This is a genomic window from Massilia cavernae (genome assembly GCF_003590855.1).
GTDB classification, from domain to species: Bacteria; Pseudomonadota; Gammaproteobacteria; order Burkholderiales; family Burkholderiaceae_D; genus Telluria_A; species Telluria_A cavernae.
Map to the genome: position 1 here is coordinate 1 of NZ_QYUP01000126.1, position 54322 is coordinate 54322.

General features: G+C 63.9%; 57 protein-coding genes, 1 tRNA gene and 3 pseudogenes (1 of these 61 cut by a window edge). 35 read left to right on the plus strand and 26 right to left on the minus strand.

Annotated elements, in window-relative coordinates:
- The 4 genes from D3872_RS25730 to D3872_RS27095 all read left to right on the plus strand — a co-directional run.
- Nucleotides 1-523 (plus strand): hypothetical protein (locus D3872_RS25730; protein ID WP_220476950.1); only part of this gene is annotated, 523 nt, incomplete at its 5' end.
- 112 nt (nt 524-635) lie between these two features.
- A complete protein-coding gene (locus D3872_RS27085) occupies nt 636-1181 on the plus strand; it encodes an EAL domain-containing protein (RefSeq protein WP_182915835.1) in 546 nt (181 codons plus the stop codon).
- A complete protein-coding gene (locus D3872_RS27090) occupies nt 1166-1576 on the plus strand; it encodes an EAL domain-containing protein (RefSeq protein WP_147373902.1) in 411 nt (136 codons plus the stop codon). Before D3872_RS27085 ends, D3872_RS27090 begins: the two co-directional genes overlap by 16 nt.
- A 204-nt stretch (nt 1577-1780) precedes the next feature.
- Nucleotides 1781-1909, plus strand: coding sequence for a hypothetical protein (locus tag D3872_RS27095; RefSeq protein WP_274381734.1), 129 nt, complete (start codon nt 1781-1783; stop codon nt 1907-1909).
- 2 nt (nt 1910-1911) lie between these two features.
- Here D3872_RS27095 and D3872_RS16830 read toward each other — a convergent pair whose 3' ends face one another.
- The gene (locus D3872_RS16830; protein ID WP_119811893.1) at nt 1912-2793 is read right to left on the minus strand and encodes a bile acid:sodium symporter family protein; all 882 of its coding nucleotides are present in this window, start codon (nt 2791-2793) and stop codon (nt 1912-1914) included.
- Nucleotides 2794-3027: 234 nt separating this feature from the next.
- Between D3872_RS16830 and D3872_RS16835 the strand changes: the two genes are divergently transcribed.
- Nucleotides 3028-3399: a GYD domain-containing protein gene (locus D3872_RS16835; protein WP_119811894.1), complete on the plus strand. Its 372-nt coding sequence runs from the start codon at nt 3028-3030 to the stop codon at nt 3397-3399.
- Nucleotides 3400-3415: 16 nt separating this feature from the next.
- On the opposite strand, the gene D3872_RS16840 is transcribed toward D3872_RS16835, so the two are convergent.
- Nucleotides 3416-3976, minus strand: coding sequence for a LuxR C-terminal-related transcriptional regulator (locus D3872_RS16840; protein ID WP_119811895.1), 561 nt, complete (start codon nt 3974-3976; stop codon nt 3416-3418).
- 122 nt (nt 3977-4098) lie between these two features.
- On the opposite strand from D3872_RS16840, the gene D3872_RS16845 reads away from it, so the two are divergent.
- Together D3872_RS16845 and D3872_RS16850 are read left to right on the plus strand one after the other, a co-directional pair.
- Nucleotides 4099-4797 carry a CoA transferase subunit A gene (locus D3872_RS16845; protein WP_119811896.1) on the plus strand — a complete coding sequence of 233 codons (699 nt, stop codon included), beginning with the start codon at nt 4099-4101 and terminating at the stop codon, nt 4795-4797.
- A 20-nt stretch (nt 4798-4817) separates the two neighbouring features.
- Nucleotides 4818-5468, plus strand: a complete 651-nt coding sequence (locus tag D3872_RS16850) for a 3-oxoacid CoA-transferase subunit B (RefSeq protein ID WP_119811897.1) — start codon at nt 4818-4820, stop codon at nt 5466-5468.
- 90 nt (nt 5469-5558) lie between these two features.
- Here D3872_RS16850 and D3872_RS16855 read toward each other — a convergent pair whose 3' ends face one another.
- The 4 genes from D3872_RS16855 to D3872_RS16870 are packed head-to-tail and all read right to left on the minus strand — an operon-like array spanning nt 5559 to nt 7984.
- On the minus strand, nt 5559-6038 hold the full coding sequence (locus D3872_RS16855; protein ID WP_119811898.1) for a DoxX family protein: 480 nt from the start codon (nt 6036-6038) through the stop codon (nt 5559-5561).
- 12 nt (nt 6039-6050) lie between these two features.
- Nucleotides 6051-6827 carry an HvfC/BufC N-terminal domain-containing protein gene (locus D3872_RS16860; RefSeq protein WP_119811899.1) on the minus strand — a complete coding sequence of 259 codons (777 nt, stop codon included), beginning with the start codon at nt 6825-6827 and terminating at the stop codon, nt 6051-6053.
- Nucleotides 6824-7669, minus strand: coding sequence for an MNIO family bufferin maturase (gene bufB / locus D3872_RS16865; protein ID WP_119811900.1), 846 nt, complete (start codon nt 7667-7669; stop codon nt 6824-6826). The genes D3872_RS16860 and bufB overlap by 4 nt, the downstream gene beginning before the upstream one ends.
- A 27-nt stretch (nt 7670-7696) precedes the next feature.
- Nucleotides 7697-7984, minus strand: coding sequence for a BufA1 family periplasmic bufferin-type metallophore (locus D3872_RS16870; protein ID WP_119811942.1), 288 nt, complete (start codon nt 7982-7984; stop codon nt 7697-7699).
- A gap of 192 nt (nt 7985-8176) precedes the next feature.
- Between D3872_RS16870 and D3872_RS16875 the strand changes: the two genes are divergently transcribed.
- Nucleotides 8177-8722: a sigma-70 family RNA polymerase sigma factor gene (locus tag D3872_RS16875; protein WP_119811901.1), complete on the plus strand. Its 546-nt coding sequence runs from the start codon at nt 8177-8179 to the stop codon at nt 8720-8722.
- Nucleotides 8719-9363 (plus strand): DUF1109 domain-containing protein, encoded by a 645-nt coding sequence (locus tag D3872_RS16880; RefSeq protein WP_119811902.1) that lies wholly within the window; start codon nt 8719-8721, stop codon nt 9361-9363. Before D3872_RS16875 ends, D3872_RS16880 begins: the two co-directional genes overlap by 4 nt.
- Nucleotides 9364-9413: 50 nt before the next feature.
- Here the strand turns inward: D3872_RS16880 and D3872_RS27515 are convergent, their stop codons facing one another.
- From D3872_RS27515 to D3872_RS16890, 3 genes and pseudogenes are all read right to left on the minus strand, one after another.
- Nucleotides 9414-9821, minus strand: a complete 408-nt coding sequence (locus D3872_RS27515; RefSeq protein WP_370660973.1) for an energy transducer TonB — start codon at nt 9819-9821, stop codon at nt 9414-9416.
- A gap of 111 nt (nt 9822-9932) precedes the next feature.
- Nucleotides 9933-10670: pseudogene (locus D3872_RS27520) on the minus strand (M56 family metallopeptidase); the annotation flags it as partial.
- On the minus strand, nt 10667-11050 hold the full coding sequence (locus D3872_RS16890; RefSeq protein ID WP_119811904.1) for a BlaI/MecI/CopY family transcriptional regulator: 384 nt from the start codon (nt 11048-11050) through the stop codon (nt 10667-10669). The gene D3872_RS16890 and the pseudogene D3872_RS27520, both read right to left, overlap by 4 nt.
- A gap of 152 nt (nt 11051-11202) precedes the next feature.
- Here D3872_RS16890 and D3872_RS16895 point away from each other — a divergent pair, with 152 nt between their 5' ends.
- Complete coding sequence (locus D3872_RS16895) at nt 11203-11916, plus strand: SIMPL domain-containing protein (RefSeq protein WP_119811905.1); 714 nt, start codon at nt 11203-11205, stop codon at nt 11914-11916.
- On the opposite strand, the gene D3872_RS16900 is transcribed toward D3872_RS16895, so the two are convergent.
- The gene (locus D3872_RS16900; RefSeq protein WP_119811906.1) at nt 11917-13218 is read right to left on the minus strand and encodes a dicarboxylate/amino acid:cation symporter; all 1302 of its coding nucleotides are present in this window, start codon (nt 13216-13218) and stop codon (nt 11917-11919) included.
- Between the two features lie 187 nt (nt 13219-13405).
- On the opposite strand from D3872_RS16900, the gene D3872_RS26065 reads away from it, so the two are divergent.
- Both D3872_RS26065 and D3872_RS26070 read left to right on the plus strand, forming a co-directional pair.
- Complete coding sequence (locus D3872_RS26065; RefSeq protein WP_220476951.1) at nt 13406-14182, plus strand: hypothetical protein; 777 nt, start codon at nt 13406-13408, stop codon at nt 14180-14182.
- Nucleotides 14179-14583 (plus strand): hypothetical protein, encoded by a 405-nt coding sequence (locus D3872_RS26070; RefSeq protein ID WP_220476952.1) that lies wholly within the window; start codon nt 14179-14181, stop codon nt 14581-14583. Before D3872_RS26065 ends, D3872_RS26070 begins: the two co-directional genes overlap by 4 nt.
- 237 nt (nt 14584-14820) lie before the next feature.
- Here the strand turns inward: D3872_RS26070 and D3872_RS16910 are convergent, their stop codons facing one another.
- Nucleotides 14821-15615: a 3-hydroxybutyrate dehydrogenase gene (locus D3872_RS16910; protein ID WP_182915836.1), complete on the minus strand. Its 795-nt coding sequence runs from the start codon at nt 15613-15615 to the stop codon at nt 14821-14823.
- Between the two features lie 169 nt (nt 15616-15784).
- Between D3872_RS16910 and D3872_RS16915 the strand changes: the two are divergent.
- The 6 genes and pseudogenes from D3872_RS16915 to D3872_RS16935 all read left to right on the plus strand — a co-directional run.
- A pseudogene (locus tag D3872_RS16915) lies at nt 15785-16657 on the plus strand (alpha/beta fold hydrolase); the annotation flags it as partial.
- 24 nt (nt 16658-16681) lie between these two features.
- Nucleotides 16682-17032, plus strand: coding sequence for a RidA family protein (locus D3872_RS26615; protein ID WP_229459375.1), 351 nt, complete (start codon nt 16682-16684; stop codon nt 17030-17032).
- Nucleotides 17033-17038: 6 nt separating this feature from the next.
- Entirely contained in the window at nt 17039-19288 is a 2250-nt protein-coding gene (locus D3872_RS16920) for a RelA/SpoT family protein (RefSeq protein WP_119811908.1), read from the plus strand.
- The gene (locus D3872_RS16925; RefSeq protein WP_229459371.1) at nt 19260-20090 is read left to right on the plus strand and encodes an MlaE family ABC transporter permease; all 831 of its coding nucleotides are present in this window, start codon (nt 19260-19262) and stop codon (nt 20088-20090) included. Before D3872_RS16920 ends, D3872_RS16925 begins: the two co-directional genes overlap by 29 nt.
- 9 nt (nt 20091-20099) lie before the next feature.
- On the plus strand, nt 20100-21038 hold the full coding sequence (locus D3872_RS16930; protein ID WP_119811909.1) for an MlaD family protein: 939 nt from the start codon (nt 20100-20102) through the stop codon (nt 21036-21038).
- Nucleotides 21035-21691, plus strand: coding sequence for a hypothetical protein (locus tag D3872_RS16935; protein WP_119811910.1), 657 nt, complete (start codon nt 21035-21037; stop codon nt 21689-21691). The genes D3872_RS16930 and D3872_RS16935 overlap by 4 nt, the downstream gene beginning before the upstream one ends.
- Nucleotides 21692-21717: 26 nt before the next feature.
- Here D3872_RS16935 and D3872_RS26075 read toward each other — a convergent pair whose 3' ends face one another.
- The 3 genes from D3872_RS26075 to D3872_RS16950 form a co-directional block, all read right to left on the minus strand.
- Nucleotides 21718-21960 (minus strand): hypothetical protein, encoded by a 243-nt coding sequence (locus D3872_RS26075; RefSeq protein WP_220476953.1) that lies wholly within the window; start codon nt 21958-21960, stop codon nt 21718-21720.
- Nucleotides 21961-22044: 84 nt separating this feature from the next.
- Nucleotides 22045-22383, minus strand: coding sequence for an ISC system 2Fe-2S type ferredoxin (gene fdx / locus D3872_RS16945; protein WP_119811911.1), 339 nt, complete (start codon nt 22381-22383; stop codon nt 22045-22047).
- A gap of 52 nt (nt 22384-22435) precedes the next feature.
- On the minus strand, nt 22436-23350 hold the full coding sequence (locus tag D3872_RS16950) for a cation diffusion facilitator family transporter (protein ID WP_119811912.1): 915 nt from the start codon (nt 23348-23350) through the stop codon (nt 22436-22438).
- Between the two features lie 158 nt (nt 23351-23508).
- Between D3872_RS16950 and D3872_RS16955 the strand changes: the two genes are divergently transcribed.
- From D3872_RS16955 to D3872_RS17005, 11 genes and pseudogenes are all read left to right on the plus strand, one after another.
- Nucleotides 23509-23585: transfer RNA gene (locus D3872_RS16955), tRNA-Val, on the plus strand.
- A gap of 187 nt (nt 23586-23772) precedes the next feature.
- Nucleotides 23773-25680: a threonine--tRNA ligase gene (gene thrS / locus D3872_RS16960; RefSeq protein WP_119811913.1), complete on the plus strand. Its 1908-nt coding sequence runs from the start codon at nt 23773-23775 to the stop codon at nt 25678-25680.
- Between the two features lie 30 nt (nt 25681-25710).
- Nucleotides 25711-26250: a translation initiation factor IF-3 gene (gene infC, locus D3872_RS16965; protein ID WP_119811914.1), complete on the plus strand. Its 540-nt coding sequence runs from the start codon at nt 25711-25713 to the stop codon at nt 26248-26250.
- A gap of 184 nt (nt 26251-26434) precedes the next feature.
- On the plus strand, nt 26435-26632 hold the full coding sequence (gene rpmI / locus D3872_RS16970) for a 50S ribosomal protein L35 (RefSeq protein ID WP_119811915.1): 198 nt from the start codon (nt 26435-26437) through the stop codon (nt 26630-26632).
- Nucleotides 26633-26653: 21 nt separating this feature from the next.
- Nucleotides 26654-27013, plus strand: coding sequence for a 50S ribosomal protein L20 (gene rplT / locus D3872_RS16975; RefSeq protein ID WP_119811916.1), 360 nt, complete (start codon nt 26654-26656; stop codon nt 27011-27013).
- A gap of 117 nt (nt 27014-27130) precedes the next feature.
- Nucleotides 27131-28147 carry a phenylalanine--tRNA ligase subunit alpha gene (gene pheS / locus D3872_RS16980; RefSeq protein ID WP_119811917.1) on the plus strand — a complete coding sequence of 339 codons (1017 nt, stop codon included), beginning with the start codon at nt 27131-27133 and terminating at the stop codon, nt 28145-28147.
- Nucleotides 28148-28178: 31 nt separating this feature from the next.
- Nucleotides 28179-30604: pseudogene (gene pheT, locus D3872_RS16985) on the plus strand (phenylalanine--tRNA ligase subunit beta).
- A gap of 104 nt (nt 30605-30708) precedes the next feature.
- The gene (locus D3872_RS16990) at nt 30709-31074 is read left to right on the plus strand and encodes an integration host factor subunit alpha (protein WP_119811918.1); all 366 of its coding nucleotides are present in this window, start codon (nt 30709-30711) and stop codon (nt 31072-31074) included.
- A gap of 6 nt (nt 31075-31080) precedes the next feature.
- Entirely contained in the window at nt 31081-31500 is a 420-nt protein-coding gene (locus tag D3872_RS16995; protein ID WP_119811919.1) for a MerR family transcriptional regulator, read from the plus strand.
- Nucleotides 31501-31689: 189 nt separating this feature from the next.
- Nucleotides 31690-32322: a response regulator transcription factor gene (locus tag D3872_RS17000; protein WP_119811920.1), complete on the plus strand. Its 633-nt coding sequence runs from the start codon at nt 31690-31692 to the stop codon at nt 32320-32322.
- 174 nt (nt 32323-32496) lie between these two features.
- Nucleotides 32497-34050 (plus strand): CHASE3 domain-containing protein, encoded by a 1554-nt coding sequence (locus D3872_RS17005; RefSeq protein WP_119811921.1) that lies wholly within the window; start codon nt 32497-32499, stop codon nt 34048-34050.
- Here the strand turns inward: D3872_RS17005 and D3872_RS17010 are convergent.
- Together D3872_RS17010 and D3872_RS17015 are read right to left on the minus strand one after the other, a co-directional pair.
- Nucleotides 33950-34759 (minus strand): Crp/Fnr family transcriptional regulator, encoded by an 810-nt coding sequence (locus D3872_RS17010; RefSeq protein WP_119811922.1) that lies wholly within the window; start codon nt 34757-34759, stop codon nt 33950-33952. The genes D3872_RS17005 and D3872_RS17010 overlap by 101 nt on opposite strands.
- Before the next feature lie 219 nt (nt 34760-34978).
- Entirely contained in the window at nt 34979-36904 is a 1926-nt protein-coding gene (locus tag D3872_RS17015) for a methyl-accepting chemotaxis protein (protein WP_182915838.1), read from the minus strand.
- A gap of 138 nt (nt 36905-37042) precedes the next feature.
- Here D3872_RS17015 and D3872_RS17020 point away from each other — a divergent pair, with 138 nt between their 5' ends.
- The 3 genes from D3872_RS17020 (at nt 37043) to D3872_RS27100 (ending at nt 39300) form a co-directional block, all read left to right on the plus strand.
- The gene (locus D3872_RS17020; protein WP_119811924.1) at nt 37043-37708 is read left to right on the plus strand and encodes a response regulator transcription factor; all 666 of its coding nucleotides are present in this window, start codon (nt 37043-37045) and stop codon (nt 37706-37708) included.
- Entirely contained in the window at nt 37705-39042 is a 1338-nt protein-coding gene (locus D3872_RS17025; RefSeq protein WP_119811925.1) for a sensor histidine kinase, read from the plus strand. The genes D3872_RS17020 and D3872_RS17025 overlap by 4 nt, the downstream gene beginning before the upstream one ends.
- Nucleotides 39043-39171: 129 nt before the next feature.
- The gene (locus D3872_RS27100) at nt 39172-39300 is read left to right on the plus strand and encodes a hypothetical protein (protein ID WP_274381735.1); all 129 of its coding nucleotides are present in this window, start codon (nt 39172-39174) and stop codon (nt 39298-39300) included.
- A gap of 134 nt (nt 39301-39434) precedes the next feature.
- Here the strand turns inward: D3872_RS27100 and D3872_RS17030 are convergent, their stop codons facing one another.
- From D3872_RS17030 to D3872_RS27105, 6 genes are read right to left on the minus strand one after another with little or no spacing between them, the layout of a single operon-like run.
- Nucleotides 39435-42758, minus strand: a complete 3324-nt coding sequence (locus D3872_RS17030; RefSeq protein ID WP_119811926.1) for a pilus assembly protein — start codon at nt 42756-42758, stop codon at nt 39435-39437.
- 15 nt (nt 42759-42773) lie between these two features.
- On the minus strand, nt 42774-43337 hold the full coding sequence (locus tag D3872_RS17035) for a hypothetical protein (protein ID WP_119811927.1): 564 nt from the start codon (nt 43335-43337) through the stop codon (nt 42774-42776).
- Nucleotides 43334-44410 (minus strand): PilW family protein, encoded by a 1077-nt coding sequence (locus tag D3872_RS17040; RefSeq protein WP_182915840.1) that lies wholly within the window; start codon nt 44408-44410, stop codon nt 43334-43336. Before D3872_RS17040 ends, D3872_RS17035 begins: the two co-directional genes overlap by 4 nt.
- Before the next feature lie 13 nt (nt 44411-44423).
- Nucleotides 44424-45011, minus strand: a complete 588-nt coding sequence (gene pilV, locus D3872_RS17045; RefSeq protein WP_119811929.1) for a type IV pilus modification protein PilV — start codon at nt 45009-45011, stop codon at nt 44424-44426.
- 5 nt (nt 45012-45016) lie between these two features.
- Nucleotides 45017-45481, minus strand: coding sequence for a GspH/FimT family pseudopilin (locus D3872_RS17050; protein ID WP_119811930.1), 465 nt, complete (start codon nt 45479-45481; stop codon nt 45017-45019).
- Nucleotides 45475-45861: a type IV pilin protein gene (locus D3872_RS27105; RefSeq protein WP_119811944.1), complete on the minus strand. Its 387-nt coding sequence runs from the start codon at nt 45859-45861 to the stop codon at nt 45475-45477. The genes D3872_RS17050 and D3872_RS27105 overlap by 7 nt, the downstream gene beginning before the upstream one ends.
- 201 nt (nt 45862-46062) lie before the next feature.
- On the opposite strand from D3872_RS27105, the gene D3872_RS17060 reads away from it, so the two are divergent.
- Complete coding sequence (locus D3872_RS17060) at nt 46063-47715, plus strand: peptide chain release factor 3 (protein ID WP_182915841.1); 1653 nt, start codon at nt 46063-46065, stop codon at nt 47713-47715.
- A gap of 100 nt (nt 47716-47815) precedes the next feature.
- Here D3872_RS17060 and D3872_RS17065 read toward each other — a convergent pair whose 3' ends face one another.
- Nucleotides 47816-48208 carry a cupin domain-containing protein gene (locus D3872_RS17065; RefSeq protein WP_119811932.1) on the minus strand — a complete coding sequence of 131 codons (393 nt, stop codon included), beginning with the start codon at nt 48206-48208 and terminating at the stop codon, nt 47816-47818.
- A gap of 160 nt (nt 48209-48368) precedes the next feature.
- Here D3872_RS17065 and D3872_RS17070 point away from each other — a divergent pair, with 160 nt between their 5' ends.
- Both D3872_RS17070 and D3872_RS17075 read left to right on the plus strand, forming a co-directional pair.
- Entirely contained in the window at nt 48369-49769 is a 1401-nt protein-coding gene (locus tag D3872_RS17070) for a methyl-accepting chemotaxis protein (RefSeq protein WP_229459373.1), read from the plus strand.
- A gap of 3 nt (nt 49770-49772) precedes the next feature.
- Complete coding sequence (locus tag D3872_RS17075; RefSeq protein WP_119811934.1) at nt 49773-50267, plus strand: REP-associated tyrosine transposase; 495 nt, start codon at nt 49773-49775, stop codon at nt 50265-50267.
- Nucleotides 50268-50354: 87 nt separating this feature from the next.
- On the opposite strand, the gene gcvP is transcribed toward D3872_RS17075, so the two are convergent.
- From gcvP to gcvT, 3 genes are all read right to left on the minus strand, one after another.
- Nucleotides 50355-53249 (minus strand): aminomethyl-transferring glycine dehydrogenase, encoded by a 2895-nt coding sequence (gene gcvP / locus D3872_RS17080; protein ID WP_119811935.1) that lies wholly within the window; start codon nt 53247-53249, stop codon nt 50355-50357.
- Nucleotides 53250-53365: 116 nt separating this feature from the next.
- Entirely contained in the window at nt 53366-53746 is a 381-nt protein-coding gene (gene gcvH, locus D3872_RS17085) for a glycine cleavage system protein GcvH (RefSeq protein WP_119811936.1), read from the minus strand.
- A gap of 51 nt (nt 53747-53797) precedes the next feature.
- On the minus strand, nt 53798-54322 hold the end of the coding sequence (gene gcvT, locus D3872_RS17090; RefSeq protein WP_119811937.1) for a glycine cleavage system aminomethyltransferase GcvT. The gene runs 594 nt beyond the window's last position; 525 of the gene's 1119 nt are visible here — the last part of the coding sequence; the start codon falls outside the window, past its right edge — the gene reads right to left on this strand; the stop codon is at nt 53798-53800.

Here is a 54322-nt window from a genome sequence, read left to right on the forward strand (position 1 = left end):
CAAAACAGAAGAGATCAACCGGCGTTTGGCCGAAGCGCAGGCGGAATTGCCGAGCGCGATTGACAGCGCCAAGGAAGCGGAAGAAGATACGCACATGACCACGCCAACACGAGAAGAGATCGACGCCAAGCTTGAGAACATAGAACTCAGGATGGATGGTCGTGTCCGCTCCATAGAGGGGAAGATCGACGCCTTCATTGCAACGATAACCGGGCAGCAGCAGGCAGTGACTGCGACGCTTGCAGGTCATCAGCAAACGATGGCATCGCTTGCGGAACGTGCGGCCGCTGCAGCCGAAACCGCAGCAGCCGCAGCCGATCGCGCTGGCGGCCTCAAGCAGACTCTTTGGATCACGTCGCTTACGACCGTCCTTTCGGTCCTCGGCATCGCGCTCGCCGCATACCTCGGGACTCAGCAGTCTAATATGTCTATCGTGCAAACCACGCTTGGCGCCTTTGAGGCGGGCCGATCTGCAGCAGAAAAAGCACCGGCACCTGTTCCCGCTGAGCCTAGGGCAAAATAAGCAATGCGCCGGCAGTGACGTTAACATGCCGCCATTTCTAACTGCCAAGAACGTAAAACCCTTTTATTCTCAATCTAACCGTACAGAGATAACCTTTCTCGGCGGGCAGCACGTGGTCGCTGTCGCAAAGTCCAGCCGATACCTCACCGCCGCGGTCGCCGCCGTCCCGGTCGACTACCTCAGCTCGCGCACGAAGGAAGCGGCGCGGCGGCTGGTGCCGGCGGGCGTTGTTGCCGGCCTCGTGCTGGCCACGTCGGTGCTGCTGCTGGCGCGCATGCAGCTGTCGATTCCTTCGGCCATCAGGGCGGGCCTGAAGCGGCGCGAGTTCTTCCTGCTGTACCAGCCGATCGTCGACCTGCAGACCGGCGAAGTGGTAGGCGCCGAGGCGCTGATCCGCTGGCAGCGTTCGGAAGGCGAACTTGTCGGGCCGGAGATGTTCATCCCAATCGTGGAGAAAGACGAGCTGATCCTGGAGCTCACGCGGCGCGTGTTCGAACTGGTGGCTCACGATACGGGCGACTTCCTGAAACGCCACCCTGGCTTTCACATCGCCGTCAACCTGCCTGCCGCGGACCTGCATTCGCCCCAGCTTGCCGCCACGCTCGACCCCTGCTTGCAGAGACTGGCGCCGCGCCGGGCAACGTGGTCCTCGAAATGACCGAGCGCGGGCTGCTCGACCTCGGTGCCGCGCGCGAGGCAACGCGCGACATCCGTGCCAAGGGCTACCGGGTCGCCATCGACGACTTCGGCACCGGCTATTCCAGCCTGTCCTACCTCGAAACACTGGAGGTCGATTCCCTCAAGATCGACAAGAGCTTCATCGAAGCCATCGCCACCGAGGCGCCGACCAGCCATGTGGTCCAGCACATCATCGAGATGGCCAAGAGCCTGAAGCTGAACATGGTTGTGGAAGGCGTGGAGACCGAGGGGCAGGCGCAATTCCTGCGCCAGCGCGGCGTGCACTACGCGCAGGGATGGCTGTTCGGAAGGCCGATGCCCTTCGCCGACGTCGTGCAGCGGATGGCGGCGCCCATCGCCGCCAGTGAACACTGAACCGATTTAGGGCAGGGAGTGAAAGGAGTCGGACGCGTAGCGCCCGCAGCCGTCCAAGCAAAAAATGTGTTGAACCTTGTTGTTGGTTCACGGTCAAATTTTATAAGTGCCGCAGTAAGCGATTACGCGCTGGGGCATGGTTCACCAGTACCGCATTTTCCAAGCCGCAGTCGCCATCGGCGAGGTCGAAAGATATCCTGCGGATTGAATAAGAAGCTGGGCTCGTTTCAGCCGGCTTCCGTCTGGGGCATCAGACGCCAGCAGTGGGAATCCCCTTCCGTTCACGAAGGGGAGGATGTCAAGCAGGCCACCATCGTCACCGTGCGCGGCTGAGATCAGGCCGGCGCCGCGGCGCCGGCCGATTGCCTTCCCAGCACAAGGAAACCGAAAGCGGTCGCCAGCACGTACATGCTGACGGAATAGATCGCCGCCGGCAGCATCAGCTGGAAGTCGCCCAGCACCGACACCGCCACGAAAATTGCCAGCGTCGAGTTATGGATGCCGATTTCGTAGCCGATCGCAATCGCGTTCGGCTTGTCGAGGCCCATCATGCGCGGCACGTAGTAGCCCAGTCCCAGGCTGAAGGCGTTGAAGGCGATCACGGCCAGGCCGATGGAGGCGAACGAGGCGGTCAGCGCCGTCCATTCCTTGGCGATGGCGATGGTCGCCAGCGCGGCCAGCACCACCATCGAGAAGCGCTTCATCGGCTTGTCCATGCGCGCGGCAAACTGTGGCGCGCGGCTCTTCACGAACATGCCGATCACCACTGGAACGAGCACGATGCCGATCACCTCGACCACCTTCGCGGTCTGCATCGGCACCACTTGGCCGGTTCTGGCGAAGGTCTCGATGGCGAAGTTCGCGATCAGCGGCAGGCTGACGATGGAGAGCAGGGTATTGATGGCGGTGAGCGAAATATTCATCGCCACATTGCCGCCGAACAGGTGGCTGAACAGGTTGGCCGACACGCCGCCGGGCGAGGCCGCCAGCAGCATCAGGCCGACGGCGTAGATTGGCGCTACGCCGAGGCCGACGATCAGGCCGTAGCAGATAGCCGGCAGCACCAGGGTTTGCAGGACAAGCGCCAGCACGACAGCCTTGGGATGGCCGAGCAGGCGCCGGAAGTCGCCCAGCGTGAGCGACAGGCCAAGGCCGAACATGATCAGGGCGAGCGCGCCGATCAGCAGGGTGGGCAGCAGCGTAATGAAATTGCTCATTCAAGTCTCCTTATTTTTGGTTGGAATTTGAAGCGAATGCAATTTGTTCGAACTACCGGAAGCGTGGTCCCTGGCGCGCAGGAATTCGTCCACGGTCGGGTATAGCACCCGGAACGACTGGCCGTCAAGTTCGCGGAGGCGCATACTTCAGGTACGGACATGGCCCTCGTCGACAGGCTGACCAAGAGGAGCCACCTACCGGGTTGGACATTGCCCACTTGGAAGGAGATTGAAATGCCGAAATTTCTATTTGAAGCGAACTATCTCAGCGAAGGCCTGAATGGCCTGATCAAGGAGGGCGGAACCCGCCGGCTTGGCGCCGTCGAGGAGTTGTTCAAGTCGCTTGGAGGAACGGTTGAAGCCTTTTATTTTGCGTTTGGCGACCGGGACGTCTATATCATCGGCGAACTGCCTGACAACGCGGCGGCCGCGGCACTTTCGATCAGGGTGAATGCAGCTGGAGTGACTACGCTCAAGACAACTGTGCTGCTGACGCCGCAGGAGGTTGACGATGCCGTGAAGAAGACCGCCGTTTACCGGCCACCCGGACGCGACCTTGAACCCGAAGTGGCGAATTGGGAAGGTGAGGGCGGGCACCTGGTGTAAGCGGCATCCCTGATTCTTAACGCGACACTCCCACCAGCTTGTGCACCAGCTCGGACGAGGTCGCCGCGCTGAACTTGCGCATCAGCTTGGCGCGGTGCATTTCCACCGTGCGCGGGCTGAGGCCTGTGTCGCGCGCGATGATCTTGCTGGTCTTGCCTTCGACCAACAACGCCGCCACTTCGCGCTCGCGCGGCGTCAGCTCGGCCGTCACCGGACGTTTCTCGCTGACATCCTCGAACGTCCACACGCCGGCGCCCAGCGGTTGCTTCGGGTCGAGCGCGCGGCCGCTCACGTGACACCAGAACAGCTCGCCGTTGGCGCGGCGCATGATGCGCTCGTCCGAGTAGCGCCCGCGCGTATTCATGATCGGGATGATGCGGTCGCCGGTGCGCAGGAATTCGTCCGCGGTCGGGTACAGTACCTGGAACGACTGGCCGTCGAGTTCGCAGCTGCCGTAGCCGAACATCGAGGCCAGCGCGTCGTTGCAGGCCTGGATCACGCGGTCGACCGAGATGCACATGCCCACGGGCGCGTATTTGAAAATCGTTTCGTAATCAATAGCGTAGGATACGGTCATCTGAGAAAAATTAAGCGGCGCAGGGTGTAGGGTTGCAGGTATTTCTACGGTATTGTACTTTTGGCTGCCGTATTTTATGCTGAGAATCTACTCAGCAGTTAACCATAAAAAGGGACACAGGAATGAATAAAGTTTATCCTGATGCGGCGTCTGCGCTGGACGGCATCGTCAAGGACGGCCAGACCATCGCGGTGGGCGGCTTCGGTTTGTGCGGCATTCCCGAGGAACTGATCCTCGCGCTGCGCGACTCCGGCGTTACCGGACTGACCGCCATCTCCAACAATGCGGGCGTCGACGACTTCGGCCTCGGCCAGCTGCTGACCACCCGCCAGATCAAGAAGATGATCTCGTCCTACGTCGGCGAAAACAAGGAATTCGCGCGCCAGTACCTGGCCGGCGAACTCGAACTCGAATTCACCCCGCAAGGCACGCTGGCTGAAAAGCTGCGCGCGGGCGGCGCCGGCATTCCGGCCTTCTTCACCAAGACCGGCGTCGGCACCATCGTCGCGGACGGCAAGGAAGTGCGCGAATTCGACGGCGAGCAGTACGTGATGGAACGCAGCCTGGTAGCCGACGTGTCGCTGGTCAAGGCCTACATGGCCGACCGCGCGGGCAACCTGGTGTTCCGCAAAACCGCACGCAACTTCAACCCGAACGTCGCGATGGCCGGCAAGATCACCATCGTCGAAGTCGAAAAGCTGGTCGAGGTAGGCGAGATCGATCCGGACCAGGTGCACCTGCCGAGCATCTTCGTGCAGCGCATCGTCGTCAACCCAACGCCGGAAAAGCGCATCGAACAGCGCACCGTGCGTGCCAACTAAGACAGCATTCGGAGAAGAACATGGCTTGGACTCGTGATCAAATGGCCGCGCGCGCGGCGAAAGAATTGCAAGACGGTTTCTATGTGAACCTGGGCATCGGCCTGCCGACCCTGGTGGCCAACTACGTTCCGCAGGATATCGAAGTGTTCCTGCAGTCGGAAAACGGCCTGCTCGGCATCGGCCCGTTCCCGACCGAGGCGGAAGTCGATGCTGACCTGATCAACGCCGGCAAGCAGACCGTGACGGCGCTTCCTGGCTCGGCGTACTTCAGCTCGGCCGACTCCTTTGGCATGATCCGCGGCGGCAAGATCAACCTGGCGATCCTCGGCGCGATGCAGGTGTCGGAAAAGGGCGACCTGGCCAACTGGATGATCCCAGGCAAGATGGTCAAGGGCATGGGCGGCGCGATGGACCTGGTGGCGGGCGTCAAGCGCGTGGTTGTCGTGATGGAGCATGTAGCGACGGCCAAGGACGGCAGCACCTCGCCGAAGATCCTGCACAAGTGCGACCTGCCGCTGACCGGCGTGGGGGTGGTGGACCTGATCATTACCGACCTGGGTGTGATCGAAGTGACCGAGGGCGGGTTGAAGCTGGTTGAACTGGCGCCTGGCGTGACCAGGGAGCAGGTACAGCAGGCTACGCAGGCGGAGCTGGACGTATCGGCAGTGTAATCGGCTGAAAGCTGGAATGGGAACGGGGTGCGAAGTGCGCCCCGTTTTCGTTTTCGCCGCGGCGTTGTGCGCTACCCTCTGAAAGCGTGCTCACTTGACCCCGATCAGGCGATCGACCGAAGCTGGTCCTGCGCCGTGGGCGATCAGGTAGAGCAGCAATCCGGCCCATGACAGGTGGGTCGGCCATGCATCCGGATACACGAAGATCTGGATTACGGCAGTCATGCCGAGCAATGCAAGCGCGGAAAGGCGCGTGATCAGGCCGAGCACCAGCAGGAGCGGGAACAGGTGTTCGGCATAGGTGGCCAGGTGCGCGGCGATCTCGGGCGGAATCAGCGGCACCTTGTACTCGTCGCGAAAAAGCGCGTAGGCGCTGTCGTTTACCGTCAGGAAACCGTCGACTTTGGTGCGGCCCGAGTAGAAGAAAACTGCCGCTATCGCGAAGCGGTCAATGAGCGCAAGCGAGGTGTGGTTGATCAGCTTTGCCAGCGTATCGGCAGCCCGGTTCCAGCGTCCCCGAATGCCGCCAACGGTGACGGTTTCGGCAGCGGTAGTGGCGGCGTGGTTCATGATGACTCCTTTTTAGGATTGCTTGCAGGTTCCGCCGATGCGGCCGAATGCGCCTGCCTCAAGCAGCGTGGAGAGCAGTTGCGCGAGGTCGGTATCTGGTCGCGCGTTGAGCGCTGCAGTTGCCGCGTCGGCCAGCGGGTTGCTGGCCATGCAAGCGTCAAGGAATGCGCAGCCCCCTGCATCGAGCGCGATCCATGCGACCGCCCCGCGCGGTCGCGTCAGTAGTACGCCTTCACCCTGCCACGCGATCTCGCTGCCATCGTCGAGCGCCTCTCGGTTTCTTCGCCAGATCGTGTAAATCGGCTGCTCCGCAAACCAGCTCCAATGCGCGCTTGCGTGCGGGTGCAGCACTGTGCCGGCGAGCGCGTCCGGGTCGAGGCCGGAGAGCGCGGCGGGGTCGAGCGGTAATTCGTCGCATGCCGCATGCGCCTCGGTCCACAAGCGGTCGAGCCGCGCCACATCGGGCAGGTAGGACAAATCGGCGGCGGGTTCGAAACGCGCCAGGAACTCCGCAAATCCTGCGCCGTAATACAGCATGCGCGCGTCTTGGGGCGGCTGTAAGCGAACATACGTTGCGGCGGCGGCGCGAAACCATTCCTCGCCGACCAGCCGTGCCACCGACGGATAGTTGGCCTGCAAGGCGTCGATGCAGCCCTTCAAGACGGTGTTGCGGTAGACCGAGAACCCAGGCTGACGCGCCAAGGCGGCGATTTCAGGCACGGCGTCAGGTTCCGATGTCGCCAGCGCCTGCGCAAAGTGATCCTGGAATTGAGCGAGGCTGGTAATCATCCGCAGGCTTCCTTTGCACATGACGAATGCGCCAAGGCTTGCGCGCTATCACGCTCGGCCAGCAAGACATCGAACTCGGGCAGATTGTCGTCGCGTTCGATCAAGGTCGGGCGCGGACCGATGCGGCCGATCAGCCGCTTGTAAAGCGCCCATACTTCAGGCGCGACGGGCATATCGTGCGAATCGATGAGCAGCGCGGCGCCCAGGTTCGGGTCGGGAGTATGGCCAGCAAGGTGAATTTCCATTACCGGTTCGGCGGGAAAACGGTCAATATAGTCCGTCGCCGAATAGCCGAGATTGCGCGCCCCAACGTAGACGTTGTTGACATCGAGAAGAAGTCCGCAGCCGGTTCGCTTGGCGAGTTCGGCAAGAAAGTCGACTTCTTCCCATGCGTGGCCATCGATATGCACGTAATGTGCAGGGTTTTCGATGGCGATGCGTCGAGCGAGCGTCGCTTGCGTACGCGCGATGTTGTCGGCGATGCGCGACAATGCTTCGTTCGTTCTCGGGAAAGGCAGCAGGTCGGGGTGGTAAGCGCCGCGCAAGGCGGACCAGGCGAGGTGTTCCGATATCAGAGCCGGTTCGATGCGATTCGCAAGTAAAGTAAGCCGTTCGAGGTGCGTCGCATCTGGCGCGGCATCGGCGGCCAGCGAGAGCGCGACACCGTGCAGGGAAATCGGGTGCACGGCCCGGATGGCCTCAAGCCATCCGAGACGTGGGCCGCCTGCGACAAAATAGTTCTCGGGGTGCACCTCGAACCACAATCCATCGGCGCGGCAGGCCAGCGCCGCTTCATAATGTTGCGGCTTCAGGCCAAGCCCTGCTGTCAGGATTGCGGTCATGTTGGCGAGATGCGTATAGTGAGGGCTTTAGCTCTTGATCGGTTGAAGCGAACCGTTGCCCTTTGGTGTCTTGATGCTGGTGCAAGTACCGGCAGGGACGTGTTTCCAGGAGTTGCCTTGATAATCCATTTTCGATGTTCCGGCACAAGTGGTGCCAGGGCCGGCGGCGCAGTCGTTCTTGCCTGCATGTGAAACGCCATAGCATTTTTCCATGGCGGGCTTGCTGTCGGTGGCTTTCTTGTCCTGTGCCTGTGTGACGCCCGAGGCAAGGGCGGCAACAGTAAAGGCTGCAACGGCGAGAGTACGGGTTTCCATGATAAGGCTCCTGTGAATGGTTGTTGAGAGGCAGCCCGCCCAGATCCGATAAAGTCGTAGGAAGCCGGCGGTCTGCATGGTAATTCGCTTGAAAGTGGGCGCAGGTTACAAGGACGATCATGATTCTTATTTTTTAGATGCCACCTGTAACCAGATGCGAAAAATTGACGAATATATCATCAGGGATTTCGCATGAGCGTCAGCGAAGACAGCTTGCACGGCTTGCTGGTACTTGGCCTTTCGGGTGACAGTACCGCTTATCATGCTTTTCTGATGAAACTCAGTGCCCACTTGCGGGCCTACTTCAGAAAGCGGCTGGTCCGCTTGCCGGATGAGGTCGAGGACCTGGTCCAGGAAACGTTGCTGGCGGTGCATAACCATCGTCATACCTATGACGCGGACCAACCGCTGACGGCTTGGATCTACGCGATCGCGCGCTACAAGCTTGCCGATATGCTGCGCCGACGCATGGGGCGAGAGGCGCTGAATGACCCGTTGGATGATGAGAGCGACGTGCTGGCAGCGTCGGACACCGATGCAGCCGATGCGCGCCGCGACATCGCGAAGTTGCTTGAACAACTGCCCGAGCGGCAGCGCGTGCCGATCCAGTATGTGAAACTGGATGGCCTGTCGGTCGTTGAGGCGGCCCGGGCGACTGGGATGTCGGAGTCCGCCGTTAAGGTCGGCGTGCATCGCGGCCTGAAGGCGCTCGCGGCGAAGATGAATGGTGGAAAATGAAGACGGATGAACTTGCGGCACTGCTTGCGAATGATGCAGGCGCGGTCGCGCCGGATGCGACAGCGCGTCGCTTTACGGCTGCGCTCGGATGGGGACTGTGCGGAACGGCGCTGGCAATGGCGATCGTGATGGGAGTACGTCCGGACATTGCCGAAGCCGTGACGCTGCCGATGTTCTGGATGAAGCTGGCATTTCCCGCATCGATCGCCATTGCGGCCTGCTACGCGGCGGCGCGATTGGCGCGCCCGGGAGTGCGGCTTGGACGCGCGCCGGGAACAGCGCTTGCCGCGCTGCTGGCAACGGTGTGGATGCTTGCCATCGCCGCACTGCTCAATGCTGCGCCAGCCGAGCGCAGCGACCTTGTTTTTGGTGACACCTGGCGATACTGCCTGGTCAACATTCCCCTGCTGTCGATTCCAGTGTTTGGCGCGGCCATGTGGGCGCTGAAAGGACTTGCGCCGACGCGCCTCGCACTTGCGGGCGGTGCGGCGGGGCTGCTTGCCGGCGCGGTGAGCGCGGCGGTGTATTCGCTGCATTGTCCAGAGATGGAACTACCTTTCCTGGCGGTCTGGTACTTGCTCGGCATGTTGGTTCCGGCCATTGCAGGCGCCGTGACCGGCCCGCGATTGCTGCGCTGGTAATTGAACAAGCTACAGCGAAAAGCGGGAACGGCGTGCTCGGGCTAAGGAAATTATTTCAACATCCACACATACTGCATCAACATCCAGTCTTCCACCGGCTTTCCATTTACCGTAGCCGGCTTGAACGAGCACTTTTCAATACCGACTCGTGCCGCCTCATCCAGCGGCACGAACCCGCTGCTCTTCTTGACCGACGAATCCTTCACCTTGCCGTCCGTGCCTATCAGGAACGCCAGCGTCACCGCACCCGTGTTCTCGTTCTTGAGCGATTCGGCCGGCCACACCGGCTTGGCGCAGGTGCTGAAATCGACGACGGCACGCTCCTTGATTTCTTCCGGCGCAGGCGCGGTGCTGGCACATGCGCTCAACAGCGTAGCTGCCAGGCCGAGCACGGGAATCGCAGCCTTCCAGTTGAGTGCCTGCGTGTCGGGACGAACCAGTCGTTTAATACGTGTCATTAAGTCTCCTCCGTTGGCTGCTTGGGCCAGATGGTGTGATGAGAACTGGAAACGCTCCAGTTCGGACAGGGCGAGCGCCAGCCTGCGCGGCTCGCCCAACTGCGATGCAGCGATATCGTCTGCAATCTGTTCGCGTTCTGCCCGGATCCGGCCCGAGATCCACCAGACGGCCGGGTGGTAGAACAGCAGTGTTTCAACCACGTTCTGGGCAAGGTTGACCAGGTAATCGTGGCGCCTGACGTGGGCAAGTTCGTGCGCCAGCAGCGCTTCGAGCAAATGCGGCGGCATCCCGGTAATCAGGGAAGCGGGAATCAGCACGACCGGGCTCCACCATCCGGCGGTGATCGGGCTCGCCAGGTCCGCCACCACGCGCAGCCGCACATTGCGGCTGACGCCGAACTGCGCCGCCATGCGCGACAGCTTTGCCTGCCAATGGGCGTCGCCTGCAGGCAGCTTGCCGACGCGGCGCACCCAGAGCAGGCCGAGGCCGATACGCAGCGCCAGCACGCTGGCGCATGCTGCCCACAGCGCCACGATCCACGCCAGGTTCGATTGCAGGTAGGCCGCAAGCACGTCGCCGCCGTTGTCGCCCGCGGTTGTGGCGCCGCCAAATCCTGTAGCGCTCGCGGCCGGTCCAGCGTCCTGCAGCCGCGTCCAGAGGTCAAGGGCCGGCCAGGCCAGGCACAGGAACAAGGCGGTGCAAGCCACCGTATAGCGGTGCCCGGGGCGCGCATTGCGCATCACGGTCAGCATCAGCGCGGTGGCGCAGCCGAGGACGAGGCCCTGCCACAGGAAGTGAACCAGCGTCCAGCCGAGGCTGCCGACGACATGCGATGCGTATGCGCTCATTTGTCTTCCTCCTTCAGGAGCTTTTCGATCTCTTCGCGTTCTTTTTTCGAGATGCCGCTGCGCAGCGCAGCCAGCACCAGCGCCTTGGCCGAACCGGAAAAAGCCTTCTGGATCAGGTCCTTGAGCAGGTTGGTCTGCAGCGAGTCCTGTGCCTGCGCCGGCGCATATACGTGCGATCGGTCGCTTTCGTCGCGGATCAGGATGCCCTTGGTGTGCATGATCTGCATGAGGCGCAGCACGGTGGCGTAGCTCACCTCGGGGCGCTGCTTGATGATTTCCTGGTGCACCTGTTTCGCAGTGGCGGAGCCGAGCGGCCATAGGGTCTGGAGCAAGTCCAGTTCCGCAGGCGTCGGTTTGGGTGGCGTGGGTGTCGTCGGCATGGCAATCCTTCAAGGTCTTTTTCTAGAATAGTCTGTCTAGACACTGATGTCTACAAAAAACTTTTAGGAGGAATTACAGGTAAAAATTTAAGTAGACATGTTTGTCTACAGAACATATTCTTCGGCTTTCAGAAAACTTTTCAGGAGACCTTATGTTGAAAGCAATCGTTCTCGTCGGCGCGCTCGCGCTCGCTTCAGTTGCCGGTGCGGCGGAGTTGCCCGCGTATCCCTTCGTGCACGTGGACGCATCGGGTTCGCGCTACATTGCGCCCGACATTGGCGAGATCGACTTCGAGATCACGGCGGGCGACGTCGATCCTGAAGCCGCGCGTGCGCTGGTTGAAAGCCGCATCGCGCAGGTACGCGCCTTGGCCGAGGGGCTGGGCGTTACTGCCGACAACCTGGAGATCCGCGATGTCCGCAAGGACCTGCGCAAGGTGAAGGAAGGCGAGCCGGCCGCGCCGTTCTACGACATTCGCGCGGGCGTGCACATCAAGCTGACCGACATGTCGAAGTGGCGCGAGCTGGTGTCGCCGCTGATCGGCATGCCCAACCTGGATGGCTTCGCGACGGCCTTCGATACCAGTCAGCGCGACAAAGTGGAGATGGAACTGATGGAGCAGGCCATGGCCGCCGCACGCAAGAAGGCGCTGGCGATGGCAAAGGGGGCGGGACTGAAACTGGGAGCGGTAACCGCGGTGACATCGGGCAACCTGAAGAACTTGACGCGGGCGATGGGCCTTGCACCCCAGGACACTAACTACTCGCGGGGCGGTACCCGGAGTGCTTACAACCGGCAGGACCTGCTTGCGATCGAGATCATCAAGCTGGTCCAGCCGGTCGACATGATTTTCAGGCTGAAGTAATCAAGCTGCCTTGCGGATCACGGCCACTTCGTCGGGCTGGCTGTGGTGCGATGGCGCAGCCAGCTCGCTGGCCATGCGATCGCGGTCCAGCTCGTTTTCCCAGCGCGATACCACCACCGTCGCCACGCCGTTGCCGACGAAGTTGGTCAGGGCACGGCATTCGCTCATGAAGCGGTCGATGCCCAGGATCAGCGCCATGCCCGCGACCGGGATGGTCGGGACCACGGCCAGCGTTGCCGCCAGCGTGATGAAGCCGGCGCCGGTGATGCCGGAAGCGCCTTTCGAGGTCAGCATCGCTACGCCGAGGATGGTCAGCTGCTGGGTCAGGGTCAGGTCGGTGTTGGTCGCCTGGGCGACGAACAGGGCTGCCATGGTCATGTAGATGTTGGTGCCGTCCAGGTTGAACGAGTAGCCGGTAGGAACGACGAGGCCGACCACGGGTTTCGAGCAGCCCAGTTTTTCAAGCTTGCGCATCAGGGCGGGCAGGGCGCTTTCCGATGAACTGGTGCCGAGCACGATCAGCAGTTCTTCCTTGATGTAGGCGATGAAGCGGAAGATCGAGAAACCGGTCATGCGGGCAATGCCGCCCAGCACGATGAACACGAACAGCGCGCAGGTCAGGTAGAACGAACCCATCAGCTTGGCCAGCGGCACCAGCGACTCGAGGCCGTATTTGCCGATGGTGAAGGCCATCGCGCCGAACGCGCCGATCGGGGCCAGCTTCATCACCATGTTGACGATGCCGAAGATGACGTGCGACAGATCGTCGATGGCGCGGGTGATGGGACGGCCGCGCTCGCCGAGCATCGACAGCGCGAAGCCGAACAGGATCGCGAACAGCAGCACCTGCAGGATGTCGCCCTTGGCAAACGCATCCACCACCGTGTTCGGGATGATGTTCAGCACGAAGTCGACCGTGCCTTGCGACTTGGCCTTGTCGGTGTATTGCGCGATGGACGAGGCGTCCAGGTGGGACGCATCGACATTGAAGCCGGCGCCCGGCTTGGCCAGGTTGGCCACCACCAGGCCGATGGCCAGCGCGAAGGTCGATACGACTTCAAAGTAAAGCAGGGCCTTGCCGCCGACCCGGCCGATTTTCTTCATGTCCTGCATGCCGGCGATACCGGCTACCACGGTGCAGAAGATCACCGGGGCGATGATCATCTTGATCAGCTTGATGAAGCCGTCGCCGAGCGGCTTCATGTCCACGCCCAGCTTCGGGTAGAACACGCCGAGCAGCACGCCACAGGCAATGGCGAACAGCACCTGGATGTACAACACTTTGTAGAACGGCTTTTTCATGGCGGGACTCGCTTCAGGGAAGTGGTGGTGTGTTTACATGATTGTCGAATCCTGATTGGCGGGCTATTGTGGATATCCGCAGGCATCGCTGGACGACGGCCAGGCTCATTCCATGTGGCAAGCGATTGCGCCGCCGCCGCGCTGATGCATAATGTCGTCGCCTCAACAACTAAAAAATCGGGACACTATGAAGAAGATTATTTTGGGCGGCGCCGCAATGCTGCTGGCCAGCAGCGCATTTGCCGCATCGGTGCAGGACGTCGCCGAGCGCTACATGAAGCTGGTGCTTGCCATCGGCGTGCACGACAGCTCCTACGTGGACGCCTACTACGGCCCGGCGGAACTGCAGAAGGAAGCCACCGACGCAAAGAAGAGCCTGGCCACCATCCGCGCCGAAGTCGACGCGGCGCTGAAGGACCTGGCGGGCCAGAAGGCCGCCAGCGCGGACGAAACCCTGCGCATCGAATTCCTGAACAAGCAGCTTTCGTCCATGCTGACCCGCATCGACATGCTGAACGGCCAGAAGTTCAGCTTCGACGATGAAACCGCGCGCCTGTACGACGCGGTGTCGCCGCACCACGACCGCGCCTACTACCTGAAGCTGGTGGCCGAAATCGACAAGCTGTTGCCTGGCAAAGGCACCGTGCCGGAACGGCTGAAGGTCTTCCGCGACAAGATGGTGATCCCGAAGGACAAGCTCAAGCCGGTGTTCGACGCGTCGATCAAGGAATGCCGCGCGCGCAGCGCGAAGTACATCGACTTGCCGGCCAACGAAAGCTTTGTGCTGGAGTTCGTGACCAACAAGCCGTGGAGCGGCTACAACTGGTACAAGGCAACGCGCAGAGCCTCATCCAGATCAATACCGAGTTCCCGATCTACATCGACCGCGCGGTCGACCTGGGCTGCCATGAAGGCTATCCCGGCCATCACGCGTACAACGCGCTGCTGGAAAAGTCGCTGGTGAAGGATAAGGGCTGGACCGAGTTCAGCGTGTATCCGCTGTATTCGCCGATGTCGCTGATCGCCGAAGGCAGCGCCAACTACGGTATCGAGATGGCGTTCACGGATGCGGAGCGGCTGGCGTTCGAGCGCGACGTGCTGTTCCCGATGGCGGGGCTGGATCCCAAGCTGGCCAAGAAGTACGCCCAGCTGCGCAAGCTGCTTGGCAAGCTGAGCTATGCGGACAATGACGCGGCGATGAACTACCTGAACGGCAAGTGGACCAAGGAAGAGACCATTGATTGGCTGGTCAACGTGCAGCTGTACCCGCCGGAGAAGGCACCGCAGCGCGTGAGCTTCTATGATGGGCTGCGCGGGTATGTGATCAACTACAACCTGGCAAGGACCTGGTGGAAGCGTATGTGAAACGCCACGTGACCTCGAAGGATCCGGTCAAGGCGCGGGCGCAGCGTTGGGAGGCGTTCAAGCAGTTGCTGTCGTCGCCGAGGCTGGCGAGCGGGATCAGGTAACGCTGCGGGCGGCGGATGCGCGCAGCGCGGTGAAGCAGGGGTTTCGAATCGCATGCGATTCGCCTGCGAAACGGCATCCGCTTGCAAGCGGATGCTCCCAAGGCGAGAGCATCCGCCGAATGCACCGTGGCGATTACTGCGCCACCCAACCCCCATCCATATTCCACGCCACGCCCCGCACCTGGTTCGCCGCAGGGCTGCAGAAGAACACCGCCAGCGCCCCCAGTTCCTCAGGCGTCACAAACTCCCCAGATGGCTGCTTCTCGGCCAGCAGCGCCTTCTTGGCCGCATCATTGCTGGTGCCTTCGCGCACCGCGCGGTCGTCCACCTGCTTTTGCACCAGCGGCGTCAACACCCATCCCGGACAGATCGCGTTGCAGGTCACGCCGGTCTGCGCGGTCTCCAGCGCGGTCACCTTGGTGAATCCAACCAGCCCGTGCTTGCTCGCCACGTAGGCCGACTTCTGCGCCGACCCGACCATGCCGTGTACCGACGCCAGGTTGATGATGCGGCCCCAGTTCTTCTGCTTCATGCCCGGCAGCGCCAGGCGGGTGGTGTGGAAGGCCGAGGTGAGGTTGATCGCGATGATCGCGTCCCACTTCTCGGGCGGGAAATCCTCGATATTGGCCACGTGCTGGATGCCCGCGTTGTTGACCAGGATATCGATGCCGCCGAACTTTTCACCGGCGAACTTCATCAGGGCCTCGATTTCGGCCGGCTTGGACATGTCCGCATTGTGGTAAGCGGTCCGCACACCGAATTCCTGGCCGACCTCCGTATGGAGCTTTTCGATCTGCTGCGCGTCGCCGAAGCCGTTGAATACGATGTTAGCGCCTTGCTGGGCCAGCGACCGCGCGATGCCCAGTCCAATGCCGGATGTCGAGCCAGTTACGAGTGCTGTTTTGCCGCTTAGCATGCTTGTAGTCATTGTGTCCTCTGGAAGAATGGATTGGCTGGGGAAGGATGAGCAGCGCGCTACGCCGCACCTTGGTAGAATTCTAATCGCAACGCCCGGTAAAATGTCAGTTTCGCCACAAGTTTGGTACTTGGCTGGACTGCGCAAGGGCGACGGATATCCGCCAATCAAAGGAATCGGCATGATTGAACCAAGAATAAAATCCGTCCAGTGCATCTCGCCCTCAGGCCTTCACGACATGTCGTACAAGGAATGGGGCGACGAGAATAATCCGAACGTGCTGGTCTGCGTGCATGGCGTGACGCGGGTCGGCGACGACTTCGACAACCTGGCGCGCGCCCTGTGCGATCGCTACCGCGTGGTGTGTCCCGACGTGGTCGGGCGCGGGCGCTCGGGCAAGCTGGCCAACCCGGAGCTGTACCGCGTGCCGCAATACGTCAGCGACATGATGACCCTGGTCGCGCGCGTGTCGGCCGTGCCCGGCACCACGATCGACTGGTTCGGCACCTCGATGGGCGGCCTGATCGGCATGGCGCTGGCTTCGCTGCCGGGCAACCCGATCCGCCGGCTTCTGCTGAACGACATCGGGCCGAGCCTCGACCCGGCCGCGCTGCAGCGCATCGGCGAGTATATCGGCCAGGAGATGCGCTTCCCGGACTTCGACACCGCCGCCACCTTCGTGCGCGACGTCTCGCTGTCGTTCGGCGAGCACAGCGGCGAGGAATGGCACAAGCTGGCCGCCGACGTGCTGCGCAGGCAGGACGACGGTCAGTGGGTGCGCCATTACGACATGGGCCTGGCGCAGCCGTTCCGCTCCAGCACGCCCGAAACCGCGAAAGCCGACGAGCGCATGCTGTGGGCAGCGTATGATGCGATCCGCTGCCCGGTGCTGTTGGTGCGCGGAGCCGACTCCGATCTGCTGTCGCATGCGACGGCAGAAGAGATGACCAGGCGCGGCCCGAAGGCCATGCTGGTTGAAATACCGAATGTCGGCCATGCGCCGACCTTCCTGCACGACGATCAAATCGCAATTGCCAAACAATTTTTAACCGGCCAGGCCGGAGAAGGAAAACAGACCATGGAAATTACACGACTGCACGTAGGAAAACGCCTGTCCGAAGTGGCGATCCACAACGACACCATCTATTTGGCAGGCCAGATCGCCGAAGACACCAGCGCCGACATCGGCGGCCAGACCCGCGAGGTGCTGGCCAGCGTCGACCGCCTGCTGGGCGAGGCAGGCAGCGACAAGACCTGCATCCTGATGTGCCAGATCTACATCACCGACATGGCCAACTTCCCGGCGATGAACGAAGTATGGGACGAGTGGGTGGCCCAGGGCCACACGCCGCCGCGCGCCACCGTCGAAGCGAAGCTTGCCAACCCGGCCTGCCTGGTCGAAATCGTCGTCACCGCCGGCAAGCGCTAACCCGCCATGGTGTCCATCGCGGCGCTCGGCAGCGCAACGACCCAGCTCGTCCAGGGCCTGAGCCCTGACGACGCCGCACGCGTGAAGGCCGCGCTGGACTATGCGGGCGAGGCGTATGAAGGCAAGACCTGCACCTCGGGCCAGGACGCGCTCGATTTCTCGATCGGCGTGGCCGGCACGCTGGCCTACCTGAACACCGACGCCGAAACGCGCATCGCCGGGCTGCTGTTCGAACTGACGGTGCTCGACCCCGACGCCTCGGCCGGCCTGGAAGCGCGGGTCGGCAAGGACGCGACCGACCTGGTGTCGGGCGTGCGCCAGCTGATCCGCCTGCGCGACATGACCGTCGGGCAGAAGGACACCGGTGGCGGGCGCAGCCGGGGCGCGTCGCAGCGCGCCGTGGCCCAGGTCGAGACGCTGCGCAAGATGCTGCTGGCGATGGCCAGCGACATGCGCGTGGTGCTGGTGCGCCTGGCCTCGTGCGTCACCACCTCGCGCTACTTCGCCGACATCAAGCTGTTCAACGACATGACCCACGCCTACGGGCGCGAGACGCTCGACCTGTATGCGCCGCTGGCCAACCGGCTCGGTATCTGGCAGCTCAAGTGGGAACTGGAAGACCTGTCGTTCCGTTTCATCGAACCGGACACCTACAAGCGCATCGCCAAGATGCTCGAAGAGAAGCGCATGATGCGCGAAGGCTTCGTGCAGTCGGCCATCACGCGCCTGCAGGACGAGCTGGCGGCGGCCGGCATCAAGGCCGAAGTGTTCGGCCGTCCGAAGCACATCTACAGCATCTGGAACAAGATGCGCGGCAAGGACCTCGACTTCAGCGAGTTGTATGACGTACGCGCCTTCCGCGTGATCGTCGACGACATCAAGACCTGCTATACGGTGCTGGGCGTGGTCCATAACATCTGGACGCCGATACCGAAGGAATTCGACGACTACATCTCGCGTCCCAAGCCGAACGGCTACCAGTCGCTGCACACGGTGGTCATGGCGGAGGACGGCCGGCCGCTGGAAGTCCAGATCCGGACCCAGGAAATGCATAACTTCGCCGAGTACGGCGTGGCCGCGCACTGGCGCTACAAGGAAGAGGGCGGGTCCAACTTCAAGGGCCAGAAGTACGACGAGAAAATCGCCTGGCTGCGCCAGCTGCTGGCGTGGAAGACCGACGTGGCCGACGCCGTCGTCGAGGAAGAGGAAATCCAGCGCGAGTGGGTGGAAAAGCTCAAGTCCGCGACCCTGGACGACCGCATCTTCGTGCTGACGCCGCAGGCGCGCGTGCTGGAACTGCCGGTCGGCGCCACGCCGATCGACTTTGCCTATCACCTGCATAGCGAGGTTGGCCACCGCTGCCGCGGCGCGCGCGTCGACGGCGTGATGGTGCCCCTGAATACCCCGCTGAAGAACGGCCAGACCTGCGAGATCATTACCGCCAAGGGCGCGCCGGGCAGCGCCGGCCCGTCGCGCGACTGGCTCAGCCCCGGCTACACCGTCAGCACCCGCACCCGCGCCAAGGTGCGCGCCTGGTTCCATGCGATCGACCAGCAGGAGACGCTGGCGAACGGCCGCGCCCAGGTCGAGAAGACGCTGCAGCGCGAGGGCAAGACCGCGGTCAACCTCGAAGCGCTGGCGCAGAAGCTGGGGTTCAACAAGGTCGACGAAATGTTCGTCTCGATCGGCAAGGACGAATTCAGCCTGCGCAACGTCGAGAACGCGCTGAAGGACACCGGCGCCCCACCTGCTGCGCAGGAAGACGCGGTGGTCCTGAACAAGAGCCGCGCCTCGAGCGTGGAGCAGGGCGCCAAGTCGGGCGTGCTGGTGGTGGGCACCGACGGGCTGATGACGGCGCTCGCCAGGTGCTGCAAGCCGGCGCCGCCGGACGGCATCGTCGGCTTTGTCACGCGCGGCAAGGGCGTGTCGATCCACCGTGCCAACTGCAAGAACTTCGCCGAGATGCGCAACAAGGCGCCCGAGCGCGTGATCCACACCGAGTGGGGCCGCGCGGAGCAAGACACCGTCTACCCGGTCGACCTGTTCATCCTGGCCGGAGACCGGCAAGGGCTGCTGCGCGATATTTCAGAGGTATTCTCGCGCGAGAAGATCAACGTGATCGGCGTGAACACGCAAAGCGCGAAGGGCCAGGCGCGCATGACCTTCACCGCCGAAATCGGATCGACCGGGCAGCTGCAGAAGGCGCTGGCGGCCATCGGCGAAGTCAATGGCGTGGTCGAAGCGCGGCGCCAGTAGCATGCCGGCCTCCTTCCTCTACACCAAGCCGGCCGACTGGGGCCGCGTGGTGCTGCGCACCGCGCGCAGCTGGTGGTATATGCTGCACCTGACCGCGATCGCGCTGGTGATGGCGTTCTCGTTCAAGTCTTATAACCGCGGCAACCGCATCGTGGCTTCGCAGTTCATCTATACGAGCACCTGGCAGGTGCTGCCGTGGTTCACCGCGCTGGCGGCGCTGGTCAGCCTCGTCATCATCCGCATTGTGGTGGTGACGGCCCTGAGCTATGGATTGTCCGCGTTCGCGCTTGAAATGGTGGTGCGCGTGCTCGTGCTGGAGCTGATTCCGCTCACGGCCGCGATGTTCGTCGCACTGCGCGCCGGACTGGCCTTCAACGTGGGCGATGCGCTGGCGGTTGCTGCCGCAGCCTCGCCGGACAGGTCGGAGAAGGCCCAGAAGCGGCTGCGCCAGGATCTGGTGCCGCAGGTGATTGCCAACGCGTTCGCGGTACTGAGCCTGGCGATGGTCAGCAGCGTGATCGTGCTGGTGCTGGCCTACATGAACCTGTACGGACTGTCGCGGTGGGGCATTGCGGATTACACGCGGACGGTCGGGCGGGTGTTCAATCCCGCCGTGACGATCGGCTTCATCGCCAAGACCATCTGCTTCGGGCTGGCGGTGGCGGTGATCCCGACCGCCGCGATCCTGGAGATGCACCGCTACGGGCTGAAGCCGTCGTCGACGGTGCAGCCGGGCGCGGTGCGGCTGCTGTTCGTGCTGTTGCTGATCGAGGCCGCATCGTTGGCCGTCAAATACATTTAGAGGAACCACATGACCGAAACCGAAGCCGCCACCTCAGAACCGGTGCCGCACGTCGAAGCCAAGGCTGTGGTGCTGCTGATCCTGATGGCCGTGCTGTCCGTCGCTTTCATCCTGTACGTGATGTACGCACGCGGCGTGTTCGAACAGACGCAAAGGCTGGTGCTGTTGGCGGACGACTCGGAAGGCGTGGCGCCCGGCATGGACCTCACGTTCTCGGGCTTCCCGATCGGCCGCGTGCAGCGGCTGGAGCTGGCGTCCGACGGCAAGGCGCGCATCCTGGTCGACGTCAGCAAGAAGGATGCGCAGTGGCTCAAGACGAGCAGCGTGTTCACGCTGGAGCGCGGGATGGTGGGCGACACCAAGATCAAGGCTTTCACCGGCATCCTGGAAGACCCGCCGCTGCCCGATGGCGCGGTGCGCACGGTGCTGCGCGGCGATACGGCGGCCGAGATACCGCGCCTGGTTGCGACGGCGCGCACGCTGCTCGAGAACCTGGAGGCGATGACCGGCAGCGAGTCGGCCATCAACGCCAGCCTGGCCAACCTGCAGACCGTCACCGGCCGCCTGTCGGGCAAATACGGCTTGCTGGGCGGGGCGCTCGGCAGCGACGAGGAAGCGCACAAGCTGGTGGTCACGCTCGACCGTGTCAACGCCCTCCTGGCCAAGACCGACCAGCGCGTGTTCGGCAAGCAGGGGCTGATGGACGACACCCAGGCCGCCGTCATCCAGCTGAATGTGGTGCTGAAGGATGCCAGCAACTCGCTGAAGAAGGTCGATGCTGTGCTCGAGGAAGCACAGGGTGTGGCGTCGAACGCCAAGGGAGCGACCAAGGGCCTGGGCGCACTGCGCGCCGAGGTCGACGCCAGCCTGCGCAAGGTGACACGCATGATCGATGAAATCAACCGCAAGTGGCCATTTGCACGCGAACCGGAACTGAAGCTGCCATGAACAAGAAAAACTTCGTCATTGCGATGGCCGTCGCGGCCGCGCTTGCGGCCTGCGGCAGTAAGCCGGTACAGCCGTCGTGGAAGGTAAATGCGGCAGATGCGTTGAAGGGCTACAGCGACGCTTACCTGAAGGGGAACACGTCGATTGCCGACACCGAGTTCGCGCGGGCGCGCAGCGAGATCGCCAGCACCGGCCGTCCCGACCTCGTGGCCTTCGCGGAGCTGGTGCGCTGCGCCACCCGCGTCGCGGCGCTGGAGTTCGATGACTGCCCAGGTTTCGCCGCACTGGCCGACGCCGCGACACCGGGCGAGCGGGCCTACGCGGCGTATCTGGCCGGCAGGTGGCAGGAAGTCGACGCGGGCTTGCTGCCGGCGCAGCACCAGGCCGTGGCGCGCGTGGCCGAAGGGCAGGGGACAGCGGTCCTGACGGCGATCCCCGATCCACTGTCGCGCTTAGTCGCAGCCGGTGCGCTGATGAAGGCAGGCCGGCTGGCGCCGGCCGACATCGCGCTGGCTACGGAAACAGCGTCAGGACAGGGTTGGCGCCGTCCGCTGCTGGTGTGGCTGGGCGTGGCGCGCAAGCGTGCGGAGGCGGCGGGCGATACCGCCGAGGCGGCGCGCATCCAGCGCCGCATCGATGTCGCGCTGCCTTAGGCATCCGCCGAATAAACCGCGCGACGTCATTCGCGATAGCGGCACGGCAGCCGCGCATGGATATTCGTCGCGGCCACCGCCGCATGCCCAGCGACGACGCTGACCTGGTTCAACCCGCGCACCACATCCCCCACCGCATACAGGCCCGGGACGATCGTGGCCTGGTATTCATCGAAGCCGGGGAAGTTATGGGAAACGGGAATCAGCTGCAGCCGGCCGCCGGGACCGCCGCCGATGACCAGCGTAGCGTAGATATGTGAAGGTTCCATATCCACGATTCTGCGGCTGAGTGTTTCGCACAGGAATCGGCGTCCAAGCCGGCTCGGGGTAAGACCAGGCTTACAGGCAGCGTTCTACGCTCCTTCCTTCGCCAGGTTCACCGAGTAGCGCGGAATCTCGACCACCAGGTCGTCGCCGGCGATGATTGCCTGGCACGACAGGCGCGAGTTTGGCTGGAGACCCCAGGCGCGGTCGAGCATGTCCTCCTCGTTGTCGTCCACTTCGTTCAGCGACCCGAAACCCTCGACAACGACAACGTGGCAGGTCGTGCATGCGCCGACCTTGCCGCAGGCGTGCTCGATGTCGATGCCGTTGTCGAGCAGCGTATCGCAGATGCTGGCTCCCGCAGCGGCGTCGATGAGGGCGCCTCCGGGGGCGTATTCGGGATGCGGGAGTACGGTGACGGTTGGCATGCTTGCCTCGGCAGTTTGTTGAAGCTGTCCGTCAGATTGTACGCCCGTGGCGTCAGTGCGTTTCGGGCTGCAGGGTCACGTGGTCGATGCCGTGCCGTTCGAGCAGCATGGCGCGGACAGCGGCCAGCACCGTAGGCCATTCCGACAGGTCGCGGATTTCCAGGTGGCCGATCAGCGCCGGTTCGCCCGGGGACATGTCCCACACGTGCAGGTCGTGCACCGACAGCACGCCCGGCACCTGTTCCAGGTCGGCGCCGACTTTCAGGTAGTCGATGTGCTGCGGCACGCCTTCCATCAGGAAGTGGTACGAGTCCTTCAGCACGCCGAAGGTCGACTTCAAAATCAGCAGCGCGACGATGACGGACAACAGCGGGTCGATCTGCATCCAGCCGGTCATCGCGATTACGGCGCCGGCCACCAGCGCGGCGATCGATCCCAGCAAGTCGCCCATCACGTGCACCAGCGCGGCGCGGGTGTTCAGGCTGTCCTTGTCGTGCGACAGTACCCACGCGACGATGCAATTGATCGCCAGGCCGATCGCCGCGACGATCATCACGGTGTTGCCCTGAACCGCTTCCGGGTGGCTGAAGCGCTGCGACGCTTCGTAGACGATCCAGCCGACGACGGCCAGCATGACCAGTGCGTTGACGAAGGCGGCCAGCGCCTCGGCGCGCACGAATCCAAACGAATGCTTCGACGACGGCGGACGGCGCGCGATCAGCTGCGCCATCAGCGCCAGGCCGAGCGCGGCGGCGTCGGTCACCATGTGGCCCGCGTCCGAAATCAGTGCAAGCGAATTGGCGATGAAGCCGGCGAATACTTCGACGCCGGCGAACAGCAAGGTCAGGCCGAACGCCCAGCCGAGGATGGACTGGCTGCGGCCCGCGATCGAGTGGGCGTGCTTTGCGTCGCCGGCGCCGTGCGCGTGAAGATGGGAGGAGGGCGTGTCGGTGTGAGTCGGCTGCATTATTGCTTGTTGTAAGTAGAGGAACAGGCAACAGTGTATATGGGTTGGCGCTCGCGGGTCAGGGACCATGCTCATGGCAGCAATTTTGAAAGAATTCTAACTAAGCGGAAAAATAGCCCTTGTTTTTCGCGAAACGCCTCTCTATAATGCTGGGCATCGGGCGGTTAGTTCAGCTGGTTAGAATACTTGGTCGACATCCAAGGGGTCGGGGATTCGAATTCCTCACCGCCCACCAGAATATATGTAAGAGCGAGAAAGGCACCACGGTTATGACACCGCGAACTACAACCAAGTTGTGGGGGCGACGCTAGTCAGCGTGGGGATTTCTTTGGCTTGGAAAAAGAAAAAACGCGGCTAGTCCGCGTTTTTTTTCGTCCGCATTTTTTGTTCATCAAATATCAGTCTTAGTTCAGGAGAGCAGCATGGTCGCAGTCACACTCCCAGATGGTTCGCAGCGTCAGTTCGACGGCCCGGTCACCGTGTCGCATGTTGCGACGAGCATCGCCAGCAGCCTCGGCAAAGCCGCACTGGCCGGCAAGGTCGACGGCAAGGTCGTCGATACTTCCTTCCTGATCGAGAAAGATTCCGACCTGGCGATCGTCACCGACAAGGATCCGGAAGGCCTCGATGTGATCCGCCACTCGACCGCCCACTTGCTGGCTTACGCCGTCAAGGAGCTGTTCCCGGATGCGCAGGTCACCATCGGCCCGGTGATCGAAAACGGTTTCTATTACGACTTCTCGTACAAGCGCCCGTTCACCCCGGACGACCTGGCTGCCATCGAAAAGAAAATGACTGAAATCGCCAAGCGCGACGAGAGAGTCACGCGCAGCGTCATGCCGCGCGATGAGGCGGTTGCCTACTTCAAGTCGATCGGCGAACACTACAAGGCCGAGATCATCGCATCGATTCCGGTCAACGAAGACGTGTCGCTGTACGCCGAAGGCGGTTTCACCGACCTGTGCCGCGGCCCGCACGTGCCGTCGACCGGCAAGCTGAAGGTATTCAAGCTGATGAAGCTGGCCGGCGCCTACTGGCGCGGCGATTCGAAGAACGAAATGCTGCAGCGTGTTTATGGCACCGCCTGGGCCAAGAAGGAAGACCAGGAGCTCTACCTGCACAACCTGGAAGAGGCGGAAAAGCGCGACCACCGCAAGCTGGGCAAGCAGCTCGACTTCTTCCACTTCCAGGACGAGGCGCCGGGCCTGGTGTTCTGGCATCCGAAAGGCTGGACCATCTGGCAGCAGGTCGAGCAGTACATGCGCAACAAGTACCAGGTCAACGGCTACCAGGAAGTGAAGGCGCCGCAGATCCTCGACCGCACGCTGTGGGAAAAGACCGGTCACTGGGAAAACTACCGCGAGAACATGTTCTCGACCGAGTCCGAAAACCGTTCGTACGCGCTCAAGCCGATGAATTGCCCTGGCCACGTGCAGATCTACAACGCGGGCATGAAGAGCTACCGCGACCTGCCGCTGCGCTACGGCGAGTTCGGCCAGTGCCACCGCAACGAGCCTTCGGGCGCGCTGCACGGCGTGATGCGCGTGCGCGGTTTCACCCAGGACGACGGGCACATCTTCTGCACCGAAGCGCAGATCGAGCCGGAAGTAACGGCTTTCCACGCCCAGGCGATGGAGGTCTACACCGACTTCGGCTTCTCGAACATCGACGTCAAGATTGCGCTGCGCCCGGATAACCGCATCGGTTCCGACGAAGTGTGGGATACCGCCGAAGAAGCGCTGCGCGCGGCGCTGCGCAAGTGCGGCGTCAGCTGGACCGAACTGCCGGGCGAGGGCGCCTTCTACGGCCCGAAGATCGAGTACCACCTGAAGGACAGCCTCGGCCGTCCGTGGCAGGTCGGCACCATGCAGGTCGACTTCTCGATGCCGGGCCGCCTCGGCGCGGAGTATGTGGCGGACGACAACACCCGCAAGGTGCCGGTCATGCTGCACCGTGCGATCGTCGGCTCGCTGGAGCGCTTCATCGGTATCCTGATCGAAAACTATGCCGGTGCGCTGCCGATGTGGCTGGCCCCGGTGCAGGTGGCGGTGCTGAACATTTCGGACGCCCAGGCCGAATACGCAACAGACCTGGCCGCGCGTTTGAGGAAAGCCGGATTCCGCGTGCATGCTGATTTGCGCAACGAGAAAATTACCTATAAAATACGAGAGCATTCCGTCCAAAAACTGCCTTACATCCTTGTAATCGGCGATAAAGAGCGGGATGCCAACACTGTAGCTGTGCGAGCACGCGGCAATGTCGACCTGGGCGTCATGCCTGTCGACGCGCTGATCGAGCGTCTCAAGCACGAGGTCGAAACCAAGGCCTGAGATGATAATTCCGCACAGCAAATCCATTAGATATTAAAAGGAAACAACATAGCTACTGACAAGTCGCATCGCATCAATGGCGAGATCACTGCCCCCGAAATGCGTCTCTCTGGGGTCGACAATGAGCCGCTCGGCATTGTGAGCCTGGCTGAGGCGTTTCGCCTGGCCGAAGAAGCGAACGTAGACCTGGTGGAAATTGCGCCTACGGCGCAGCCACCGGTTTGCCGCCTGATGGACTACGGCAAGTTCAAGTATTCGGAGCAGAAGCGCGCGCACGAAGCCAAGTTGAAGCAGAAGATCATCGCCGTGAAGGAAGTCAAATTCCGTCCGGGTACGGATGATGGCGATTACAACATCAAGCTGCGCAACCTGATCAAGTTCCTCGACGAGGGCGACAAAACCAAGATCACGCTGCGTTTCCGCGGCCGTGAGATGGCCCACCAGGACATCGGTTTCCGCATGCTGGAACGCCTTAAAGCCGACCTCGAGCCGTACGGCCAGGTCGAGCAGTTCCCGAAGATGGAAGGCCGCCAGATGATCATGATCCTGTCGCCGAAGAAAAAGAAGTAAGCACCTTCCACCCTACGGTTTTTCCGCTCGCCGGATGTACTCAGGTTCCAAAACCTGTGTTAAAATCTGCGGTTTCCTGCCTTCGGGTGCGGAAAAAATACTGTGAAAGCAGGCATCTAAGCGCAGCGAGTTGCTGCCACCTGCAATCCTTTCAATTGGAGCTGCCCAACAGGGCAGAACTAAAATGCCAAAAATGAAGACCAAAAGCTCCGCGAAGAAGCGTTTTCGCGTGCGTCCAGGTGGTACCGTCAAATCGGGTATGGCTTTCAAGCGCCACATCCTGACCAAGAAGACCACCAAAAACAAGCGTCAGCTGCGTGGTACCCGTAACATCAATGCGTCCGACGTCACGTCCGTCATGCGCATGATGCCATCTGCTTAATCTCACAACTAAGGAGTTACTATGCCTAGAGTAAAACGTGGGGTTACAGCTCGTGCCCGTCATAAAAAGATTCTTGTACAAGCTAAAGGCTACCGTGGTCGCCGCAGCAAGGTATACCGCGTTGCCAAGCAAGCAGTCATGCGCGCTGGCCAGTATGCCTACCGCGATCGCCGCAACAAGAAGCGCGTGTTCCGCCGCCTGTGGATCGCTCGTATCAATGCCGCTTCCCGTGAGCATGGCATGACCTACAGCGTATTCATGAACGGCCTCAAGAAGGCAATGATCGAACTGGACCGTAAAGTCCTGGCCGACATGGCTGTGATGGACAAGCCGGCCTTCGCCGCGATTGTCAACACCGTTAAAGCAAAGATCGCTGCCTAAGCAGGGATTGATGCAAGCAGGTTAGCGCCGCCTCCTGGCGGCGCGAAAAGAGCGGGGCAGAGGTTCAAACCTGTGCCCCGTTTTTGATTGTGGAATAGCTCAGGAAAACACACACGCATGAACTCCCTGGATGAACTCGTCGTCGCTGCGCAGGCTGACTTTATCGCCGCCGCCGACGCTGCCGCACTTGAAAACGCCAAAGCCAAATACCTCGGCAAGACCGGCCAGATCACCGAACAAATGAAGGGCCTGGGCAAGCTCGAGCCGGAACAGAAGAAGGCCCAGGGCGCCCTGATCAATGCGGCCAAGGTGCAGATCGAAAGCGCGCTGAGCGCGCGCCGCGACGCCCTGGCGAACGCCCAGATGGAAGCGCGCCTGAACGCCGAAGCGATCGACATCACCCTGCCGGGCCGCGGCCGCTCGAAGGGCGGCATCCACCCGGTGATGCGCAGCTGGGAGCGGGTCGAGGAGATCTTCCGCTCGATCGGTTTCGACGTGGCCGACGGCCCCGAGATCGAAACCGACTGGACCAATTTCACCGCGCTGAACAGCCCGGAAAACCATCCGGCCCGCTCGATGCAGGACACCTTCTACGTCGAAGGCAACGACAGCACCGGCAAGCCGCTGCTGCTGCGCACCCACACCAGCCCGATGCAGGTACGCTACGCGCGCACCCACAACCCGCCGATCAAGGTGATCGCGCCGGGCCGCACCTACCGCGTCGACAGCGACGCCACGCACTCGCCGATGTTCCACCAGGTCGAAGGCCTGTGGATCGCCGAGGACATCAGCTTCGCCGACCTGAAGGGCGTGTACCTGAACTTCGTCAAGGCCTTCTTCGAGACCGACGACCTGCAGGTGCGCTTCCGCCCATCCTACTTCCCGTTCACCGAACCGTCGGCCGAGATCGACATCGCCTTCGGCAGCGGCCCGCTGAAAGGGCGCTGGCTGGAAGTGTCGGGCGCCGGCCAGGTGCATCCGACCGTGGTGAAGAACTTTGGCCTCGATCCTGAAAAGTACATCGGCTTCGCGTTCGGCTCCGGCCTCGAGCGCCTGACCATGCTGCGCTACGGGATCAACGACCTGCGCCTGTTCTACGAGGGCGACCTGCGCTTCCTGAAACAGTTCAACTAATAATAATTTTTTGCGGCTGAAGGCTTAGATTATGCAATTTTCCGAAAACTGGCTCCGTACCATGGTCGATCCGAAGATGACGTCGGATGAACTGGCCCACATGCTGACGATGTCCGGTCTCGAAGTCGAAGAAGTGGAGGCGGTCGCGCCGCCGTTCTCGAACGTGGTGGTGGCCGAGGTGCTGGAAGTGACCAGGCACCCGAACGCCGACCGCCTGAACGTGTGCACCGTCAACGTCGGCACCGGCACCCACCTGAACATCGTTTGCGGCGCACCGAACGTGCGCGCGGGCATGAAGGCGATCTGCGCGATGGCCGGCGCCGTGCTGCCCCTGGCGCGGACGGCAAGCCGTTCGAGATCAAGGTCGGCCAGCTGCGCGGCGTCGAGTCGCAGGGCATGATGTGCTCGGCGAAAGAGCTGAAGCTGTCGGAAGAAAGCAGCGGCCTGATGGAACTGCCGCCGAATGCGCCGGTCGGACAGAATATCCGCGACTACCTCGCGCTGAACGACCTCAAGTTCACCATCAAGCTGACCCCGAACAAGGCGGACTGCCTGTCGGTGCTGGGCGTGGCGCGCGAAGTGTCGGCCCTGACCGGCGTGCCGATGCACGTGCCTACGGCGCGCGAGATCGCGGTCACACTTGACGAAGTGCTGCCGGTGACGGTCAGCGCGCCGGACCTGTGCGGCCGCTTTACCGGCCGCGTCATCCGCGGCCTGAACGCCCGCGCGGAAACCCCGGCCTGGATGAAGCAGCGCCTCGAGCGCAGCGGCCAGCGCCCGGTTTCGGCGCTGGTGGACATCTCCAACTACGTCATGCTGGAGCTGGGCCGTCCGTCGCACGTATTCGACCTGGACAAGATCCACGGCAAGATCGACGTGCGCTGGGGCCGCAAGGGTGAAACACTGAAGCTCCTGAGCGGCAACACCGTCGACGTCGACGAGTGGGTCGGCGTCATTGCTGACGACCGGCAGCTCGAATCGCTGGCCGGCATCATGGGCGGCGACTCCACCGCGGTCAGCCTCGACACCACCAACATCTACCTGGAAGCGGCGTTCTGGTGGCCGAACGCCATCCAGGGCCGCGCCCGCCGTTTCAACTTCTCGACCGATGCGGCGCACCGCTTCGAGCGCGGCGTCGATTTCGCCACCACCGTCGGCCACATCGAGCGCATCACCGGGCTGATCCTGGAAATCTGCGGCACGCCTGACACCAAGGTCGGTCCGGTCGACGACACCGTGGTCAACCTGCCCGAGCGCAAGCCTGTGACGATGCGCACCGCGCGCGCCCAGAAGGTGATCGGCGTGCCGGTTACCGACGCCATGGTGGCCGACATCTTCAACCGCCTCGGCCTCGAGTTCACCCAGCAGGACGGCGTGTTCTCGGTGACCGCGCCGTCGTACCGCTTCGACATCGAGATCGAGGAAGACCTGATCGAGGAAGTCGCGCGCGTGTACGGCTTCGAGAACATCCCGGCGCATCCGCCGGTGGCTGCCAGCGCGATGCTGGCCGCGCCCGAGGACACCCGTTCGCTGTTCGCGATCCGTCACCAGGTCGCCGACCTCGGCTACCAGGAAGTGGTCAACATGAGCTTCGTCGAGTCGGCCTGGGAGAGCGATTTCTCCGGCAACGGCGACCCGATCAAGCTGCAAAACCCGATCGCCAGCCAGATGTCCGTGATGCGCTCGTCGCTGATCGGCAGCCTGGTGGCCAACGTGCGCTACAACCTGAACCGCAAGGCGGGCAGGGTGCGCGCCTTCGAAATCGGCGCCATCTTCAAACGCAACCCGGCGGCCGCCGACGGCCCGCTGGCTGTGGCCGGTTTCGACCAGCCCAAGCGCGTGGCGGCGATCGCCTACGGCCCGGCTGTGGACGAGCAGTGGGACGTGGCCACCCGCGCGGTCGACTACTTCGACGTCAAGGCCGACCTGGAAGCGGTGTTCGCGCCGCAGACGCTGCGTTTCGAAAAGACGGCACACCCGGCGCTGCATCCGGGCCGTTCGGCGTCGGTATGGCTGGATGGCAAGGAAATCGGTTTCCTGGGCGAGTTGCACCCGCGCTGGCTGCAAAAGTACGACCTGCCGCAGGCGCCGGTGCTGTTCGAGGTGGATGCAGTTGCGTTGCAGCAACGCCAATTGCCAAAGTATGAAGAGATCTCGAAGTTCCCGGGCGCTACCCGCGACCTCGCGCTGGTAGTCAAGCAAAGCGTGTCGGCGCAGGAGCTGCTCGATGCGTTCAAGGCGGGAATCGCGGCTAATCCGGCCGGCAAGATCGTGCAAGCCATTGTTTTGTTTGATGAATATCGCGGCAAGGGGCTGGAATCGGATGAAAAAAGCCTTGCTTTCCGCTTTAGCTTGCAAGATACTCAAACCACCTTGCAGGACGATCAGGTCGACGCCGTCATGGCGGCGGTACAGGATGCCGCAAGAGAAAAACATCACGCCAAAGCGCGTGCATAAACTTATCCAAAACGTAGCGTTATAGGCAGGGCTGCAAAATTAATAACAATGACGTAGATTCGGCCGTCCTCCAATCGGCACTGGCGGCTGACTTGCATCGTGCGATGCAGGATGCCAGGGTCCGCCAGGAGGCGGAGAAGGACATGCCGACCTTGACCAAGGCCGAGCTTGCCGAGCTGCTGTTCGAGCAGGTCGGGCTGAACAAGCGCGAAGCCAAGGACATGGTCGAGACCTTCTTTGACGAGATCCGCAATGCGCTCGAGCGCGGCGAAGCGGTCAAGCTTTCGGGCTTTGGCAACTTCCAGCTGCGCGACAAGCCGCAGCGGCCGGGCCGCAACCCCAAGACGGGCGAGGAAATCCCGATCACGGCGCGCCGCGTCGTGACCTTCCACGCCAGCCAGAAACTCAAGGGCATGGTCGAAGAGACCAGCCCGCCATCGTCGACGCCGTCGATGGCGCGCGCCGCCTGATAAACCATGAACGACCGTCTTGCCAAGGCTGACCTGGTCGCGCTGCCGCCTATCCCGGCCAAGCGCTATTTCACGATCGGGGAAGTGAGCGAATTGTGCGGCGTCAAACCGCACGTGCTGCGCTACTGGGAACAGGAATTCACCCAGCTCAAGCCGGTCAAACGCCGGGGCAACCGGCGTTACTACCAGCACCATGAAGTACTGCTGATCCGGCGCATCCGCGAGCTCCTGTATGAACAGGGCTTCACGATCAGCGGCGCCCGCAACAAGCTGGACAGCCGCAACGGCGACGCCGGCGCGGCGCCGGGCGAGCCTGTCCTCGATGCGGCCTCCCGCGGCGCGGCCGATGGCCACACTTTCCCGCTCGACAGCGCCATGGTTCGCCGGGAACTTCTCGCCATCCTGGATCTGTTGAAACAGGCCTGATCCAAGAAAAAGAGGGCGCGGCTGTGCCCCTTTACGACATTTTTCCACTACGCTTTACGCTTCCCGCCGACCCGCACGCTGCCGCTGTGTTGTACGCGGTGTCCAAGTGCTAGAATGCTAATATTGAAATTTGTTGGGAAGACATATGCGCAGCAACCTTCCTCTGGCAGGAAACATTAAGGGAAGACAATGATACGCGTTGCCATTTGTGACGATCACCAGATAGTAAGAGCAGGTTTCAAACAGATTTTTTCCTCGTCGCCAGACTTTGAAGTCGTCGCCGAAGGTGGAACCGGGCGCGAGGCCCTCGATATCGCGCGCCGCGAAATTTGCGACGTGCTCCTGCTCGACATCGCGATGCCCGACCAGAGCGGGATCGACACCCTGCGCACCATCCGCCAGGGCCAGCCGAACCTGCCGGTGCTGATCCTGTCCGGCTATCCGGCCCAGCAGTACGCGTTGAACCTGTTCAAGATGGGCGCCAACGGCTACCTGAACAAGGAATGCGAAGCCGACGAACTGAAAACCGCGGTGCGCACCGTGTTCCAGGGCCGCCGCTATGTGTCATCCACCGTCGGCGAACTGCTGGCGCAAAGCTTCGACCGCGACCCCAACACCGCGCTGCATACGGAGTTGTCCGACCGCGAGTTCCAGGTGTTCCTGCGGCTGGCCAAGGGCGCGACCGTGTCGGACATCGGCGTGGCGCTGTCGCTCAGCATTAAAACCGTGTCGACTTACCGTACCCGCATCATGGAAAAGATGGGCTTGCAGTCGAACAGCGACCTGACCTATTACGCCATGAAGAACAACCTGCTCGACTGAGCAGGGGCCCGGCCGCGTCCCACCAGGCGCTGCCTGCGGCATACATGCCGCGCTGCAACACCCCTTATCCACCTGCCAAGTCCCGCACGATTGGACTAAATCTGGCTGCAATGCAACAAAATCCCGGTCTATAATGTTCGCCAGACTAGTTCTGCCGCTTGCATAAGGAACGCGATGTATTTCACCACTGAACCTGAAGGCGAGCCAAGGCTGCCGTTTTACACAACGGTGCTGTGCCTCGTGTGCGTGCTGATCCTGGTCGTCAATGGCGCCAGCCTGTTCCACAACCTGGCGTCGCTCAACGGCGCCAACGCCGTGCAGGGCAAGACCGTCAGCGTCAGCGACAAGCTGCAAAAACTCAATGTGCTGGTGATGGACGCCGAAAGCAACCTGCGCGGCTATTTCCTGTCCGGCTCGGACGTCTACCTGGGGCCGATGCGCACCGCCACCGCCGAAGTCGAGCCGCAGTTCCGCGAACTGGAGCTGCTGCTGGCCGACAGCCCGTCCCAACAGAAGAACCTGGCCCAGCTGCGCACCCTGGTATGGCGCAAGCTCGACGTGCTGAACCAGACCATCGGTGTGTACCGCGAAGGAGGGCTGGCCGACATCGCGCGCATCGCCGCGACCGACGACAGCAAAGCCGACATGGACGAGATCCGGCTGCTGATGGTCATCATGGCCAAGGAGCAGAACGAGTCGATGGCCGCGCACCGGGCCGCGTTTTACGCCGAATACCAGAACGCGGTAATACTCGGCATCGGCATCAACGCCGCCGCGATCCTGGTCATCCTGCTGTTCTACCGCCTGATCCGCAGCAGCTTCGCCTCGCGCATCGTGGCCCAGCGCGCGCTCCAGCACGCCAACGAAAACCTGGAATCGATGGTGGCGCTGCGCACCGACCAGCTGTCGGTGCTGTCGCGCCACCTGATCCGCCTGTCCGAGGAAGAAAAATCGCGGCTGGCGCGCGAGCTGCACGACGAGATGGGCGCCAACCTGACCGCCATCAGCATCGACATCAACGGCGCCGCCGACGAACTGCGCCGGGAGCACGCCCACATCGCGCAAAGGCTGGACCGCGCGCGCATGACCCTGATTACCACGGTGGAACTGAAGCGCCGCATCGTCGAGAACCTGCGCCCCAGCCTGCTGGATAACCTGGGCCTGGCGGCCGCGCTGCAGAGTTATTGCGAGGAATTCGCCACCGTCACCGGCGTCGATTGCGAAGCCATGATCGAGGACGGCGTCGACGTGGCCGGCCCGATGCATGCGATCGCGGTGTTCCGCATCGTGCAGGAAGCGCTCAACAACGTGGCCAAGTATGCCGGCGCGCGCCACGTGATCGTGCACCTGTCGCGCGACGGCGACGGCCTGGCGCTGGAAGTGTCGGACGACGGCATCGGTATCGACACCGACCAGGCCGCCAAGCCCAAGTCGCACGGCCTGCTGGGCATGCGCGAGCGTGCCTTGCTGCTGGGCGGGACCCTGACCGTCAGCCGTGGCGTCAACGACGTCGGCACCTCGGTCGAGGCATGGATTCCGATTGAACCAAAGAAAAACGGCGCGGAAGCGCCGGGCGACGCTTCGCCGGGCGGCGCTGTGCCGCAGTTAACGATGGCGGATGCTTCGCTCAGCGAGCCACGTCCACCAGCAGGCGGTCATACTCCGTCTTCGCCACCTTGTAACACTCCCCGGCATATTCCTCCAGGCCTTGACGGTCAATTACGGTGATGTTGCCGCGGCGGTACTGGATCAGGCCGTCGTCCTGGAGCTTGCCGGCAGCGGCCGTGATGCTTTCGCGGCGCACGCCCAGCATGATCGAGATCAGCTCCTGGGTGACCTTCAGTTCATTGCTTGGCGAACGGTCGAGGCGGTCGAGCAGCCAGCGGCACAGTTTCTGTTCGATCGAGCTGTGGCGGCCGCCAACGGCGTTCTGGGCCATCTGGGCGAACAGGGCATTGGTGTAGCGCATCAGCAGCTGGGGCAGGGCGCCGCCCTGGTTGAAGGCATCGCGCAGGAACGGGGTCTTGAGGCGGTAGCCGTAGCCGGCGCTCTGCACGACGGCCGAGCACATGGCGCGCTCGCCCATGAACAGGGACACGCCGACCACGCCTTCGTGGCCGACAACGGCGATTTCAGTAGTGGCGCCGTCTTCCATCACGTACAGCAGGGAGACGATCGCGGTGGTAGGAAAATAAACGTACTCGAGCTTGTTGCCGTATTCGAACAACTCTTTGCCAAATGGCAGCGGAACCAGTTCCAGGTGTTCGAACAGCGTTTCCAGGTCCTTGCGCGGAAGCGCGGCCAACAACTCGTTTTGCTGGGTGCCGCTGTAGCTGACAACGGGCCGGGATGCCGCTTTCAGTTCCTGCGCGCTGACAGGAATCGGGCCGGCCGATTGTGCTTTCTGTGCGGTACCACCAACTTGAGTGTTGTTCATTTTTTTCCTCACTATCTCTAACGTAACTACAGGACGATCCCGCTTTTGACTTCACGGTGAACGCGATGTGTGAACATTAAAGCTATAGTCCGTTGGCGAACATAAGACTGGCAGTCGCACCCATGTAGGCTGTATGCATGATCTTTTGTCAGCCTAGTCCTACTGGAGGAACAGGGCAAAACCGGCAATTTTGTGGCCAAAATTGCCAGATTTCCGTGGTCAGTTCGCCAACTTCAAGCCCGGCAGTGCGCGCTCCAGCGTAAACATGCTGACCGCGCGCGCCAGGCCGTTCGTTTCCAGGTTCAATCGTTCGGAGCCCGACTGTGCCGCCTCGGCCAGTTCGCCGTTGCGGCGCGTCATGGCGTCGATCCGGCCGATCGCATCTTCCAGCTGCGAAATTTCCGACGCCTGCAGGCGGCCGGCCTCGTCCATCTCTCCGATCAGCCGCTCGACTTCGCCCACCGCGCCGACCAGCTGGGCAATGGTACTGCCGGCCTCGGCCACGCGGGCGTTGCCGGCATCGACAGTCGCCACCGAACTGCCGATCAGCTGCTTGATTTCGCGCGCGGCCGCGGCCGAACGCTGGGCCAGGTTGCGCACCTCGCCCGCGACCACCGCGAAACCGCGTCCCTGTTCGCCCGCGCGCGCGGCCTCGACCGCGGCATTCAGGGCCAGGATGTTGGTCTGGAAGGCGATGCCGTCGATCACGCCCGTGATCTCGGAAATCTTGTGCGAGCTGCTGCGGATCGAGGCCATGGTGTCGACCACGTCGCCGACCGCGCGCGCGCCGCGCCCGGCGACGCTGGACGCCGCCTCGGCCATACTGCGCCCGGACGCCGCGTGGGCGGCGCTGCGCCTCACGCTGGCGCTCAGCGCCTCCATCGAGCCGACCGTCTCGGCCAGTGCGCCGGCCTGGGTATCGGTGTGGCGCGACAGTTCGGTATTGCCCTCCGCCATGTCGCGCGTGGCCTCGCCGATGGTGGCGGCGCCGGCCCGGATGTCCGTCACCAGCCCGACCAGCGAGCCGGTCATGCGGCCGAAAGCGTTGACCAGGTCGCCGATCTCGTCGCCCGCGCCGGAACTCAGGCGCACGGTCAGGTCGCCTTCCGCGGCGCGCTGGACAGCGCGGTTGAGACGGCGGATGTCGCGCGAGAAGGACATGTAGAAGCCCCCGAACAGCCAGGCCGCCACCAGCACGGCGGCGCCGATCGCTCCCAGCACCAGGTTGCGGTGCCAGCTGGCGCGGGCGGCGCGTTCGGCCAGCAGCAGGTCGAGCTGTTCCATGCCGAGCGCGGCCAGCCCGTGCAGGCCCGCCACGCCGGCGTTGCCGGCGGCAAGGTACTGGGCACCCGAGGTCTGGTTGTAGGAATTGGTCACTTCGTCGCGGGTGCGGTCGAGGAAGGCATTGCCGGCCGCGGCCGCCTGCGCGTGGGCGCCGAGCGCTGCGCGCAGGGCCGGTGCGGCTTCGAACAGTGCGCCGTAGCCAGCCGGCATCCGCTCCAGGCCGTGGCGCGCGATCATTGCGCTGGCATTGACCAGCTGGTCTTCGTTGGCCTCGAACAGGCCGGTGTCGATATAGGCGGCGCCGCGCCCGGCGATGACCGACAGCTGCTCGGCCAGTTCGGGCAGGGTATGCACCGACAGGGCGATCAGCGAATTGCTGGCCGCTTCCGGATCGAGGCGCAGGCCCGAGCGGGCGGCCACCGCCGCGCCCAGTTTAGAAAGCGTGCCCAGCAGCGCGCTGTGGCGGGCGAAGCTGTCCTTCGCGCTGGCTCCGGCCTGGCGCGCCGCCACTTGCTCCCACTGCGATTTGGCGGCGGTCCAGCCGGGCAGGGCGGCCAGTTCGCCGGCCTGCGCCTGGTGGGCGTCGAGCTGGGCGACACGGCGCGCGATGTCCTGGCGCAGCGCCGGCGCCGGCATCGGGCCGCGCGTCGACAGGCGCAGGTGTTCCTCGCCGCGCTGCTGCTGCACCAGTCGCACGATGGCCTGCAACTGGCCGAGGTAGGCGGCGCCGGCGCGCTCGGCCGCGCTGGCGGCGATCGACCTCTGCAGTTCGGCGGTGAGCAGGGCGCCGGTCGCCAGCAAGGGCAGCAGGAACACCAGGCACACCAGCGTGAATTTGGGAAGCAGGCGCAGGCGTTGCATCAGGGCCACTGCGGGAGATAGCAGGAAAATCATTGTTATGGAAGTAGAAAGTTGCAGTGACGCAATTTTGCTCGGCGATTGTTACCGGATGATGAATTGCCGCATAATGGGCGCACCCCAACCACCCGTTTGCAACACATGCACGTTTTACTGGTAGAGGACGACGCCGTCCTGGCTGACGGCCTCGGCCGCATCCTGCGCGGCCACGGCATGCAGGTCGACGTGGTCGGCGACGGCCTCCAGGCCGACCAGGCGCTGGCCCGCGGCGGCTACGCGGTGGCCGTGCTCGACATCGGCCTGCCCGGCATCGACGGCTTCGACGTGGTGCGGCGCCTGCGCGCGCGCGGCGCCGCCACCCCGGTGCTGCTGCTGACGGCGCGCGACGCCATCGAGGATCGCGTGCGCGGCCTCGAGACCGGCGCCGACGATTACCTGGTCAAGCCTTTCGCCACCGCCGAACTGGTGGCGCGCATCCGTGCACTGGCGCGACGCAACGCCCCGGCGCCGGCTGTGCTGTCGCTGGGCGGCCTGGTGCTTGATACGTCGGCCCGGCGCGCCCGCGTCGGCGAACGCGCGCTCGAATTGTCGGTGCGCGAATGGGCGGTGCTCGAATACTTGCTGCAACATGCCTCGCGGGTGGTCTCCAAGCAGCAGATCATCGACGCCATCCAGCCCTGGGGCGACGACCTGACCCTGAACGCGGTCGAGGTCTACATCTCGCGCCTGCGCCTCAAGCTGGCCGACGGCGGCATCGCGATCCGCACCATCCGCGGTTTTGGCTACATGCTGGAACCGGCCGCGTGAGCAGCATCCGGCTGCGCCTGCTCAAGTGGCTGATCGGCCCCATCCTCCTGATCAACCTGGCCGGGGCGGGCCTGACCTACCTGCTGGCCTGGACTCCGGCGCAACTGGCCTTCGACCAGGGCCTTGCCGACGCGGCCGCCGCACTGGCGGCGCGCGTGGGGCAGGGCGCGGGCGGCATCGAGGTCGACCTGCCGCGCCAGGCCGAGCAGGTGCTGCGCGCCGACCAGACCGACGCCATCTACCTGACCGTGCGCAGCGGCGGGCGCACCATCGCCGGCGACCCCGATTTCCCGGCGCTGGCGCGCGGCCAGCAGCTGCATGACGCCGAAATGCGCGGCGAACCGGTGCGCGCCGCCAGTGCCATCGTGCTGGCCGCCGGCCAGCCGGTGCAGGTGGCGGTGGCCAAGACGCTGCGCAAGCGCGACCAGATCCGCTCGGCCACGCTGCGCGCGCTGGTGCTGGTCGAAGGCTTGTTCACGCTGGCTCTGGTTGGTTTGATCTGGTTTTCGGTCACCAACGGCCTGCTGCCGCTGGCGCGCATGCGCGCCGACCTGGACGGGCGCGACGGCGCCGACCTGGCCCCGGTCGACGACAGCGCCGTGCCTTACGAGCTGGCGCCGGTGGTGTCCGCCTTCAACGGCCTGCTCGGGCGGGTCCAGGCCGGCGCTACCGCCCAGCACGATTTCCTGGCCAATATGGCGCACCAGCTGCGCACCCCGCTGGCCGGAATGAAGCTGCAGCTCGAATGGCTGGGCGCGCGCCATGCCGGCGACGCCGACAGCGTGCGCTCGGTGGGCCTGATGTTGCAGTCGAACGAGCGCATGATCCGCCAGGTCAACCAGCTGCTGGCGCTGGCGCGGGCCGAACCCAGCCGTTTCGAGAAGGCCCGCCTCGAGCCCGTCGACCTGGCCCGGCTGCTGGCCGGCGTGGTCCAGTACTTTGTCGGCGAAGCCGGCAAGAAGGACATCGACATCGGCTTCGACCTCGAGCCGACCATGGTGCTGGGCGACAGTTTCCTGCTGGGCGACCTGATCGACAACCTGGTCGACAACGCGGTGCGCTACACGCCGCCCGGCGGCCGGGTCACGGTGCGCTGCCGCCCGGATCCGCGCGGCGGCTTGCTGGAAGTGGAGGATTCCGGCCCCGGCATCCCGTCCCACCAGCGCGCGGCGGTGTTCCAGCGCTTCGTCCGGCTCGACCACGAAATCCCGGGCAGCGGGCTCGGGCTGGCGATCGTGCGCGACATCGCCCTGGCCCACGGTGCCTTGCTGTCGATTGCCGATGGACCTGGCGGGACGGGGGTGCGGGTGCTTGTATGTTTCCCTACGGCATAATATGTTTAGGTAAATCTTTCGGGAAATAGCGTTGACGTTGGTAAATTCGGATTTTAATTATGAAACATTTCACGCCGCTCCAGGCGCCGGAGAACCGAATTGCACATCGCCGCTCAACATCAGTTTCTCGTGGCGGCCGACGATGAGAAGTTCACGCTGCAGGCTGTTCCGGCCAACGCCCAGGCAGGCGACCGCTGCGGCACACTGACCTTGTCCAGCACTGGCGCGCAGACTGCGGCCGTCAGCGGCTGCTGGTAGGCGAAGCGCACCCGCGATCCAACCGGCGCCCGTGAGATCGGGGACAGAGATCGTGGTCTGTCCCCGATCTATCCAACCCCCACACCCAAAAAAAAAAGCCGGCTTGCGCCGGCGTTTCATCTTCTGTCTCCTGCTTACTCGCCCTTGGTATAGGTATAGGCCCGCTTGCGCTTGGACGAGATGGTCGGGCGGATCCGCTGCGGGCTGATCGCCACGCTGGCGCCGGCCGCGCCGTCGCCGCCTTTCTGCGCGGCGCCGATCACCACCGATACCGATTTGCCGCCGACCTGCACGCTCGATGCGAACACCGGCGATGGCGGCAGGCCGCCGCCGACGAACACCGACGAGCGCTTGCCGCCGCAGGTGCCAGGCACATCGATCGCGCCCGCGCCGTTCAGCAGGTTGACCCAGTAGCCGCGCGCCTGTCCCAGCGCCGTCGAGCAGCTGCCCAGCGGCGCCGGCACCGGCCGGTTGGTGCTGAAGGTAACCATGCCGCCGGCGATCAGGCCGGTCGTGACCACCTGCTCGCCCTGGCCGTACTGGTTCAGGTCCATGAACCAGCCGTTGAGCGACGAGTCCGGCAGCACCTGGGCGGTGCCGCAGCTGTCGCTGCGGGTGTAGTCGGCCATGCCGTCCATGTTGACCGCAAGGCTGGTCGGCGACGCCGACAGGTTGTCGCGGTAGACGTAGAAACGGTTGACCACGTTGGCGAACGGGTAGTGGGCTTCGAGCGGATGTTCTCGGTCGCCGCTGCCGATTGCCAGGTACACCTTGTCGTCGGAATAGAGCAGGGCCGGCGCGAACAGGAACTTGCGCCCGGCGCCGCCGGTGTAGGCCACCTTGCGGCTGGTCCACTCGGCCGCGGTGCGCGCGGTGCGGGTGGCCGAGCTGGCGATGAAATCGATCCGGTACACATTGCCTCCGGTGTCGGCCGCGTACGCGTAGTCGGGATAGGTATCGTTGTCGATGTCGACCATTGCCACGTCGGCCGCCACCGATCGGTCGGTGGCGAAGGAGCGCAGCAGGGCGCCGGTGGCGCCGTCCAGCACGTAGACGAAGCCGCCCTTGGCGCCGCTGCAGGAAGGCGTGGCGCTGTCGGTGTCCTCGCACTTGTCGTAGCCGCCGCCAACCACCACCACCGGCGTGGTGGTCGAGTTGCCCTTGATGAAGGCGACGCTCGGTGTCGACCAGGTCTGGCCAATGCCGCTCATGCCTTCGGTGCATCCGGTGTCGTTAAGCAGGTTGGGGCAGCCGGCGCGCCATTTCAGCACCGGCGTGGCCGGGTTGGTGACGTCGATCCCGTACAGCATGCGGCCGCCGCGGCGCATGCTCGGATAGATCCAGACCCTGGCGTTGTCGGCGGTCTGGTAGACGCCGATCGAGCCGTCGTAGAAGTAGTCCTTCGGCTTGGGCGCCGGCGTGAAGTCCGCGGCGTTGATACCGGGATAGCTGACCCGCGGGCTGTTGTTCTCGATGCGCGACAGGCGCGAGAAGAATTCCGGCGCGACGAAGGCCCAGCGCTCGGTGCCGTTTTCTGCGTTCAGCGCGCGCAGGGTGCCGTCGTTGGCGCCGTAGTAGACCGTGACGCCGCCGCTGCCATAGTTGACCGGCAGCGGACGCGAGTGGATCACGTCGCCGTGGATCGACGGCCGCGTCCTGGACGAGGCCTGGGGATCGTTCCTCTCGTTGTTGACGTCCTCGCCGCTGATGTATTTGACCAGGTCGCTGTCGAGGCCGGAGTTGGCGGCGGTGAAGGGCACGAAGGCGCCGTCCTTCACGGTCAGCATGGTACGGTTGACGGCATTGGTGACGGTGCCGCCCGTATTGCCTTCGCGCAGGACCTGGGCGGCCGCGCCTTTTTCGACCAGCGGGCCGTCCGGCGCGTCCGAATATTTGTTGAAGGCGGTGACGGTGCAGCCGCCCGCCGGGTCGGGCGACAGCCCCTTGTTGGCCCAGTAGTTGGCGCTGTCGCGGGTCCAGTAGCTGGTGGCGCAGGGCGTCACGAAGCCGGTCAGGGGGTTGACCGCGACCTTGCCGCCGACGTCGGCCAGCTCGATGCTGGCCCCCTGGCTGACCAGCTGGTAGCGCTTCAGGTTGCCGAACCAGCGCGGCTTCGCGACCGGGTCGGGACGGAACATGCCGATGAAGACCTGGTTGACGTTCTGCGAACGGTTGGTCGCGTTGACCGGCAGGCTGGTCGAGGCGAAGGTCGAGTTCACGGCCTGGATCTCGACCATGATTTCCTTCAGGGCGTCGGTGATGGCCTGCTCGTTCTTGGCCACGAAGTAGCGCCCGCCGCCGGCCTTGGCCATGCTCATCAGCAGTGAGGTGTGGGAGGCGTTCGGCTGCTTGTTGTAGACGTCGATGGTGTAGGTGGTCACCGATGGCCGGATCGTGGTGCCGGCCACCGGGATGCCGCGGTCGTGCATCATGCGCGCCCATTCGTCGGCATTGTAGGGCTTGGTGTCGGTGCTGGTGGTGCCGGTCTCGACGTTGTTGATGACGGTATTGGTGCCGACCACCGTGTACTTGCTGCTGCCGGCCGCGCACGCCGCGGCGCCGTCGTTGGCGGTGACGGTGCCGATCTTGCAGCCGTCGGTGTAGTTGGCGCAGGTGGCGGCGAACGAATTGAGTTCGGCGGCGGCGGCCGCGGACGAGGCGTAGCAGGCGCTGGTGACGCCGATGTCGGTCGGGGTGACGACGGTCTGGGTGCTGAAGTTGGGCAGCCCGAGCTGGGTGACCGGGATCACGCTGTTGTCGGCGGCGCGGTTGTCGTTCAGCGCATTCAGCCTGGCGGTATTGGCCGCATTGTCGGCGCTGGGGCCGCTGGCGTTCGGGTTGCCGATGAAGATCACGAAGCTGCGGCCGCAGGTGTTGTCGGACGTGAGCGGCGACTTGAACCTGGTGAATGCATTGGTGTAGCCGCCCGTGTCGGCCTTGGAGGCCAGCGTCGCCGACGGCGAATACGAATCGGAGCCGGTGAAGTAGTTGTACACGTCGTACATCAGGTTGCCGTAGGGCGTGCCCGAATTGCGCTTCTCGTCAGGGCTGTTGATGTTGGCCGAAATCGTGCCCAGGATGGCGCCGAAGGCATTCGCGTTGGCCGGGCTCATCGGCTTCACCTCCGAGCGGATGAAGCCGCCGTCATCGTTGGCGTTGCCGCCCGTGACGAACTCCATCAGGCCGACGCTGACGCTGCCGTCCAGGTCGGCAATCGCGGTGCGGATCGCGTCCGCTTCCGACTGGCCCTGGGCCTTGCCGCCTGGCCACTGCTGGTTCTGGCGCGACCAGTTCGACGTGTTGTCGAGCACGATCAGGATGCGCGGGTTGATGGTCGAGCCGGCCGACGCGCCGGTGAAGATGTCGATGTCTTCGGCCAGCGCCGCCTGCGGCGCGACCAGGCCGAGGCTGGCGCATAGCGACAGGGCCATCAGTTTCGTGCTGGTGCTGCGTTTCATGGCAACCTCGTTTCTTTATGGGCAGTTGGTGGCAATGTCTTCTTCGGCCACGCGCACGGCAACGCCCTGCGTGACTTCGACCTGGGCTTCGGTGGCCGTGTCGGTCGCCACCACGTGCACGTCCCAGACGCTGTTGGCGCACGCCGAGTTGCCGGTGCTGGCGCCGGCGGTGCCGAAGTTCTGGTTGGCGCCCAGCGTGCAGCCGATGTCCTCGGGCTCCTCCAGGTTCAGGTCCGACGACTTGATGGCCTGCGCCTTGACGCAGTTTGGCGCCGGCGTGATCGCCACCGTGATGTCGTTGGCGCCGTCGCCGTTGACGTCGATGCAGCGGGTATTGTTGGCGCCGCAGGGATTGGCCAGCACATTGGCCGGCGATTCGAAGAAGCGCGTGTTGCTGATGGTTTCCTCGATCACCTCGCGCGCGGCGGCGGTGACTTCCTCGCGCTGCTGCATGTTGCTGACGACCTGCAGGTTGGACTGGTTGAGGTTGAAGCTGGTCAGTGCGAGCAAGGTCAGCACGACCAGCATGATCAGCGCCATGATCAGGGTGATGCCCTGCTGGCGGTGCAGCGTCTTCATGGGGTTTTCCTTCCGGCCAGGTTGGGCAGGGCGACCAGGGTCTGGAATACGTGGCGTTTGTAGGCGTCGCCGCTGGCCTCGACCACTTTTTCCGCGCCGGCCGCGTCGAGGCCAAGCACGTAGCGCTTGGCGTCTTTGTGGCCGATGGTCGGTTCGATATTCCGGGCCAGCAGGTTCAGCTTGAGCGAGACCACGTTGCGCCAGTTGGCCACCGCGCAGGCCGCGTCGGCACAGCCGGAGGCACTGGCCGGGTTGGCCGAGAACAGGTCGGCGACGCCGTCGTTGCCGGTGTCGATCCCGTATTCGGCCTGCAGGTTTTCGATACCGTTCACCAGCGGCACCAGTTTGTGGGCCAGGGCCGATCCGTCCATGACCAGTTCCAGCCGCTTCAGGGTGGGCACGCCGTCGGCGGGGCGGTCGTTTCTGGCGATGAAGTAGATGTGGGTAAGATAGCGCCGCACCGGGGCCAGCGTGCCGGAGCCGGCGGCCGCGCTGCAGTCGCGCCGGTGGCGGTCCAGGCCCGAGGTGTCGATGCCGAGGCGGTAGAAGTTTGCGCTGTCGCCGGAATTGAGTTCGCTCGCGTTGGTGCACAGCGAGGCCTGGAAGAACGGGCCGCCGTCGCTGACCGGCGCGCAGCCGGCGCTGCCGGCCACGCAGGTGGCGGTGCGGCGCACGACGATGATGTCGGTGCGGGCAAGCAGGTCCGGGATGCAGGCGAGCGCGCCGGCGGCGGCGTCGTCGACGCCCTGCAGCGCCAGCGGCAACGCACCGGCATGCGCGGCGACGGTCAGGGCGCACGCATCGGGCACCGCGGCCGGGGCGGCCAGCACGGTGGGGTCGAATTCGCCGTAAAAGCCAGCGTTGCGCAGGTCGGACACCAGCGACTGGATCGCGAAGCGGCCGTTCTCGACCTGGCGGTTGGCCTTTTCGAGCTCGGCCTGGGCGCGGTTATTGTTGACGAACAGGGTCGACATGCCGGCCAGGATAACCAGGCTGATCGCGGCGGCGACCATCAGTTCGGACAGCGAAAAGCCGCGCTGGGCATGCAACAGGATCGGGCGGTTCGGGTTCATTGTGATCTCGCGGTTAGCGGCAGTGCGGCACGCCGATCGCCACGCGCGTGGCGATCGCGCGGCGCTGGTTTTCGCTGCCGTAGCTGCCCGAACCGCAGGCGTGCGACGGCGCGCGGGTGGCATGCATGCCCTGCCATGCCACAGTCAGCAGGTAAATGCCGGGGCGGCAAACGCCCGGCGACGCGTCGCGCGACTGCAGCTCGGTGACGCAGCCGCGCGCGCCGACCATCGCACCGACGCTGGCGTTGGTACCGGTACTCACTTCGGCTGCGCCTAGCAGGGCCGTGCTCCATTCGCATTTGTCGCGCGCGCTGCCGGCGGCCTGGGTGCTGCAGTCGCCCGGCGTGGTTCCGGTGCCGAGCGGGGTGGCGGTGGCGTAGCCGGCCGCGCCGCCGGGATTGCCGGCGATGCGCGCCTGCATGTCTTCCAGCAGCAGCACGGCCTGGGCGCGCTGGTAGGCTTCCAGCGATCCGGCCTGCGCCTTGGCCTGGAAGGCGGCGATGCCGAGCAGTCCGAAGGCCAGCAGCACGACCGTGACCAGCACTTCGACCAGGGTCACGCCGGATTGCCGCTGCAGGGGGGAGGGGGAGATAGGCGCCATGGCGGTCAGCAGGCCAGTTTGGTTTGATAGGGGCGGCCGGACAGGTCGACCGAGACGCAGCGGTGCTGGGCGGCGCCGTCGCTGCTGACGTCGAACGAGGGCGCGGCAGCGCCTTTCACCCGTCCATTCGGCAGGAACACCACGCCGGCCGGCCCGGTGATGGTGGCGCCCGGCACCGCGCCGTGGTTTTCCAGCTTGACCGCGGCGTTGGCCGGATGGGCGATGCTCCAGCCGCCGGCCCATGCGGTGCCGGCCGTCGCCGGCGCCAGGCTCACTTCCATGTTGCGCTTGATCGCCTCGCTGCGGGTGCGCAGCAGCGACGAGAACAGGTCGGACGCGGCGCCCTTGGCGCGCTGGTTGGCAATCAGTTCGTTGAACGAAGGCGCCGCGACGCTGGCCAGGATCGCCAGCACCGCGACCGTCACCATCAGCTCGGACAGGGTGAAGCCGCGCGCGCGCCTGGTTACCATTTCGACGACGGCGCGCGCACGCCGCTGCTGTTGATGGTCATGGTGACGTCGCCGGCCTGGCGGCTGCCGGGGACCGGGGTGGCGGTAATCTCGAAGGTCGGCGGCGGGCCACCGCTGGACGCGAGCCTGAAGGTGTACTTGCCGGCCACGGCGGCGGGCGCGGTCACGTCCAGGTCGCCGATGGCGGAGGCATAGCCGCGGTTGTCGGCCAGGTATTGCGACTGGGCCTGGGCCAGCTCCATCATGTACGCCTGCGCCGCGGCGCGGTCGCCGCGCACGAGGTAGTTGCCGTAGGCGGGATAGGCGACTGCCGCCAGCACGCCGATGATGGCGACGGTCACCATCAGTTCGATCAGGGTAAATCCTCGGTGTCGGTTCATGCAGCGCTCCGCAGGGTCGGGAATGTGGAATATGTTGCCCAGTATAAACACATTAGCTTGCAACTCGCTGAAGGAATCCTGACAAAATGCTGACAACGCCACATGCGGACCCGGTGGCGCCATCCAATCAGTTCACACGCGGGGGCCGGGAGGCAGTAAAATCGAAGGTTTTTCGCAGACGCCATGCCAATGGCCGAGACCATGTCCGACGTTACCGCAGCAGCAACACCAGAATCCGGCGCCAGCGCCCCCAAGGCGCCAGGCGCGATCGCGCGCGAAGTTCAGCGCCGCCGCACCTTTGGCATCATCTCCCACCCTGACGCGGGCAAGACCACGCTGACCGAGAAACTGCTGCTGTTCTCGGGCGCGATCCAGATGGCAGGCACGGTCAAGGCGCGCAAGAGCGGCCGCCACGCCACCTCGGACTGGATGGAAATCGAGAAGCAGCGCGGCATTTCGGTGGCGTCGTCGGTGATGCAGTTTGAATTCCGCGACCACGTCATCAACCTGCTCGACACCCCCGGTCACCAGGACTTCTCGGAAGACACCTATCGCGTGCTGACGGCGGTCGACTCGGCGCTGATGGTGATCGACGCCGCCAAGGGCGTGGAAGCGCAGACCATCAAGCTGCTCGACGTCTGCCGCATGCGCAACACGCCGATCGTCACCTTCATGAACAAGCTTGACCGCGAAACGCGCGATCCGCTCGAACTGCTCGACGAACTCGAGTCGGTGCTGAAGATCCAGTGCGCGCCGGTCACCTGGCCGATCGGCATGGGCAAGAACTTCCGCGGCGTGTACCACCTGCTGCGCGACGAGATCATGCTGTTCCGCGCCGGCGAGGAAAAGGCCGACGGCAGCTTCGAGATCATCAAGGGTATCGACAACCCGCGCCTGGCCGAGATGTTCCCGCTCGAAATCGAGCAGCTGAAAACCGAAGTGGAACTGGTGCACGGCGCCTCGCACCCGTTCGACCTGGAACAGTTCCTGGCCGGCGTGCAGACTCCGGTGTTCTTCGGCTCCGCGATCAACAACTTCGGCGTGCGCGAGATTTTGTCGGCGCTGGTCGACTGGGCGCCTGCGCCGCGCTCGCGCAACGCCACCGTGCGCGACGTCGCGCCGGACGAACAGCCGTTCTCCGGCTTCGTCTTCAAGATCCAGGCCAACATGGACCCGGCCCACCGCGACCGCATCGCCTTCCTGCGCGTATGCTCGGGGCGCTTCGAGCGCGGCATGAAGGTCAAGCACCTGCGGCTTGGACGCGAGATCAAGGTATCGTCGGTGGTGACCTTCATGGCATCGTCGCGCGAGCAGGTCGAGGAAGCGTACGCCGGCGACATCATCGGCCTGCCCAACCACGGCAACATGCAGATCGGCGACAGCTTCTCCGAAGGCGAAATGCTGCAATTCACCGGCATCCCGTACTTCGCGCCGGACTTCTTCCGTTCGGTCCGTATCCGCAACCCGCTCAAGATCAAGCAGCTGCACAAAGGTTTGCAGCAGCTGGGCGAAGAGGGCGCGGTACAGGTCTTCAAGCCGGTGCAAGGCAGCGATTTGATCCTGGGCGCGGTCGGCGTGCTGCAGTTCGAAGTGGTGGCGAGCCGGCTGCTGAACGAATACGGCGTCGACGCGGTATTCGAAGGCACCAGCATCAGCAGCGCACGTTGGGTGAGCGGCGACGACAAGCGCGTGCTGGCCGACTTCGAAGCTGCACTGGGCCACAACGTCGCCTACGACGCCGCCGGCAACCTGGCCTACCTCGCGACCTCGAACGTCAACCTGCGGCTGACCGAAGAACGCTGGCCGAAGCTCAAGTTCCACGCCACCCGCGAACACTCCGCCAAGCTCGCCTGATTCGAACTTCGTAGATCGGGGACAGACCCCAACCTCGGGGTCTGTCCCCGATGTTGGGGTCTGTCCCCGATTTGATTTTCATGAGCTCGAAGCCGTGCCTTCAACGCGCCGGCGTGGCCAGCGGCTTGCCTTTTTCGACGACATAGACGCCCACCAGCCGCATCACGGTCTCGCCGGAGTTGCGCGCGTCATGCACGGTGCCGGCCGGGATCACGATCGCCTCGCCAGCACGCACCGTGCGCGGCGGCTGGCCGTCGACCAGCAGTTCGGCCTGGCCTTCGAGGATGTAGCTGATCTCGTCGCCCGGGTGGGTGTGGCGGCCGGCGGTGCTGCCCGGATCGAGTTCGGCACGCACGACCACCGCCTCGCGTCCCGGCACCGAGACATCGGCCTTGACCAGCGGGGTGCGGCGGATGCCGCCCGATTGCGCGAAGGCGGCTGCGGCGAGGCTAAGGGCAACCAAGGCGCCGACAGCGGCGTGGGTCCTGTTCATCTCCGTCCTTTCGAAAATAGTGGCAATCCGGCCTATCTTACGCCCGCTCGCGCATCCGGTGGAGGACGGTAGATATTGACCAGCCGCAATCCTGGGCCACCGGCGCCGGCGTACAGTGCGTGATGCGCGCAGGTTCGACATCAGCGCCCGGGAGATGACCATGACAATAAAAACTGCTTGCATCGCACTCGCGGGCGTCATGCTGTGCGGCGTCGCCTGCGCTGCCGCACCCACCGTGAAGGACGCCGTGGTGCTGGCCGAAAAAGGCGCGAAGTACATTGCCATCCACGGCAAGCAGGCCATGATCGGCAAGATCAACGCCAGGGATCCGGAATTTAACCGTGGCGAGTTCCATTCGCTGGCCGCAGCCACCGCGCCTGGCAGTGGCGAGCGCCGTGTCGTCGACGAGGCGGCAGCCGCGTATGCCGTCTACGTCCGTACGGTGCTCGATGTGATCGAGATATCGCGCGACGACCGCTCGATGAGTGCCAATGCCATGTTCAAGGCCGAGCGCGCGTTCGCGATCGTCGCGCTGCGCCTGAACGAACTGCTGCGCGCAGAGCAGGCGTTGAGCGAAGCCGCATCGCAGCGCGCGGCCAGCGACTTCAACATGATCTCGACGCTGATGCCGCTGGTGATCGCACTGTCGGTGGTGCTGTCGCTGGCGATCACGGTGGCGGTGCGGCACGCGCTGCTGGACGAAGTGCGCGACATCGGAGAGGCGGCGACCGGACTCGCACGCGGCAATCTCACCGTGCGCGAGCGGGTGTACGGGCGTGACGAGATTTCCGAGACCTCGCACGCGCTGGACGGCAGCATCCGCAACCTGAACGCCACGCTGCGCAACATCCTCGATGCGGCACGCCAGATCGACAGCGCATCGCGCGAGATCGCGCTGGGGAATGCCGACCTGTCCATCCGCACCGAAGCGCAGGCCAGTTCGCTGATCCACACGGTCTCCTCGGTCGAGGATCTGAACGAGTCCGTCAGCCGCACGGCAAACAGCACGCAGCGGGCCAACCAGCTGGCCGAAAGCGCGTCGTCGTCGGCGCTCAAGGGCGGCGACCTGGTGGGACGGCTGATGCTGACGATGGTCGCGATCAAGGGCAGCTCGGGCAAGGTGGCCGAGATCGTGGAGGTGATCGACGGGATCGCTTCGCAGACTAACATCCTGGCGCTGAACGCGGCGGTCGAAGCTGCGCGCGCGGGCGAACATGGACGAGGTTTCGCGGCGGGGTACAGCATGGCCGACATTGTGACGTCGGTGCAGCGGGTGGGAGACATCATCGGAAAGATCACGCAGGACAATGCGCAGCAGGCCAGCGGGGTGAGCGAGGTCAACCAGGCGATCATGCAGATCGACGAGATCACGCAGCAGAATTCGGCGCTGGTGGAGGAGGCTGCGGCGGCGGCGGACAGCTTGCAGGAGCAGGCGCACAGCTTGTCGCGGGCGGTGGCGTCGTTCAAGCTGGATGAAGGAGCGGGGCAGGGGAAACAGGCGCCGCCACCGCCCACGCGGGGCGGGAAGGGGCATTTGCGGCTGGCGTCGAAACGGGGGTAGCGGATGCCGCATCACCGACGACAGCTGGCTGCAGGGGCGACCTATTTCTTTACCGTGAATTTGCGGGACCGGAGCAGCGGGCTCCTGGTGGAGCAGGTCGGGGCGTTGCGCGAGGCGGTGAGGAAGGTGCGAGCGGTGCGGCCGTTTCTGATTGGTGCGTGGGTGGTGCTGCCGGAGCACATGCATGCGATGTGGACGCTGCCGGAAGATGACCGGGATTATCCAGGGCCCTGGCGCGAAATCAAGAAGGCGTTTTCACGCTCGGTTCAACAGCGGGACGTGTGGCAGAAGCGGTATTGGGAACATACGATTCGTGATGCACGGGATTTCGCCGCGCATCTCGATTACATTCATCGCAATCCGTATAAACACGGGTTGGTGAGGAATGTGAGGGATTGGCCCTATTCGTCGTTTCACCGGTATGTAAAGGCCGGCATTTATTTGGAAGAATGGCTTTGTGATGATGTGGATTTGAGTGCCGGTGAACGGGGCGCGTGAAAACGGCGGATGCGCTGTGCTTATCCGCCCTACGTGTCTTCAAGGACGTAGGGCGGATAAGCGACAGCGCATCCGCCGATCTAGTTCTTACTCGTAATCGCTGACAGGTGCGCAGCCGCAGAACAGGTTGCGGTCGCCGTACACGTTATCGGCCCGGCCGACCGGCGGCCAGTACTTCTGCTTGCGCAGCGACGCAACCGGGAATGCCGCCTGCTCGCGCGTGTAAGCGTGCTGCCAGTCGTCTTCCATCACCACTTCCGCAGTGTGCGGCGCGCCCTTGAGCGGGTTGTCCATGCGGTCGTACTCGCCGCGCTCTACCTTCACGATCTCGGCATGGATGCAGATCATCGCGTCGATGAAGCGGTCGATCTCGACCTTCGATTCGCTCTCGGTCGGCTCGATCATCAGGGTGCCAGGAACCGGGAAGCTCATGGTCGGCGCGTGGAAGCCGAAGTCCATCAGGCGCTTGGCCACATCTTCATTGCTGATGCCGGTCTTGTCCTGCAGCGGGCGCAGGTCCAGGATGCACTCATGCGCCACCAGGCCGTCGTGGCCCGTGTACAGCACAGGATAGTGCGGCGCCAGGCGGCGTGCGATGTAGTTGGCCGACAGGATCGCGGTCTCGGTCGCCTGGGTCAGGCCTTCGCCGCCCATCATTGCGATGTACATCCACGAAATCGGCAGGATGCTTGCCGAGCCGTAGGCCGCCGCGCTGACCGCGCCAATGCCCGCTTCGTCGCGGGTGTAGCCGGTCGAACGCTGGTTCGGCAGGAACTTTGCCAGGTGCGCGCCAACACCGATCGGGCCGACGCCCGGTCCGCCGCCGCCGTGCGGAATGCAGAAGGTCTTGTGCAGGTTCAGGTGGCTGACGTCGCCGCCGAAGCTGCCCGGCGCAGCCACGCCAACCAGCGCGTTCATGTTGGCTCCGTCGATGTACACCTGGCCGCCGTGCGAGTGGATCACTTCGCACAGTTCCTGGATGCCTTCTTCGAACACGCCGTGGGTCGATGGGTAGGTCACCATCACGCACGCGAGGTTCTTGCTGTGCAGTTCAGCCTTGGCCTTCAGGTCGTCGAGGTCGACGTTGCCGTTTTCGTCGCAGGCGGTGACCACGACCTTCATGCCGACCATGTTGGCCGACGCCGGGTTGGTGCCGTGCGCCGACGATGGGATCAGACAGATGTTGCGGTGGCCTTCGCCGCGCGACTGGTGGTAGGCCTGGATAACCAGCAGGCCCGCGTATTCGCCTTGCGAACCGGCGTTAGGCTGCAGCGACACGGCGGCGTAGCCGGTGACGGCGCACAGCATTTCTTCCAGCTGTCCGATCATTTCGCGGTAGCCGACGGTTTGCGAGTCCGGCGCGAACGGGTGGATGCTCGAGAACTCGGGCCAGGTCACCGGGATCATTTCGGCGGTGGCGTTCAGCTTCATGGTGCACGAGCCGAGCGGGATCATGGTGCGGTCCAGCGCCAGGTCCTTGTCGGCCAGGCTGCGCAGGTAGCGCAGCATTTCGTGCTCGGAGTGATAGCGGCTGAAGGTCGGGTGGGTCATGTAGGCGCTGGTGCGAACAAGCGCTTCCGGGTAGGCGTCCTGCGACGATGCGTCCAGCGCGTCGAGGTCAGGCGCGGTGGCGCCGGTGACGCCTTCGGCGAAGATCGACCACAGCAGCGCGATGTCGTCGCGGGTGGTGGTTTCGTCGAGCGAGATGCCGACGTGCGACGCATCCACGCGGCGCAGGTTGACGCCCTTCGATTCGGCGGTGGCGTGCAGCTGCTCGGCGCTCGCTGTCTGGATCGTCAGGGTGTCGAAGAAGGTGGTGTTCGCGATGGTGTAGCCGAGCTGGCCCAGCGACGCCGCCAGGATGCCGGTGAAGCGGTGCACGCGCTGGGCGATCTGCGCCAGGCCTTTCGGGCCGTGGTAGACGGCGTACATCGACGCCATCACCGCCAGCAGCACCTGCGCGGTGCAGATGTTGGAGGTGGCTTTTTCGCGGCGGATGTGCTGCTCGCGGGTCTGCAGCGCCAGGCGGTAGGCCTTGTTGCCCTGCGCGTCGATGGTCACGCCAACCAGGCGGCCAGGCATGCTGCGCTTGAATTCGTCACGGGTGGCCAGGTAGCCTGCGTGCGGGCCGCCGAAGCCGAGCGGTACGCCGAAGCGCTGGCTGTTACCGACCACCACATCCGCGCCCCATTCGCCCGGAGGGGTCAGGAGGGTCAGCGCCAGCAGGTCGGCGGCGACGATCACCATCGCGCCGGCTGCGTGCAGCTTTTCGACGGCTTCGCGGTAGTCGCGCACTTCGCCGTTCACGCCGGGGTACTGAAGCAGCACGCCGAAGCAGTTGCCGTCGAGGGCTTCGACTTCGCTTGCAGGCACGGTGCGTACTTCGATGCCGAGCGGCTTGGCGCGGGTCTCGACGATCTCGCGGGTTTGCGGCAGCACGTCGTCGGCCACATAGAACACCTGCGAGGAAGATTTGCCCACGCGCTGGATCAGCGTCATCGCTTCAGCCGCGGCGGTGCCTTCGTCCAGCATCGACGAGTTGGCGATGCCCATGCCGGTCAGGTCGGTGACGACCTGCTGGAAGTTCAGGATCGCTTCCAGGCGGCCTTGCGAGATCTCCGGCTGGTAAGGGGTGTAGGCAGTGTACCAGGCAGGGTTCTCGAAGATGTTGCGCAGGATGACGTTCGGGGTGAAGGTGTTGTAGTAGCCCTGGCCGATGACCGACTTCATGACCTTGTTCTTCGATGCGATCGCCTTCAGCTTCGACAGCGCTTCCTGTTCCGGCATCGGGTTGTAGAACTCGCCCAGCGCGAGCTTGCTCTTGTTGCGGATGTTCGGTGGGACGACTGCGTCGATCAGCGCGGCGCGCGATGCGTAGCCGAGCTTGGACAGCATGGCTGCCTGCTCGGATTCCGATGGGCCGATGTGGCGCGAGATGAAGTCGTCGCGTGCTTCAAGTTGGGAAAGGCTGGTGCGGGTCATGATTGGGCCAAAAAAGATGCTGGCTGCCGGGGAGGGCGGCCGGATTGGAGATGAGGGGAACCTGTAAAACTGATGGCGTGCCGCGCGCGCCAATGCGCGCGGCAGCCGGGCCGCGATTATTCCGCGGTGGCCTTGCCGTAGCCGGCTGCGTCGAGCAGGCCGTTGATGGCGTTGGCGTCGTCTGGCTTGATGCGGAACAGCCATGCGGAATACGCATCGGCGTTGATCGAGTCAGGCGTATCGGCCACCGCGTCGTTGACCGCCACGACTTCGCCCGATACCGGCGCGTAGATGTCGCTTGCCGCCTTGACCGATTCCACCACCGCTGCGTCGTCGCCGGCGGTGAAGGACTTGCCTACCTTCGGCAGTTCGACGAAGACGATATCGCCCAGCGCGTCCTGCGCGTACTCGGTGATGCCGACGGTCAGGGTGCCGTCGGCTTCAGCGCGGATCCACTCGTGGGATTCGGTGTATTTCAGGTCGGCAGGAATGTTCATGTGAGGCTCCAAAAAGGGTGATTTGTATTGTTTGTATTCGGGCGCTGCGGGTCAGGCAACCAGGATTTTACCGTTACGTACGAACGGCAGCTTGACCACGGTGGCAGCCAGCTTCTTGTCGCGGATCTCGACGTGTACGTTGTCGCCGACGGCGACGTCCATCGGCACGCGCCCCAGCGCGATCGCCTGCTGCATGGTCGGGCTGAAGGTGCCGCTGGTGATTTCGCCTTCGCTGCCGGAGGTGCTGATGATCTTCTGGTGGGCGCGCAGCACGCCGCCTTTTTCGCGCAGGATCAGGCCCACGTACTGCTGGTGCTGGCCGTTCGCCTGCAGCGCCGCCTTGCCGATGAAGTCGCGCTCGGACACCAGGTCGACGGTCCAGGCCAGGCCGGCGTCGAGCGGGTTGACGGTTTCGTCCATGTCCTGGCCGTACAGGTTCATGCCGGCTTCGAGGCGCAGCGTATCGCGCGCGCCCAGGCCCGCAGGCTTGACGCCGGCGGCTACCAGCGCGTTCCACAGGGCGTCGGCCTGCGAAGCGTCGAAGGCCAGCTCGAAGCCGTCTTCGCCGGTGTAGCC

Excerpts from the sequence above, each read along its gene's own strand:
- D3872_RS26065 (WP_220476951.1), top strand. The coding sequence starts at position 13,406 with ATGAAGAAGATTATTTTGGGCGGCGCCGCAATGCTGCTGGCCAGCAGC.
- D3872_RS17035 (WP_119811927.1), bottom strand. The coding sequence starts at position 43,337 with ATGAAGACGCTGCACCGCCAGCAGGGCATCACCCTGATCATGGCGCTG.
- D3872_RS17070 (WP_229459373.1), top strand. The coding sequence starts at position 48,369 with ATGACAATAAAAACTGCTTGCATCGCACTCGCGGGCGTCATGCTGTGC.
- D3872_RS16930 (WP_119811909.1), top strand. The coding sequence starts at position 20,100 with ATGACCGAAACCGAAGCCGCCACCTCAGAACCGGTGCCGCACGTCGAA.
- D3872_RS16950 (WP_119811912.1), bottom strand. The coding sequence starts at position 23,350 with ATGCAGCCGACTCACACCGACACGCCCTCCTCCCATCTTCACGCGCAC.
- pilV (WP_119811929.1), bottom strand. The coding sequence starts at position 45,011 with ATGGCGCCTATCTCCCCCTCCCCCCTGCAGCGGCAATCCGGCGTGACC.
- pheS (WP_119811917.1), top strand. The coding sequence starts at position 27,131 with ATGAACTCCCTGGATGAACTCGTCGTCGCTGCGCAGGCTGACTTTATC.
- gcvP (WP_119811935.1), bottom strand. The coding sequence starts at position 53,249 with ATGACCCGCACCAGCCTTTCCCAACTTGAAGCACGCGACGACTTCATC.
- D3872_RS17040 (WP_182915840.1), bottom strand. The coding sequence starts at position 44,410 with ATGAACCCGAACCGCCCGATCCTGTTGCATGCCCAGCGCGGCTTTTCG.
- thrS (WP_119811913.1), top strand. The coding sequence starts at position 23,773 with ATGGTCGCAGTCACACTCCCAGATGGTTCGCAGCGTCAGTTCGACGGC.
- D3872_RS16880 (WP_119811902.1), top strand. The coding sequence starts at position 8,719 with ATGAAGACGGATGAACTTGCGGCACTGCTTGCGAATGATGCAGGCGCG.
- D3872_RS16895 (WP_119811905.1), top strand. The coding sequence starts at position 11,203 with ATGTTGAAAGCAATCGTTCTCGTCGGCGCGCTCGCGCTCGCTTCAGTT.
- D3872_RS16990 (WP_119811918.1), top strand. The coding sequence starts at position 30,709 with ATGCAGGATGCCAGGGTCCGCCAGGAGGCGGAGAAGGACATGCCGACC.
- D3872_RS16835 (WP_119811894.1), top strand. The coding sequence starts at position 3,028 with ATGCCGAAATTTCTATTTGAAGCGAACTATCTCAGCGAAGGCCTGAAT.
- D3872_RS17060 (WP_182915841.1), top strand. The coding sequence starts at position 46,063 with ATGTCCGACGTTACCGCAGCAGCAACACCAGAATCCGGCGCCAGCGCC.
- D3872_RS17030 (WP_119811926.1), bottom strand. The coding sequence starts at position 42,758 with ATGAAACGCAGCACCAGCACGAAACTGATGGCCCTGTCGCTATGCGCC.
- D3872_RS17010 (WP_119811922.1), bottom strand. The coding sequence starts at position 34,759 with ATGAACAACACTCAAGTTGGTGGTACCGCACAGAAAGCACAATCGGCC.
- rplT (WP_119811916.1), top strand. The coding sequence starts at position 26,654 with ATGCCTAGAGTAAAACGTGGGGTTACAGCTCGTGCCCGTCATAAAAAG.
- D3872_RS17005 (WP_119811921.1), top strand. The coding sequence starts at position 32,497 with ATGTATTTCACCACTGAACCTGAAGGCGAGCCAAGGCTGCCGTTTTAC.
- D3872_RS16995 (WP_119811919.1), top strand. The coding sequence starts at position 31,081 with ATGAACGACCGTCTTGCCAAGGCTGACCTGGTCGCGCTGCCGCCTATC.
- D3872_RS16890 (WP_119811904.1), bottom strand. The coding sequence starts at position 11,050 with ATGCCGACGACACCCACGCCACCCAAACCGACGCCTGCGGAACTGGAC.
- D3872_RS16850 (WP_119811897.1), top strand. The coding sequence starts at position 4,818 with ATGGCTTGGACTCGTGATCAAATGGCCGCGCGCGCGGCGAAAGAATTG.
- gcvH (WP_119811936.1), bottom strand. The coding sequence starts at position 53,746 with ATGAACATTCCTGCCGACCTGAAATACACCGAATCCCACGAGTGGATC.
- D3872_RS17020 (WP_119811924.1), top strand. The coding sequence starts at position 37,043 with ATGCACGTTTTACTGGTAGAGGACGACGCCGTCCTGGCTGACGGCCTC.
- D3872_RS27515 (WP_370660973.1), bottom strand. The coding sequence starts at position 9,821 with ATGACACGTATTAAACGACTGGTTCGTCCCGACACGCAGGCACTCAAC.
- D3872_RS16920 (WP_119811908.1), top strand. The coding sequence starts at position 17,039 with ATGGTGTCCATCGCGGCGCTCGGCAGCGCAACGACCCAGCTCGTCCAG.
- D3872_RS16860 (WP_119811899.1), bottom strand. The coding sequence starts at position 6,827 with ATGATTACCAGCCTCGCTCAATTCCAGGATCACTTTGCGCAGGCGCTG.
- D3872_RS16925 (WP_229459371.1), top strand. The coding sequence starts at position 19,260 with ATGGCGTGGTCGAAGCGCGGCGCCAGTAGCATGCCGGCCTCCTTCCTC.
- rpmI (WP_119811915.1), top strand. The coding sequence starts at position 26,435 with ATGCCAAAAATGAAGACCAAAAGCTCCGCGAAGAAGCGTTTTCGCGTG.
- D3872_RS16840 (WP_119811895.1), bottom strand. The coding sequence starts at position 3,976 with ATGACCGTATCCTACGCTATTGATTACGAAACGATTTTCAAATACGCG.
- D3872_RS26615 (WP_229459375.1), top strand. The coding sequence starts at position 16,682 with ATGGAAATTACACGACTGCACGTAGGAAAACGCCTGTCCGAAGTGGCG.
- D3872_RS17015 (WP_182915838.1), bottom strand. The coding sequence starts at position 36,904 with ATGCAACGCCTGCGCCTGCTTCCCAAATTCACGCTGGTGTGCCTGGTG.
- D3872_RS16935 (WP_119811910.1), top strand. The coding sequence starts at position 21,035 with ATGAACAAGAAAAACTTCGTCATTGCGATGGCCGTCGCGGCCGCGCTT.
- D3872_RS16845 (WP_119811896.1), top strand. The coding sequence starts at position 4,099 with ATGAATAAAGTTTATCCTGATGCGGCGTCTGCGCTGGACGGCATCGTC.
- D3872_RS26075 (WP_220476953.1), bottom strand. The coding sequence starts at position 21,960 with ATGGAACCTTCACATATCTACGCTACGCTGGTCATCGGCGGCGGTCCC.
- D3872_RS17065 (WP_119811932.1), bottom strand. The coding sequence starts at position 48,208 with ATGAACAGGACCCACGCCGCTGTCGGCGCCTTGGTTGCCCTTAGCCTC.
- D3872_RS16855 (WP_119811898.1), bottom strand. The coding sequence starts at position 6,038 with ATGAACCACGCCGCCACTACCGCTGCCGAAACCGTCACCGTTGGCGGC.
- D3872_RS16830 (WP_119811893.1), bottom strand. The coding sequence starts at position 2,793 with ATGAGCAATTTCATTACGCTGCTGCCCACCCTGCTGATCGGCGCGCTC.
- D3872_RS16870 (WP_119811942.1), bottom strand. The coding sequence starts at position 7,984 with ATGGAAACCCGTACTCTCGCCGTTGCAGCCTTTACTGTTGCCGCCCTT.
- D3872_RS27105 (WP_119811944.1), bottom strand. The coding sequence starts at position 45,861 with ATGAACCGACACCGAGGATTTACCCTGATCGAACTGATGGTGACCGTC.
- D3872_RS17000 (WP_119811920.1), top strand. The coding sequence starts at position 31,690 with ATGATACGCGTTGCCATTTGTGACGATCACCAGATAGTAAGAGCAGGT.
- D3872_RS16910 (WP_182915836.1), bottom strand. The coding sequence starts at position 15,615 with ATGACTACAAGCATGCTAAGCGGCAAAACAGCACTCGTAACTGGCTCG.
- bufB (WP_119811900.1), bottom strand. The coding sequence starts at position 7,669 with ATGACCGCAATCCTGACAGCAGGGCTTGGCCTGAAGCCGCAACATTAT.
- D3872_RS16900 (WP_119811906.1), bottom strand. The coding sequence starts at position 13,218 with ATGAAAAAGCCGTTCTACAAAGTGTTGTACATCCAGGTGCTGTTCGCC.
- D3872_RS17075 (WP_119811934.1), top strand. The coding sequence starts at position 49,773 with ATGCCGCATCACCGACGACAGCTGGCTGCAGGGGCGACCTATTTCTTT.
- D3872_RS16875 (WP_119811901.1), top strand. The coding sequence starts at position 8,177 with ATGAGCGTCAGCGAAGACAGCTTGCACGGCTTGCTGGTACTTGGCCTT.
- fdx (WP_119811911.1), bottom strand. The coding sequence starts at position 22,383 with ATGCCAACCGTCACCGTACTCCCGCATCCCGAATACGCCCCCGGAGGC.
- D3872_RS17050 (WP_119811930.1), bottom strand. The coding sequence starts at position 45,481 with ATGGTAACCAGGCGCGCGCGCGGCTTCACCCTGTCCGAGCTGATGGTG.